The sequence below is a fragment of the Chloroflexota bacterium genome, assembly GCA_016875535.1.
GTDB lineage: Bacteria > Chloroflexota > Dehalococcoidia > SHYB01 > SHYB01 > VGPF01.
The window spans coordinates 1-53,577 of sequence record VGPF01000010.1 but is presented as its reverse complement, the minus strand read 5'-3'; the positions used below and the strand labels follow the sequence as shown (position 1 = coordinate 53,577).

Sequence of the window (53,577 nt, the reverse complement as noted above, 5' to 3'; positions counted from 1 at the left end):
CACACAGCTGGCCTATCTGCTCGGCGGCACCATCATCATCGAAGTCATCTTCGGCCTGCCGGGCCTGGGCAGGCTGACCCTGGAGGCAGTCACGCACCGGGATTACACGCAGATCCAGGCCAACGTCATGCTCATCGCCGCCATCACCATGCTCGTGAATCTGATCGTTGACCTGTCCTACGGGTGGCTCGATCCCAGGATCAGGTACTCCTAAAAGGACCATCGCGACCGATGAGCACTGCTATCCAAGCAACCTGGCGGACAGACCCGCGCTACAAGGCGGTTTCCCTAGGGAAGCGCTGGCTGCGCTTCGCGAAGCGGGAGCCGATCGGCACGGCCGCCGGCATCCTCATCATCCTCCTTATCTCCTCCGCTCTCTTCGCGCCCCTCATTTCAGAATTCGATCCGACGAAGACCCGGGTCGGACGGCCCTTCACCGGCCCAGGTTGGGACCACTGGTTCGGCACAGACCAAGTAGGACGGGACGTCTTTAGCCGGGTTGTGCACGGAGGCCGGGTTTCGCTGCTGGTGGGCATCATCTCTGTTTCCATCGGTACCGCTGCGGGCACCATCATCGGCCTCTTGAGCGGCTACTTCGGCGGCTTTCTGGACATCGTGCTTCAACGCATCATTGACGCCATCATGTCCATCCCAACGATGGTGCTGGCGTTGGCGCTCATCTCGATCTTCGAACCGGGGACGGACAAGCTTATCCTGACGATCGCCGTGGTTATGACGCCCAGTTCTGCCCGCATCGTGAGAGGGGCAGTGCTGGCCGTGAAGCCGAACATGTACGTGGAGGCCGCCAAGGCCCTTGGCGCAGGGAGCGCGCGCATCCTCCTGCGCCACGTCCTCCCCAACGTCGTCGCCCCGGTTCTCGTCATCGGCTCTGTGCAGATAGGAAACGCGATCCTCCTGGAGGCCTCCTTGAGCTTTCTTGGCCTGGGGCCGCCTCCTCCCAACCCATCCTGGGGTTATATGATCAGCCAGGAGGGACGGGATGTGCTTACCACTGCCCCCTGGATCGGCATCTTCCCAGGCGTTTTCCTCAGCCTGACCGTCTTTGGCTTCAATATGCTGGGCGATACAATCCGTGACGTTCTTGACCCGAAGCTGCGTGGACGGATCGGGTAGCCTCTTTATGGCATGCGGCCTTGTGGGACTTTTCAAATAGCTTAGTGTGTTATATACTACCCCGCACCTTACCGCCCTCCTAGAAAACCGATTGTTTCCTAGGGAAGAACTGAGGAGGCCGCATCGAGAGAGCAGAGCAACTTTGTCGTGTCCCACAAGCGTAGAACTCTATGATCGGCTATGCGTAGAAAGCTCATGAAGGAGAATAGATGCTGAAACTGAGAAAACTTCCACTGAGAAAACTTCCATGGACCGCCTTTGTCTTGGCCATGGTGGTGAGCATGGTGCTGGTGGCCTGCGGCGGGGACGACGATGAAGATCCCACCGCGACGACTGCTCCCCCAACAGCGGCCCCGACAGCGGCCCCACCAACGGTGACCTCTGCTCCCCCGACAGCTGCACCAACCCGCGCACCAACGGCAACGGCTGCGCCGGTGCCAGGCGTCTTTAACGTCAACCCCAACACGCTGAAGGTCATCAAGTATCGCTATAACGCCCCGAACTTCTCCCTCACGCCTAAGCCGGGCGGCACCCTCAAGATTTCCTCCAGCGTCAGCTGGCCGAATCTTGATCCCATCAAGTCCGTCGGCTCCGGCACCAACGGCCCGCTAAGCGTGGCCCACAACCGCTTGGTCCGCTGCGCCGCAGGCTTGGAAATGAAGGTCTTTGACCCGTACACCTGCGAGATCGTGCCCGACCTTGCCAGCTCTTGGAGCGCTTCCGCCGACGGCAAGACATGGACGTTCAAGCTGCGCCCGGATGCGAAGTTCCAGAACATCGCGCCTGTGAACGGCAGGGCCGTCACCTCGGCCGATATCCTCTTCTCCTACGATTACGCCTGGAAGACCCAGGGCAGCGCCTTGGCGAGCAACTTCGCGAACGTTGATTCCGTCACGGCGCCGGACGCGCAGACCGTAGTCATCGCACAGAAGAGCGTCTCCGCCGACTTCCTTGCCGTGGTTCCCGCAGGCATCCAGCACTACATCCTGGCCAAGGAAATCAAGGATGCCAGCGGCAGCTTTGAGAACCAGATGATCGGCACCGGCCCCTACCAGGTAAAGGAAGTCAAGGGGAAAGAGCAGATCATCTACGTCAAGAACCCCACCTTCTTCAAGCCCGGTCAGCCGTACATGGACGCCTTTGAATACGGCGTCATCACGGACGGCGAGGCCGCCAAGGCGGCCTTCCGCGCCGGCCAACAGCACTGGACAAACCTGCCGGGCGCGAACTACACCGTTCGCGGCTCTGAAGAGATCCGCCGCACGGTGCCCAACGCCGTCTACTTTGAGACAATTTGGCCCCACGCCCTCTACTCGATCGTCGTGAACCTGGAGAGCGGCCCCACGGCGAACGTGAAGGTACGCCAGGCGATGTCCCTTGCCTATGACCGCCCTGGCGTGGTGAAGGACATCTACCAGGACGCCGGCACCATCATGTCGCCCGTGCCCTGGCCCTGGATTTTCGATCAGCGCCCGAAGCTGGACGAGATGCCGAACTACCAGTACAACCCGACGAAGGCAAAGCAACTTTTGACCGAGGCGGGGTTCCCGAACGGCTTCGAAATCCAGATGGACTACTCGAGAGGCGCCCTGGCCGACCATGACCTGAGCAGCCCGATCTTTGTGGACAACCTCAAGGCGATCGGCATCACGGTCAAGCTGAATCCCGTTGACTTCACCACACTCCGCGGCAACGCGGTGGGGTACAAGTTCGGCGGCGGCACCTTCTACTTCGTCGGAACGCAGTCCACGATTGATTCGTACGTCTACAATCACATGCATTCAGCTTCCTCGGGGAACGTGGCGCGCATCAAGGACCAAAACCTGGATAAACTCCTTGATAATCAGCGCGTCGAGATGGATCCGGCCAAGCGCAAGGACATCCTGAAGCAGATCTGGCAGGCGGAGCATGACAACGTCTGGAGAATCCCGGCTCCCACCCTCGCCGCGATCTACTTCCATAGCGAGAAGCTCCACAATGCCCTCTTCTCCTACCAGTACCTGATGCCGAACATCTTTGGCCCCAACCTCGAGTACATGTGGTTGGACTAGTAGGCTCTTCGGCTCGCTAACCGGGCAGTGAAGAAAAGAGCCCGCCCCAGTGATGGGGCGGGCTCTTGCTTTTCGTCGGGCAGCATCTCGCGGGGATAGTGGGCTGTCTGGCGGGGTTTCCGTACTGGCTCAGGCTATCGCAATGGGGTTCACTGGACTGCCCGTGCCGCCCACAACGCGCAGTGGGGCCACGACCAAAAGAAACTCATAGATGCGGTCTCCGGCAAGCCGCTCAAGGTTGAGGTACTCCAGCAGCGGCACACCCTGGTTGCGCAGCAGCTCAACGTGAACGGCTAGGAATTGACCCTTCGCCCAGGGGATCGGCTCGATAGCGGCATTATCACAGCCGACGACGGCGATCCCCTTTTCCCGAATGAGGTTGCAGGCATCAAGCCCGATGCCAGGCTCCCCCTGATGCTCGATGGCCGGGTCCTTAAGGTAACGCCGGATCCAGCCTGTCCGGACGAGCAATGCGTCCCCAGAGCGAAGCGTGAGGCCTTGGGACTCGGCACAAGCGGCAAGCTCGGCAGAGCCAAAGGCGCGCCCTGCGGGGACGGCGCCGACTTTGAGATAGCGAGCCATATCGAGCATGACGCCACGGGCCACGATGGCCTCTTGCTTATCTATGCCGCAGCGCTGCGCCCCCGCGGCGGCCGTAAGGCTACCGGCAGGAAAGCCGTTAAACAGGCGATCTCCGTGCCAGACGTGAGCCAGGGAATCCATATGCGTACCAGAATGGGAGGCAAACGAGTAGTGGTCCTCAGCGCTGAAAACGCCCTTGGTGCCGGGGTGGAGTCTCTCGTAGGCGGCCCCGCTGAGTGACGTAGTGCGCATTGGCGGCTTCCGGTAGCCTTTGGGCGGGTAGCCGCTCCGTATCGGCAGGCCAAGGGGATAGACCTGGCCTGTCCTGCAGAGGCCGGTTGCAGCGCGAACCACCTGAGGGGTCAGCAGGTTCAGGGCGCCGCGCTCATCGGCTCTGCCCCAGCGGCCCCAGTTGGAAGGCTTGCTCGCCAAGGCTACCCCTAACCCTTCGCAAGGTGCGGGATGACTTCCCGACCCATAAGTTCGATGCTACGCATGACCTTGTCATGCGCGATGCCGCCCATCTGCATCAGCCCCAAGATAAGCGTTATCCCGGCCCTTTCATACTCCCGGATCTGCCGGATGCAATCATCAGGGGAGCCGACGATGATCATGCGCTCGCTCAGGGCTTGCTCCCAAGAAGGCGGCTGCTCCCAGTACGGCTTGCGGCCGGGAGGGATGGCGGCGAGCCGCTTCCGGCGCTCCTCCGGGTCGCGCGGAGCGAAGAAGCGGCAGAGCTGTTCGATGTAATAGGCATGATGAGGGCGCACCATCACCATCGCCTCGCGGGTGGTCTTCGCGCAGAACAGCGGGACCATGCAGCCGACTTCCAGGGCCTCGCGCCTATCGTGGCCGAACTTCTTCCAGACCTCGCGGGCGCTGGCCGTATCGCCTGTGATATTCTCAAAGCCTCCCAAGATCGTCCCCGTGAGCATATGCATGCCGCGGCCGAGGTTCTGTTCTTGGGATGTCCGGCTTGTCGTCGAAGCCCACATGCGCGGCGCGGGCTTCTGCAGCGGCTTGGGCACGATGGTCACCGGGCTGGTGACCTGGTAATACTTCCCATGAAATGTGACGTTCTCCTCAGTCCAGCATTTCCTGACAAGGTCGCAGTACTCCAGAAAGAGCTCTTTGTTCGCGGCGGCCGTCTCCCCGTACGGCGAGGGTTGCTTCCATATCTCGAATTCGACCTCAGAGACGCCGCGGCCTACGCCGAACTCGAGGCGTCCGTTGGAGAGGATATCGATGGAGGCAAAAGACTCAGCCGTATGGATCGGGTCGTTCAAGGGCAGGAGGCGCACCGCCGTTCCAAGGCGAATCGTCTTGGTGCGCTGGCTCGCGGCGGCAAGCAATATCTCGGGAGCGGGAACATGGGAATAGCCAGGATTGAAATGGTGTTCGACGCTGAAGGCGCCCCAGAAGCCCGCCCGTTCACCGGCCACGATCTGCTCAAGAACGTTATGCCAGATGTCGTACTCGGTATAGCTCCGGGGGTCCACTTCCATCTCATAGTGCAGTGCGATCTTCATCGGAGGCTGTTGCATGGCTAGTCCTCCGCCTTTTGCATGCTAAAGGGGTAGACGTTCGTCACGCCCCCATCAACGACGATGGTTTGGCCGGTGATATAGGCGGAGAGGTCGGAGAGAAGGAAGAGGGCGACGGCGCCGATGTCATCAACGGTGCCTAGGCGGCCAAGGGGGATGAGCTCGTTGAGTCGCTTGAGCGCCTTCGGCGTGTAGGCCTCGGCGCTGCGGTCGGTCATGATGGTCCCCGGGGCGATGCTGTTCACACGGATGCCGAAGGGACCGCATTCAGCGGCAAGGGTTCGCGTCACGCTGATCATCCCGGCTTTTGCCGCGCCGTACGCCGCGTGATGAGGGGCAGAGGTCAGACCGTTGACAGAGGAAATGCTGACGATAGCGCCTCTGGTTCGATGCTTTTTGAAGTGGGTGACGGCGGCGCGGGAGAGCAAGAAGAAGTGGCGGAGGTTCAGGTCAAGGACTTTGTCCCATGCCTTTGGGTCCGTATCGGTGACCGGCGCCCACGGGGCAAAGCCCTGCATGCCGCCCACCACAGTCGCCAGCAACTCAAACTTCCCATGGCCTTTGGCAACGTCCCGCACAAGGCGGTCAATATCGGCCTGGCGGGTGACGTCCGCTTGAAGCGCCGTGGCCCGGGGCCCAAGGCCCTTGGCGGCGGCGGCAGCTCGCTCCTTGACGATATCAACAACGACGACCTTCGCGCCCGCTTCGTAGAGGGCTTGGGAGATCGCGAGGCCCATACCAAGGCCGCCGCCTGCCACAACCGCCGTCTTCCCGCTAAGGGAGAGCTTGTCCCGATAGCGTCTTCTCCTCTCGCCGGTCTTCATGACTTTTGAGCGCCGATCGTGGTGGAGATGCCCTTACGCTTGAAGTGCGGGATGACGTATTTCCCGAGGAGTTCGATGGAGTGTATGATGTCTTCATGCTTCATATGGCCGAAATCCACGTCGCAGAGGATGTGGTCCACGCCGGTCTTCGCGTAGGACTCCATCTTCCTGATGACGTGATCCGGATCGCCGATGACTACCATGTCCTCATGATCGAAGGCCTCCACGCCGACCTTTCCTTCGTGGTACTTCTGCAAGAGCGGGAAGTCCCCGAACATCTTGTTCGTGGACTGCATGCCCTCCCAGGCGGTGGTCGCCAGGACGGCGTGGGTGAGCCACCATGCAACCGCTTCGTAGGCGCCGGCTTCCCGAGCTTTTGCGGCTGAATCGGCGCACATGACCAGGGTATAGGCGCCGACCTTATCGTTGATCATCGCGCCGACGGGTTTCGCGTTCTTGATGCCGCGCCTGTACACGTTGATCCGCTGTTCAAGGCGATCAAGAGGAAGGAGGATCGTCAGGCCCAGAGCGCCGACGCCGATCTCGGCGGCGATGGGGTAGCTCTCGTCATTGCTGGCGGCCATCCAGAGAGGCGGGTGCGGCTCCTGAAGGGGTTTGGGCACGACGTTCCGTTCCGGAATATCGAAGTACTGCCCCTTGTGGCTGAATCTCTCCTTCATCCACATCTGCGGAATAATCTCCATCGCTTCCTTCCACATCGCGCGGGATTCCTCATATTTGATGCGGAAGCCTTCCTGCTCGAACCGAGTGGAACGGCCGGTGCCGAACTCGACGCGCCCGTTGCTCAGCAGATCGAGGACGGCTGCGCGCTCGGCAACCCGCACCGGGTGATTGAAAGGATAGGGAAGAAGGACCACGCCGTGGCCAAGACGGATGTTTTGGGTGCGCTGGGCCACCGCGCCGAGGAAGATCTCCGGAGCGGAGGAGTGCGAACGCTCTTCCCGAAAATGGTGCTCCACGAGCCAGACCGTATCGAAGCCCAGCTTATCGGCCAGCTCGATCTGCGCCATGGACTTCCGATAGACCTGATACTCGCCTCGCGATTGAGGCTTGGGCCAGGGCTTGGGCATCTGCAGTTCGTAGAGCAGATCTATCTTCATCAGGACGACTCCTCTAATGCGTTGTAGAACTGATAAGACGCTGCTTCAGCGCCGACGGGGTGCAGGTCTTTGCCGAGCATCGAGGGAAAATCGCGGATGATGTCTTGAAGCGTCCAACCTTGTGGGCGCTTTGCCTCACGCCATGGGCCGGGATGTGCGTGTATCTGAAGGCTATCGCGGTGGAGGCGCATAACCTGGCCGGTGATGTTCTTCGCATAGTCGCTGATCAGAAAGCATGCGAGAGGAGCGGCTAGCTCGACCGGTTGATAGACAGTCGGCTTTTCGCGGCCTGCATTCAAGATGTCCGTCATCTGCGTCGCGCCGCTGGGAGAAAGGGCATTTACCCGTATCCCGTAGGGGGCCAGCTCCAATGCCCAGGAGTAGGTAAGGCTCGCCACCGCACCCTTGCTGCCGTTATAGGCGGAAAGATCAGGACCGCCCGCCTGGGCGTAGGAAGTGGTGTTGAGGATGACGCCGGCTCTTTTCTGCACCAGGACATTCGCGGCGTGGCGGGCGCAGAAAAAGGTGCCGTACGTATTCGTACGGAAGATGGCGTCAAAGCCGGCCTCGCTCTCGTCAAGGAGTCGCGCCTTGTGGAGGATGCCTGCATTGTTAACAAGCGCGTCAAGCGTGCCGAAGCCGCGGAGGGCGGTCTGGACGAGATCGTGGGCGCCGTCCCAGGTGGCGATATCGTGAGAATCGGCGATGGCGCGCCCGCCGCTTCTCCGAATCTCCTCCGCTGCCGCCTCAACGAGGTCAGGCTTGAGGTCATTTATGACCAATCGCGCCCCTTCCTTGGCCATCGCCACCGCATAGGCGCGTCCAAGGCCCCGGCCCGCGCCGGTGATAACCACCACTTTGTTTTCCAGGATCGGCACGTTGGTACCTGCTTTATAATTTCATCTGCCGCTTGGCCGTCATACCACGGGTCAGCTGCAGGATGGTCTCCAGCACCTGCTTCCGGCTGGACCCATTGGGGGGAGCAAGGCCCAGCAGTTGGACGGCCCAGAGGCCATCAATAGCCAACCGGAGCATCGTAGCCAGTGCAGGGTCAAGGCCGTCTTCCTCGGCAGATGCCTGCCACCTGGCGTAGATAGCGCGAGCGGGAGCGAGAAGCTCGGGGTTCAAAGCCGCGGCAGCCATAAGGCCTGCCCCAAGCTCTTGGGGCGTCTTGCTCTCGTACATCGCCAGAGCAAAGGCCCGCAGCCACCGACCAGGCGTATCAGTCTTGCCGGTTTCGCTCTCTTCGAGCTTCCGGGTCAACTCCCTGTCAAAGCTCTCCATATAGCCCACAAGCATCCCCTGGATCAACGCATCTTTAGAGGGGAAGTGGTAGAGCAGTCCGCCCTTGCTTACCCGGGCCTCCCTGGCAACGGCCTCAAGGGTTATCTGGGTCACGCCATCGCGAAGGGCGACGCGCGAGGCGGCGTCAAGGAGCGACTGGCGTGTTGATTGGGCCACAGAGGTCGTCGTCATGGGCGCAACTCTACCGTCCAGACGGTACAGAGTCAAGGTGCCCGAAAGGAGGCAGGCGGATCAGGATTCCTGCTCAAGAACGCCGGCGCCGAGGAGTTCGGCGTACCTCTCATCGGAGAGGCCCAGAAGCTCGGTGACGACGCGATGCGTGTGCTCGCCGAGAAGGGGCGCGGGCCGCATTTCATGGGGCGTCAAAGAGAGGCGGAAGGACGGGCAATCATAGGTGCGGAGGCCCATTTGCGGGTGCTGAAGCTTTGCCAAGTGACCACGGTGGCGCAACTGCTCATTCGCGTGAAGGTCATACCCGCTGGCCACAACACCGGCCGGAACGCCCGCCCGCTGCAAGCGTCGCATAACCTCCTCGGCCTTGAACCCGCTAGTCCAGGTGTCAATGACGGCATCCAGGGCGCCCGCGTTTCGCCTTCGCAAATCCTGTGTCGCAAAGCGCGGATCCCGCGCCAGCCCTGACTTGCCCATCGCGCCGCAGAGCGATCGCCACTCCTGCTCGGTGTAGCAGGCGATGGCGCACCAGCGATCATTGGCGGCGGCGCCGGCGGCGGGGTCGTCGGCGCAGCGATAGGTATTGTGCGGCGCAGCGATGTCAGAGCGATTCCCCTGCCGCGACCACTCGCGGCCGTTGACGGTGTAATCGAGCACGGCCGGGGCGAGAAAATGAACGGCGGACTCGAACTGAGAAAGGTCAATGTAGACGCCCTTGCCTGTCCTGTGCCGCCGCTCAAGAGCCGCAAGCACCGTGGAAAGGGCGAACCAAACGCCGATGAGGTCACCGTAGGCTGCGCCAAGGTCAACCGGTGGAAGGTCCGGCCAGCCTGTCACGTGGTTGATGCCGCATAGCGCATGCAAGAGCGAGGCATAGCCGGACTGCTGGGCGTTTGGGCCGGTCTGTCCCTGGAAGGATGAGCTAAGCATCACCACGCTTGGGTTCGTCTTGCGGATGGCCTGATAGCCCAGGCCCCACTTCTCCATCACGCCGGGGGTGAAGTTTTCCACCACAACGTCCGCCCAGCTGGCCAGCTTCCGGGCGATCTCCAGGCCTTCGGGCTTCGTCATGTTCACGCCCAGGCTGAGCTTGGAGGTGTTGTGATTCGCGAATTGAGCGCTCGAGTTAAACGTGGGCTTCCCCGCAAACGGCCCGGTCTGGCGAGTACCATCGAGCCTCGTGCTGCTCTCCACCTTAACGACCGTCGCGCCGAACATCGCGAGATACTTGGACACGGTGGGCCCGGCAACAAGCCATGTGAAATCGGCGACTTTCAGACCTTCAAGGGCGCGCCTTGGACCAGGCCGGGCCGAAGCGTACGCGGCGCGCTTCCAGCGCCCGAGCTCACTGCGTATCTCCCTAGTGTGTTGCCCAACCGTTGGAGTAGGGCTCGGCGCCCGCCACAGAGGCTTGGAGCTTTTGAGCGGCGGGCCGGGAAACTTGACCGCCGCATCGAGTCCGTGCGGTTTGAGAGCAACAAAGAGCTTGCGAGCCCTAAGCTGCTCGTTATGGACAACGCGCTTAGGGCCGTTGATAGGAAAGAGCAGGATACGCCGTTTTATGGCCGCGTCCAGCATCTCCTGCACCGTATGCAGCTTGAAGAAGCGGCGGAAGGCAGACTCCCACTTGTCCACTTCGCTCTGGGAGAGTTTGTAGAGGCTCTTCTCCTCCCACGGGACTTGGAGCAGGCCCTCGTCAATGCCGTCCTCCTTCATCATTGCAAGAAGGGGGGTATTCTTGCGACCCCAGCCCGCGCCGACCCACCAGACCCAAGAGACGTAACCGTCCTTGCATTCCCACACCCAGTTGCGGTGGATCTTCAACCCAGGTGTGCCGCCGCGCGTGCAGATGACCTGGCGGGTATCGTAGTACTGTTGGACCCAATCGAGAGAGTCCGTCACCGCCTCTTGCATCGAAAGGTCTACATACTGTCCCTGGCCGGTCATGAGGCGGTGATAATGGGCGATCAACGTGCCCACCGCGGCCTGCGCTCCAGCCTGGCAGTATGACTGGGGAACGCCGATGACGACGGGTCGCCGTTCCGGGTTGCCTGCGATGTAGAGCAACCCCCCTGTAGCCATGGCGATCAGGTCGCCGTTCTTATAGTCCTTATACGGACCGGCTTGGCCGAAGGGCGAGACCGCAGTCATGACCAGGCTCGGGTTGGACCGGCGGAGATCGTCATAGCCCAGTCCCAGGGATCTCAGATAGCCGACCGGTTTTGACTCGATGACAAAGTCGGCGGCCGCCGCCATGCGCAGGAAGGTCCGCCTATCGCTGGGCCTTCCCAGATCAAGCGTCATGCTGCGCTTGTTGGTGTTGTAGGCCCAATAGGAGAGCGAGCGATCCGGGTCAGGCGTGTCATGGTGGAAGGGACCGACTAGCCGCTCGGGGTCGCCCCCGGGCGGCTCGATCTTAATGACGTCCGCGCCGAGGTCGCCAAGGATGCGGCCGCAGAGAAAGGCCTTCGCGTCCGTGAGGTCCAAAACGCGGTAGGCGCTCAGGGGAAACCGGCCGCTCACGGGGCGCGCTCGCTTATGCTCCATGCGGAGAGTCTAGCAGACGCCGCGATCACTTTGCGGCAGGGAGCCCGAGCCCGCGCGCGGCGATGATGTTGCGCTGGATCTCCGAGGTGCCGACGCCGATCGTGGAGGCGACGCTGATCTGATACAGGCGCTCCACACGGCCCAGCATCGGGGCCTTCCTATCGCCGCGCTCAAGCTGGCCCGCCAAGCCCAGCGCCTGCATGCCGATGCGTGCGGCGCGCTGCTCCAGTTCGGTGACAAAGAGCTTTGTCTGAGAGGCCTCCCGGCTCGGAGACTGCTTGCGCATCTGCTTGGAGACGATGGCGTAGCCGAGCGCCTTTGCCACCTGGAGGTCCATGGCGACTTGCGCAAGCTGGTGGTGCAGGCCCGTCTGCCTGATGCGCTCGCGCTGGCGCGACGGCATAGTCTTGATGTACTCGAGCAATTCGTCAAGGAATCGGCGCACGGATATCGTCGCGGCGAGATTGGAGCGTTCAGACTCCAGACCCGTGACGGCTTGAAGCCAGCCCTTGTCCTCTTCGCCCACAAGGCAGTCGCGCGGCACCCGCACATTCTCCAGGACAACTTCGCTGAAGTTGTGGGTGCCCACCGCGCGCCATTCGCGGACCATGGTGACGATGGGGTGGACCGTGATGCCTGGAAGGGACATCTCGAGCAGGAAGGTGCTGATGCCTTTGTGCTTCGGCACATCCGGGTTCGTTCGAGCGAGGAGGAGCCCCCACTGGGCCCGGTGCGCGTCGCTCGACCATATCTTGCGGCCGTTCACCAGGAAATAATCACCCTTGTCCTCGGCCTTCGTCTGGAGGCCGGCCAGATCGGAGCCGGCGTTCGGCTCGCTGAAGAGCTGGCACCAGAGGAGCTCTTCCTTCGCGATCTTGGGCAGGTGCTTCGCCTTTTGCTCAGGGGTCCCGTACTGCATGAGCGTGGGGCCCACAAGGCCAAGGCCGGCGCCTGCGGGCCGCGGCGCGCGCGCCAAGGACATCTCTTCGTTGAAGATCATCTGCTGCATCGGCGACCAGCTCTGGCCCCCGTACTCCCTGGGCCAGGAGACGGCAAGCCATCCCTTCTCGCCAAGGGCGCGGGCGAATCGCTTGCGAAACTCCTCGGTCTCTTTATCGCCGAGCTGCTGATTAGCATATTCGGCAGGGGCGTGCTTCCTGAGGAAGTCGCGCACCTCTTGGCGGAACGTCTCTTCTTCAGGCGAGAAGCGGAAGTCCACGATAACCCCTGCCGGCCTCTAGCGTCCGAACGTCTCGAAGAGCGCCGTGCGGTATTCGTTCGTCTTCTCGCTGTCCATGTGGAAGCCGGGCACCTCAACCATGATGCCGTCCACCAGGTCCTTGAAAACGGCGATCTTCTTCCGCACTTCATCCACGGTGCCGACGACGGTGAAAGCGTCAATCATCTCGTCCGTAACCAGCTGGGCGATCTTGGGGCTGTGGCCCCCTTCGGTCTTGAAGATCTGCTGGATCTCCGTCGTGAGCTTGCCGAAACCGTGCGCCTCAAAAAGCGGCTGATAGGTGCGAACCGTCGAGAAGAAGCCGACCTCACGAGCGGCGTCATGGCGGGCGGCCTTGCGATCCTTGGAGATGATGACCACCAGGGGCACGGTCAGTTCGATATCGCTGCGCTTGCGCCCGGCTCTATCCAGGCCGATCTTCACATTGGGGTGGATGACCTCTTTGATCCAGTAGGGCGACCAGATGATGTGACCCAACATCCCTTCCGCCACCTCACCGGCGAGCCGCGCCATGCCGCCCTGGACGCCCGCCAGGTAGATGGGGATGCGCTCCCGCACCGGCGCGATGGGCCGCCGCCAGCCGACTACCTTCACATCGTAGTACTCGCTCTGGTAGGTGATGGGCTTGCCCGTGTGGGCGTCCTTGATGATCATGCGGACGAGTTCCACGGTCTGGCGCAGGTGCGGCACCGCCTTGCCGTAGTTCTTCACGCCGTGCCACATCTCCACCAGGCGCTGGACGCCGGAGCCAAGGCCGAGGTTGAAGCGGCCGCCGCTGATGTAATCCATGTCCAGCGCGGTCAGGGCCGTCTCAAGCGGGCTTCTGGTAAAAGCTAAGGCGATGGAGGTGCCCAGCTGGATACGCGAGGTGTGGCCTGCGACGGTGGCCAGCGGGACAAAGGGGGCGCCGCCGTTGAGCTGCTCCGCCCACACGCCGTCCATCCCGGCGGATTCCGCCGTCTTCGCCCGCTCGATAAGCTGGGCGGCAGTGCCCGACCCCAGACCAGCGTATATCTTCATGTCGTTCTTCCTTATCTCTTCGCGGCGGCGGATCGCTCCGCTTGGCGGTTATTTCCCAAAGACGTCAAAGAGGGCGTTCTCGTACGGGAGGGCGTCGGCGCGCTTCATGGCCTGGGTCGGCGTCTGCAAGATGATGCCGTCGGCATACTGGCCATACTCGGCGATCTTCCTGCGCACCTCATCCGCCGTGCCCATCGCCACGAACGTCTCAGCCATCTCATCGGTCACAGCCGCATTCATCTTCGGCGAGAACCCCTTGTTCTCACGGAAGATCTGCTGGATCTGCTGCGCCTGCTGTTGGAAGCCGTGGAGGGCAAAGAACGGCTCATAGGAGCGCACGGTGGCGTAGAAGGCTGGCGTGCCGCGCGCGATCTCCAGAAGGGTCTTCTTATCATTGCCGATAAGCACGTCCACATAGAGCCAGACGAAAAAGTCCTTCCGTTCCTTGCCGCCTTTCGCCATTCCCTCGGCAAGCTTCGGCTGCATGACTTCCTTGATATATTTGAGCGTATAGACCGGGTGGGCGATGAGTCCATCGGCAACCTCACCGGCCGTCTTGATCATGCCGGGCCCTACCGCGCCGAGAAGGATCGGCATCTTCTCGCGCACCGGACGCCACGGGCGCATATACCCCACAATGTTGGTCTTGTAGTATTCACCGTTGAACTGGATCGGCCGCATCTTGTGGGCGTTCTCCATGATGAGGCGCGTCACCTGCAGATACTCTTTGATGTGCGGGATCGGCTTGCCGTACGGCATGTTGTGCCAGTTTTCGATGAGCCGCGGCAGGCTGGTGCTGAGGCCAAGGATGAAGCGCCCGTCCGTAAGCCGATCGAGGTCCAGCGCAGTCAGCGCCGTCGTCATGGGACTGCGCACGAAGGCGTACGCGACACCGGTGCCTAGCTTGATGGTCGTCGTATGCCCGGCGACCGCGGCGCAGTTCACGTAGGGGGTGCCGGCAAGCTCTCCCGCGAAAAGCGCCTCAAAACCCGCCGCCTCGGCGCGCTTCGCGCGCTCGATCATATGGGGCATGCTCTTATCGTCGAGACGCAAGGCGTACTTCATGGATAGCTCCAGGCGAGAGGCTTACACGCAAGAGGGCTGCGCCCTTGACTTGCCTACAGGCGCTAGATATATAGTTGGGTGAGGCATCGGCCAAGGGATTATATTGGTCTCAACTTCTAAGTGTCAATCTGCTGTACCGAGGCGCTAGCCCATGATCACAATCCACGTTCTCGACCCCACATCGGACGGGCCCGGCGCCTCGCACGCCCTCGCTGCGCGGAGAGACCTCCGCGGAACGCGGGGCGGCATCCGCCGGCAATGGCCCAACTTCGATACGTTCACAGCCCGCATCGAACGGCGGCTCATGCAGGAGCACGAACTCCAGCCCATCCTTCGCGTAGGCGGCACCTTCACTGAGCGGCGCGATGCCAAGCTTGAGGAATGGCGCACGTTCACGAGCCAGGTACAGTGGGCGATCGTCGGCCTTGGCGCCTGTTGGGGAACTTCCCCCTGGACGGTCTATGACGCCATCGAGCTTGAAGAGAAGGGTATTCCCACGGTGAGCATCGTGACCGACGAGTTTGCAGGCATCGCAAAGGCGACGGCGGCGGCAGAGGGATGGCCCGCGCTCAAGATGGTTATCGTGCCCCACCCGTTTGAAGAGTTGAAGGAAGATGCCGTGGTTACGCTTGCCGATGCCTCCTACGTAAAGATCGTTGATGCCCTTGCGAAAGACTGATGCGTTTGGATAGACGCTTCTAGACAGCACCCGCTATGACCTCCGAAAAACCACTCGCGACCTCCCAGGAGAGCGCCTACGAAGACCTCTACCGGCGCGGTTGGACCGATGGTCTGCCCATCGTTCCCCCAACGCCTGATCGCGTCCAGGCGATGATTGCCGCGTCAGGCCGCCCCGGCGATCACACCCTCGGCTTCATCGGGCCGCGCCGCGGGCGTGCCACTGTGCAAAAGGTGGCCGTCAACGCAGTCATGGCAGGCTGCTTACCCGGATACATGCCCGTTGTCTGCGCCGCCGTCTCTGCGGTCGCCGACCCGAATTTCCAGCTGGACCGCATCGCGCCGTGGACGGCCCCCTATGCCCCCATGATCGTCGTCAGCGGCCCTATGACGGAGAAGATCGGGCTGAGCAGCGGCCACGACCTCTTTGCCTCAGGTGCGCGCGCGAATGCGACGATCGGCCGGGCCTTGCGACTCATTCTCCTGAACATCGGGGGCGCTTCGCCTAGCGCGGTGAGCAAGAGCGCCCACGGATCCCCCGGGCGGCAGGGCATGTGCTTCGCTGAGAGCGAAGGGGCGAGCCCTTGGGAGACATACGCAAGAGAACAGGGGACCGCCGCAGGGCAAAGCGCCGTCACGGCCTTCGCCGTCACCGGCACCGTGCCGATCTTCTATCGCGTCATCAAGGTTAATCCGGAAGACCTGATCAACAACATCGCGGCATGCATGAAATATATCGAGGGCTACGCCACCGCCTACCACCAGGACGGCGGCCTGCCGGTGCTCTTACTCTGCCCTATCCACGCCAAGATCTTCGCAGGCCGAGGATGGGACAAACACCGCATCCGGGAAGAGCTCTTCAAACGTGTTGACTTCAAGCCGGTCTACGGGGCGGAATCGCGCATCAATGCGCCCACATGCCTCACCGGCGGCAAGGCGGACGAACGTCCCGCACGCCTGCCTATCCTGGTCGCCGGCGGCATCGCAGGCTATCACTCCACCTTCCTGCCCACGATCGTCGGCGTGCCGCCCATCACCAAAGTGATGCCATAGGCCTAGTGAGCGGCTTGCCGGGCGCGGCTCGTCCGCGCCTCGATGGCGGCGTAGGCGGCGGGGATGCGCATCAGCCACAGCATCGCCAGCACAGCCAGCAGCCCGCCGATGCCGGCAGTCGCGAAGCCGAGCCCCCAGCCCGTCAGGCTTTCTCGCCCGGTGATATCAAGAAGGCCGCCGAAAAGGGCGGGCGAGACGATGCCTGCCGCAAAGCCGAAGAAGCCGTGCACCGCCAGCGTGGAGCCCATCTTGCCGGGGATCGCAACCTCCGTGACGCTGGTGGTGTAGATGGCGGAGTCCGCGCCGGTGGTGATGGTGTAGACCAGACTCAGAGCAAGGACCATCGCCCAGGGCGCGCCGCCGATCCATCCCATCGTCATGGAGCAGGCGGCGCTCAGGGCGCACAGGGCGATGGCGGCGCGCAAACGGCCCACCCGGTCGGAAAGGACGCCTCCCAGGAAAGGCGCCGCCGCCCCCACGATGTTCCAGATGCCGAAGATGACGGCCGCGCGGGCGGCGGCATGCTCCGATTCGAAGCCGCCATAGGCGACAAGGACAAAGGCCAGGAAGGGTGTGAGCCAGGTGCGCAGGTGTGAAAGCTCGATGGAGTGCATGAAATAGCCGAAGATCATGACGCTCGCGGGCTTGCTCTTCAGCACGCTCAGGTCCAGCGTGGCCCGGGTATCGCGCACTCCTGACGGGCGGTAGCCGCGCAGGATAAGGTAGAGCACGATGGGCGTGAGGAAGGAGAGCCCGGCGAAGAGCGTGGTCGCGCCGCGCCAGCCCAGCAACGGGATGAAGGCGCCGATGAGCGTGAAGGAGAGTCCCGAGCCCAGATAGAAAGTCGTCACATAGAGGCCCGTCGCCGTCCCCCGTCCCGCCAGGGCGAAGCGCTCTGCAACCACGCGCGTCCCAGTGACGTAGATGCCGGAGATGCTAAGGCCCACAAAGAAGCGCAGCGTCATCGCGACGCCGAAATTGTGCGCCACCAGGGGGAAAAGTATCTGCGCGAGCGCGGCGGAGAGCCCGGCCGTAATCAGCACGCGATCGGCGCGCAGGCGGTCGGTCATGGGCGCGATGACCAGGGCGGCGATGACGGAGCCGACAGCCGTGGCGCTATTGACCAGCCCCGCCTGGCTGTTCGTCATCCCCCACTCCTCCTGGATGATGGCCAAGGAGGCGGAATAGGCGGACATGGGGAGCGCGGCGGCCAGCAGGGCCGTCATGATGCCGAAGAGCCAGTGCCAATCGGCCCGGGGCGCCTTCGGCTCTGTAGCTGCGGTCTCTGTCACGGTAGGGTCACCATCCGCAGCATGCCGTCACTTAGTCGGCCCCCAGCACCAGGGTCACGCCGCTATGCCGCGAGCCCAAGTTGCCGCCCGTGCCGTGGCAGATGGCGATCTTACAGTTCTTCACCTGCCTGGGGGTGCCCTTGAAATCGCCCCGCAGCTGCTTCACAGCTTCGATGATCAGAAAGATGCCGCGCATCCCTGGATGGTTCGAAGAGAGCCCTCCTCCGTCCGTGTTCATGGGCAGGTCGCCATCAACGGCAAGCCGCCCGCCCTGGACAAAGCTGCCGCCTTCGCCCTTCTTGCAGAAGCCCAGGTCCTCCAGCGTCGTCAGCGCCGTGATCGTGAAGGAGTCGTAGACCATCGCCAGGTCAATGTCCTTGTGCTTCACCCCAGCCATAGCCATGGCGTGCGGACCCGACTGCGCCGCCGCGATGGTGGTGAAATCGCGGTGGCCGCTGCTCAGGTGGGCATAGCCTTCCCCCGAGCCCAGAAGCCAGACGGGCTTGGTCTTGAGGCTCTTGGCCCGCGAAGGGCTGGTGACGATGACCGCGCCGCCGCCATCCGAGATGACGCAGCAGTCCAGCATGTGCAAAGGCGAGGCGATCATGCGCGAGCTAAGGACGTCTTGCACCGTGATGGGATCCCGATACATGGCGGTAGGGTTCATGCCCGCATGGCGGCGCGTCGTCACGGCGATCTCCGCCAGCTGTTCGCTCGTGGTCCCGTACTGGTGCATATGCCGGGATGCCACATTGGCATAGAGCGCCGCCAGGATGGTGCCGTAGGGCGCCTCGAAGCTATCCGGCCTAGGGTCCACCGTCTGCTTGCGGAACCCCCCGGTGCCGATGGCGCTGCCCTGGGAAAGGGCCGTGCTGCCGTAGGTGATCAGCACCACTTCGCACATGCCCGCGGCGATGGCCGCGGCCGCGCGCGTCGTATGCAGCAGGAAGGAGGAGCCGCCGACTTGCGTATTGTCCATCACCTTCGGATTGAGGCCCAAGTACTCGGCCATATACATGGAGGAGTAGCTGTCCGCGTTCATGAACCCATCCACGTCCTTGATAGTCAGCCCGGACTCCGCCAAGGCCATCGCGGCCGATTCCGCCTGGATCTGCCATACCGTGCGGTCGGGGGCGCGCCTGCGGGGATACTCGTAGACACCGGCGATGGCAGCCTTCTTGTGCAGCGTGGACATCCGCTCAACTCCTTCAAAACAGGCCAGGACGGCCGGTAGTATAACTCACCTATATATACTTGAAAACAATATCGGCCAAAGATAGAATGACCTCACGTTCGCCAGAGGGGAATCGTTCCTCAGTCCCCAGTTTTTCCTGAAAGACTGCGTGCGATGGAGGCCCTGTGAGCGCCAAGTTTAGCACTCTCATTTACGAGAAGGCCAACCATCGTGCCTTGATCGTCCTCAACCGCCCGGACGCCCTGAACGCCTTTGATAGGACGATGCAGCGCGAGCTGAAGGCGGCCTGGCAGATGGTGAAGGAAGACGAGGACGTTCGTGTGGTCATCCTCACCGGCGCAGGCGATAAGGCCTTCTGCAGCGGCGTGGACTTGAAGGATGGCGAGGACCCGGAGACCAAAGCGAAGAAGGAGCGCGACCCCTGGCATCATGAGGATGCGGGAGCGCGCCTCACCTCCAAGCAGAACGGCGTCTGGAAGCCGGTCATCACCGCTGTCAACGGCCTCTGCAATGCCGGGGCCTTCTACTTCATCTACGATAGCGATATCGTCATCGCCTCGGAGGGCGCCACCTTCTTCGATACCCACGTCTCCTACGGCCTCGTCACGGCGTTGGAGCCCATCGGCCTCACGCGGCGCGTCCCCCTGGGCGAAGTCCTCCGCATAGCGCTTGTCGGCGGCGATGAGCGCGTGAGCGCCAAACGCGCTTACGAGATCGGCCTGGTGAGCGAAGTGGTGCTACAGGCAGAGCTGATGCCCGCCGCGGAGCGCCTGGCGGCCAGCATCGCCTCCCACCCCCCCATCGCCGTGCAGGGCACCGTGAAGGCCATCTGGAGCGGCCTGGATGTGGGCCGCAAGCAGGCCTTGGAGCTTGGCGAGCTCTACCCGCGCGTGGGCAACACTCCGGAAGCGCTCAAGCAGTTGCATGAGAAGCTGGCAAGGAAGGACAAGCCCAAGTGGCGTCTGCGATGACCGGCTCCGCGCAAAAACAGGCGCGGGCGGCCCCCGGCCCTCTCCATGGCCTTCGCGTCCTTGACCTGACTCATTACATCGCCGGGCCGTTCTGCACCAAGCTCCTCGCCGATTACGGCGCGGATGTCATCAAGATCGAGCGCCCAGGCACAGGCGATGGCCTGCGCCATGTGGGGCCGTTCCTCCATGATGTCCCCCACCCGGAGAGATGCGGCCCCTTCCTCTACCTGAACACCAACAAGTTCGGCGTGACCCTGGATCTGAAACAGTACCAGGGCCGACAGATCTTCCTGGAACTGTTGAAGAGTGCGGATGCTATTGTGGAGAGCTTCAGCCCGGGGACTATGGAGCGCTTAGGCCTGCATTACGAGGAGCTCCACAAGACCGCGCCGAACATCGTGATGACCTCCATCTCGAACTTTGGACAGACCGGCCCCTATCGTGACTTCAAGGCCAATGAGCTCATTGAGTACGGCATCGGCGGCCAGCTGCACTCCACCGGCTATCCGGACAGGCCGCCGGTGAAGCTCGGCGGCAACATCGGCATGTACCAGACGGGTCAGAACGCCTGCTTCGCCACCGTGACGGCCCTCTTCCGCCGCGAATTCGATGGCTTCGGCGATTACCTGGACGTCTCCGTCTTTGAGACCCAAGCCGGCAACCAGGACCGCCGCAGCATCTACATGCTGAACTATGAATACACCGGCGTCGTCACCAAGCGCCATAGCGATGCCACGGGCCTGGCCTTCGGCATCTTCCCCTGCGCCGATGGCTATATCTGCTTCTGGTCCGGCATCAACCGTTTCTCCCGCGTCGCTGAGATGGTGGGCAAGCCGGAACTCGCGAACGACCCGGACTTCGTGGATTACGAGCGCGGCGTAAGCCCCCAGGCAATAGACCGATTCAACAATGAGTACCTTCTTCCCTGGACCCTTGAGCGCGACCTCTATACCGTGTGGAGGGATTCCCAGCGCGCGGGACTCGCCACCGCCCCCGTGATGTCCCCCGGCCAGTTCTTCAACGACCCGTACTACCGCGCCAGGGGCTTCTTTCCGGCGATCAACCACCCCGTGGCTGGCAAGCTGGAATATCCGGGCAGGCCCTTCATCATGCCCAATAGCCCCTGGAGACTGCGCCGTCCGGCGCCCTTGCTCGGCCAGCACAATCGGGAGATCTTCGGCAGCATCCTCGGCCTCTCCGCGGGTGAGCTTGCGAAGCTGAGGAAGGACGGCGTCATCTAGCCATGCGCGCCAACCGTCTGCCGCTGAAAGGCATCCGCGTCCTGGATCTCACCATGGTCGTCGCCGGGCCCTATTGCACCATGCTCCTGGCCGATTGGGGCGCCGAAGTCATCCGCATGGACACCACCCAGGTCTTTGTTCCCTACACGCGTGGCACCACGCCCCGGCCGCCAAAGGAGTACGTGGAGGCCGTGAGCGGCTCCGGCTACGGCTATGCCGGGAACACCCCCGCCGAGCGTCCCTGGAACCGCTACGCGATGTTCCAGAACCATGCGCGGAACAAGCTCAGCATGACCGTGGATCTCCTGGCGGAGGATTGCGGCAAGATCTTTGAGGATCTGGTGGCCATCTCAGACATCATCGTGGAGAACAACGTCCCCATCAATCTGGCAAAGCTCGGCATCACCTACGATCGCGTGCGCCGCATCCGGCCGGACATCATCATGCTCCGCATCCCGCCCTACGGCCTCGGCGGCGATTACGAGAACTATCGCGCCTTCGGCTCCCATATAGAGGCGGTCAACGGCCACCTCTGGATGCGCGGCTATCCCGATACGGACGCCACCATGCGCGGCGTCCTGCCGGTGGGCGATGGCCCTTCCGGCGTCGGCGGCGCCACCGCCGCCGTCATGGCCCTGCGCCACCGGGCGCGCACCGGCCAGGGCCAGCTCGTCGAGGTCTCCCAGACAGAGAACTTCGCCACCTACATGGGAGAGGCGCTTATGGACTACTCCATGAACAAGCGACAGCCGGAGCTCCTGGGCAATCGCAGCGCGCGCTGCGCCCCCCAGGGCGTCTACCCCGGTAAAGGCGACGACAAATGGGTCGCCATCGCCGTCAGCTCGGACGAAGAGTGGCGCGCCCTCTGTCGGGTGATGGGCGATCCGCCCTGGGCGCAAAACCCCGAGTATCAGACGAACGCCGGCCGGCTCCGAAATCATAACGAGTTAGACGAAAATATCTCCCAGTGGACAAAGGACCAGGAGCACTACGCCTTGATGTGGCGCCTCCAGGAAGCGGGCGTTCCCGCGGGCGCCGTGATTGACGAGGCGGAGGCCTTCAGCGACCCCCACTTCAACGCCCGAGGCTTCTTTGAGCGCCTGACGCACCCCGAGTGCGGCGCCCATCGCTACCCGGGGATCGGCTTCAAGATGCGCCGCACGCCCAACCATATCCGCCGCGCCGCCTGCCGCATGGGCGAAGACAATGAATACGTTTATGAAAAGCTGCTCGTGACAGATCACGAAAAATACACCAAACTCATCGCCGAGGGGCGCATCGGCATGGACTACGCCCCAACCGTGCGGTAGCTCTGGAGGCAACGATGGTTGGCATACGAGCGATCGGCGCCTATGTGCCGAAGTACCGGATGACCAAGGAAACGATCGGCTGGGGTTCGCCCGGAGAACGGGCCGTCGCGAACTTCGATGAAGACAGCGTCACCATGGCCACAGCGGCCGCCATAGATTGCCTTCGCGGCATAGACCGGCACGCCGTGGACGGCATCCTCTTCGCCACCACGTCCAACCCCTATTTTGAAAAGCAGAGCGCCTCCACCATCGCCACTGCGCTCGACCTTCGGGCTGACATCTTCTCCCAAGACCTCGCCTCCACCCTCCGCGCTGGGACCTCCGGCCTCCGCGCCGCCGCCGATGCCGTGCGCGCCGGGTCCGCCAAGAACGTCCTTCTCGCCGCGGGCGATGTGCGCCTCGCCTATCCCAAGAGCGATATGGAGCGCTACCTGGGCGATGGCGGCGCCGCCCTCCTTATCTCGGATACGGACGTCGCGGTGGAGATCGAGGCCTCCCACTTCGTCACCGAGCACATGATTGACCAGTGGCGCTCCACCACGGACACCTACATCCGCTCCGGCGAAGACCGCTTCATCGCGGATGAAGGCTACATCCCCGCCGTCATCGAAGCCTCCACAGGCCTGGCGAAAAAGACCAAGCTCACGCCCAAGGACTTCGCCAAAGCCGTCATCTACGCCTCCGACCCGCGCCGCCACGGTGAGATCGCCCGGAGGCTCGGCCTCTCGCCTCAGCAGCTGCAAGACCCCATGTTCGGCTCCCTGGGCAATACCGGCACGGCCTTCCCTCTCATGATGCTCGCGGCCGCCCTGGAAGATGCCAAGCCCGGCGACCGCATCCTCCTCATCGGATATGGCGATGGCGCGGATGCCTACGCCCTGAAGGTCACGGACAAGATCGAACAGGCGCGCGCCGGGCGGCGGTTGATCAAGAAGCACCTTGCGGCCAAGGCCAAGCTGCCCGCCTATGAGCACTTCCTGCGCTGGCGCGGGCTCCTCGCCGCCGAACCGGCGCGCCGCCCAGATCCTCAGCCCGTCTCCCTCCAGGCCGCCTGGCGGGATGCCGATCGCAATCTGCGTTTCTATGGCGGCAAGTGCACGGTCTGCGGCCATGTCCAATACCCCCCGCAGAAGCAGTGCGCCTTCTGCAAGGCCTACGACTCTTGGTCCCCTGTGCGTCTCTCCGATAAACAGGCCAAGATCGTCACCTTCTCCATGGACTACGTCGCCGGGACCCAGGACGTGCCCCTCGTCATCACCGTCGTGGACTTCGATGGCGGCGGGCGCGCTCTCCTCATGATGACCGATCGCGAGATTGACCAGATAAAAGTCGGCATGCCTCTGGAGTTGAGCTTCCGCAAGCTCGGCGTCATCGGCGGTGTGCACAACTACTATTGGAAGACCACCCCAATCCGGGCATAGGCTCACCCCAGGAGGCACACGATGTCTGGCATAGGCGATAAAGTGGCGATCGTCGGCATGGGTTGCACCAAGTTCGGCGAACGCTGGGGCGATAGCCCGGAAGACCTCCTGGCAGAAGCAGCGCAGGAGGCCTATAAGGATGCGGGCGTGGAGGCCAAGGACATCAAGGCCGCCTGGCTCGGCACCATGCTCTCCGGCTGGAGTGGCCAGCCCCTAGCTAAGGCCCTCAAGCTGGACTATATCCCCATCAGCCGCGTGGAGAACTTCTGCGCCACCGGGACGGACGCCTTCCGCAACGCCTGCTTCGCCGTGGCCGCCGGCGCCTACGATATGGTGATGGTGGCGGGCGTGGAGAAGCTCAAGGACACGGGCTTCACAGGCCTCGCCTCGCCCTTTATCCTCCCGAACACGAACGTGGACGCCCCCTCGCCCCCTCCGGCCCAGTTCGCCCTGGCCGCCACGGCCTACTTCAACAAGTACGGCCTCACCCTGGAAAAGGGCAAGGAGGTCCTGGCCAAGATCGCGGTGAAGAACCACCACAATGGCAGCCTCAACCCCAAGGCCCACTTCCAGCGAGAGATTACCCTGGAGCAGGCGCTCAAAGCGCCCATGATCGCCTGGCCGCTCAGCCTCTTCGATTGCTGCGGCGTCAGCGATGGCGCGGCCGTGGCCATCATCACCCGCCCGGAGATCGCCAAGACCTTGCGGAGCGATTACGTCCTGGTCAAAGGCATGGGCCTCGCCGTCGGCGGCGATCAAGGCACCCTGCGCGACGATTCCGAGTTCCACTTCTTCCCGGAAAACGTCAGCGCCGCCAAGCAGGCCTACGCCGAAGCGGGCATCGCGGATCCGCGCAAGGAGATCAACATCGCGGAGGTCCATGATTGCTTCACTATTACGGAGCTCATCATCATGGAGGACCTGCAGTTCTCTCCCAGGGGCCAGGCCGCTAAGGATGTGGAGGCCGGCACCTTCTCCCTGGAGGGCGAACTGCCGGTCAACACGGATGGCGGGCTCAAGTGTTTCGGCCATCCCATCGGCGCAAGCGGCATCCGCATGATGTACGAGGTCTATAAGCAACTCCAGGGCAAGGCGGGCCCCCGCCAAGTCAAGAACGCCCGGCTCGGCCTCACACATAACCTGGGCGGCTACCCCGGCTCCTTCACCGGCAGCGTCGCCATCTTCGGCAGGGCCGATACCCTGCGCAAGTAGGAGCGCGGGGCCTACGCCCAAGGACACCCCTATGGCAAACGAGATCCTCGTCGAGATTAAAGACCACGTCGCCGTGATGACGCTCAACCGCCCTGAGCGCATGAACGCCTGGGTTGGCGAGATGGACCTGCTGCTGGAAGAGTGGATGCCCAGGCTGGCGAACGATCCCGAGGTGCGTGTCCTGGTGCTCACGGGCGCCGGCAAAGGCTTCTGCTCCGGCGCGGACGTCCAGGGCTGGTCCGGCGGCAAGGACCCCACTGCCAAGGACAGCGCCATCAGCCGCCGCAAAATCACCCAGTCCTCTACCGGCCTCATCCTGCCCTTCCGCGAATTCCCGCGTCCCGTCATCGGCGCCATCAACGGCGTCGCGGCAGGCGCGGGCTTCGCCCTCGCCATGGCCGCGGACTTCCGCATCGGCTCGGACACGGCGCGTCTCAGCACCATGTTCATCAAGCGCGGCCTCACCCCCGCCAGCGGCGTCACGTGGCTCCTGCCCCGCACCCTTGGCCCCGCAAAGGCCCTTGATCTGATGCTTACCGGCGATTGGATAGAAGCGCCGGAGGCGGAGCGGCTCGGCCTCTTCAACAAAGTCGTCCCCGCCGATCAACTTATGCCTGTGACCCTGGAGCTGGCGCGCAAGATCGCCAGGATGCCGCCCATCGCCGCTGAGCTGACCAAGAAAGCCGTCTGGCGCGGCATGCAGAGCGACCTTGTGCCGCACCTGGACCTGGAGACCCACTATCAAAAGCTCTGCTTCGGCACTGAGGACTTCAAGGAGAGCACCCAGGCCTTCATTGAAAAGCGTGAGCCGAGGTTCAAAGGTCGCTGACCCTGCTGGACCTCGACTGTGGCTAGGCTTTTCTCATCGTGTATCATATGGATGCCTCGCTCACTAATGTATCCGCGCCACGGAGGGCTAGATGCCGACAAAAGAACTTGTGATCTCCGCTGACTCCCATGTCAACGTCCCCCATGAAGACTGGGCAACCCGCTTGCCTGCGAAATATAAGTCTCGCGCGCCTAAGGTGGAAAAGACCCCGGAAGGCGATGTCGTCGTCTTTGAAGGCAAGCGCACCCCCCTCCAGGGCCTGGCGGCCATGGCCGGCCGCGACCCGCGAGACTTTAGCGACCGCATCAAAGAGACCAACGCGCGCCCAGGCGGCTGGGATCCCAACAAGCGCATGAAGGACCAGGATATGGATGGCGTGGCGGCGGAGGTACTCTACGGCGGCGGGCCTCCCGGCCAGTCCGATGATATCCCCTTCCGTTTTGAGCTTTACAGGGCCTATAACGATTGGCTTGCCGATTTCTGCAAAGCCCAGCCCAAGCGGCTCTTCGGCATCGGCTTCGTCCCCATCTTTGAGATTGAAGGCGCCATCTCCGAATTGAAGCGCATCAAGCAGCTGGGCCATGTTGGGGCCGTGCTTCCCACCACGCAGAACATCAAGCCCTACGGCGACCCGTACTGGGACCCGCTATGGAAGACCGCGGTTGATCTGGGCTTCCCCCTCCACTTCCACGCTCGCGAAGGCATCACCGTCAGAGGCGAAAGGCTGCCGTACGAAGGCATGCCCAAGACCGGCGCCTGGCTCTCCATCGGTGCCATTACGCAGTTCCATCTGGCGGCGGAACTCCTCTGGTCCGGCCTCTATGAGCGCTTCCCCAAGCTCCGCCTGGGCCACATCGAAGGGAATGTCGGCTGGATCCCATACATGCTGGAGCGCTGCGACCAGGTCTTTGAGCGCCACCGCTTCTGGACCAAGGCCGTCATCACCACCAAGCCCAGCGAGCAATGGCGCAGGAATTGCTTCGCCAGCTTCATCGTAGACCACATCGGCGTCCAGGTGCGCCAATGGGTGGGCGTGGATAACTTCATGTGGTCCTCTGACTACCCCCATAGTGACACCTCGTGGCCTGACTCCCAAAAGGGCATCGAATCTATGTTCAAGGGCGTGCCGAAGCAGGACAGGGAGAAGATCCTGGCAAAGAACGCCGTCAAGCTCTACCACCTCCCCTACTAGAAGAGCCTCCGAAGCATGGCCGCAACGCTCCGGTGACCCTACTGGAGCGTTGCTTTATGCTAGACGCTTATGGACCTGCACTTCTCACAAGAGGCCGAAGCCTGGCGCAAGGAAGTCCGCGACTTCCTTGACGCGGATTTGCCTCCCGAGAAGGAATTTGAGACGGAGTTCGATGAGGACGACGGTCGCTGGAACTTCGCTCTCGCCTTCTCCAAAAAGGTCGGCGCCAAAAAGTGGACCTGCCTCAGCTGGCCCAAGCAGTACGGCGGCCTGGAGCGCCCCTTCGTCTATGAAACGATCTTCCGCGATGAGTTCGCCTACCGCAGCGCCCCGCTGGTGAACAGCACCGGCCTCGGCCTGGCCGCGGGAACGCTCCTCAATTTCGGTTCCGAAAAACAGAAGCGGGAACACCTGCCCGCCATCGCCTCCATGAAAACACTCTGGGCGGAAGGCTTCTCTGAGCCTAACGCCGGATCGGACCTCGCCTCCCTCCAGACCCGCGCCGAGCTCCAGGCGAGTGGCGATTGGCTCGTCAACGGCCAGAAAACCTACATCACCTGGGCGCACCGCTGCGATGTCCTCTACCTAGCCGCCCGCACGGACCCCAATGTGCCCAAGCACAAGGGCATCTCTATCTTCTGCATGCCCCTGCGCGCCAAGGGCGTCACCATGCAAGCCCTCATGAACATCGGCGGCGGGCGCCAGAACCATATCTTCATCGAGAATGTCCGCCTTCCCGCAGACGCCATCATCGGCGAGCCGAACCAGGGCTGGCGCTACATCACCAACGCCCTCTGGGGCGGAGCGCCTTCGGGCACCGAGTGGGCGCGCTACAAGCGCGCCTTCGATGACCTTGTGACCTTCTGCAGGCATACGGGGCTGTCCAAGGACCCCATCGTCCGGGACAAGCTTGTGGACCTAGCCATGGGCTTTGAAGTCCTCAAGCTTCTCGAGTACGAGGAGATATGGCGGCTCGAACAGCAGCTGGAGCCCGCCTTTGCCGGCTCCATCGGCGTCCTCTTCATGAAGGAATTCAACACCCGCTTCGCCAACATCACCTCGGAGATCCTCGGCGCATCCGGTCTCTTCCTGGAAGGCAAGGGCGCTGTGCTCAAGGGGCGCTTGGCGGAGCTCTATGTTCGCTCGTACGGCAACCACGCGGGCGGCACGCCGCAGACCAAGCGCATGGTGCTGGCCACCCGCGGCCTGGGCCTGCCGAGGTAGCTATGGACTTAGGCTACTCCCAAGAGCAGAAGATGCTGAAGCAGGCCGCTCGCGACTTCCTATCTAAGGAAGCGCCGATGGCGAAGGTGCGCGCAGCGCTGGAGACCACCACCGGATACGATCATGCCCTCTGGAAACAGCTCGCCTCTCTCGGCTGGCTCGGCCTTCCCTTCCGCGCCGATGTCGGCGGCGGCGATGGCTCTATCGTAGACCTCGCCGCCCTATATGAAGAGTTCGGCCGCGCCCTTCTGCCTTCGCCCCATCTTGAAACCGTCGTCATCTGCGGCGGCCTCATCCAGGCATTCGCCGCCCAGGAACAGCGGAAGCGCCTCCTCCCCGCCATCGCCAAGGGCGACCTGGTTATCACACCCCTTCTTCCCAAGCCGGGGCTGCCCCCCGGACCGGATAGCGCGGGCATGCGCACCCGTCGGACGGATACGGGCTGGACGCTCAACGGCACGGCGGATATGGTGACCTTCGGCGATTCCGCCGAGGCCTGCCTCTGCCTCGCAAAGGTCGAAGGCACGCATCAGCTCGCGCTCTTCGATCTAGCCGCAGAACGCCCCGGCATGTCCGTGACTGAGCGCCCGAACATCACCAGCCAGCGTCTCTACACGGTGTCCTTTGAAAACGTCCACGCCGCGCCCGGAAGCCTAATCGGCCAGCCTGGCATGGGGTGGAAGACCGTCCAGGCAGTCCTGGACCGCGCCGCCGTCCTCCGATGCGCCCAGCTCACAGGCGCCTGCGCCCGCGCCCTGGAGATGGCCGTGGACTACGCGCGGACCCGCGTCCAGTTCGGCCAGCCCATCGGCAAGTTCCAGGGCGTCCAGTGGCTGGCGGCCGATGCCGCCGTCGCCGCCCACACGGCGTCGCTCATGACCGCCCAGGCCGCCTGGGCCATAGATGCAGGCCTGCCCCATGAGCGGGAGGTGGCGTTGGCCAAGGCCTACGCCTCCATCGCCGCTAGAGACGGCATCCGCGCCGCGCACGAAGTCTTCGCCGGCGTGGCCTTCATCGCAGAGCACGATATGCACCTCTACGCCCGCCACGCCAAGTTCTGGGAAATCTCCCTGGGCGAGGTGCGCCACTTCAAAGAGCGCGCCGCGCAGGCCATGGGGCTCTGATGACAACGCGCCCTCAGCCCCCGGCCCGCCCCTCCACCAGGGGTTACGCGTTGGACGGCATCCGCGTCACAGACTTCACCTGGTGGCACGCAGGGGCGCAGGCCACCGTCCTCCTCGCCGAATTCGGCGCTGAAGTGGTGAAGATCGAAAGCCTCAAGCCCCACGCCTCCCGCTCCATCGGCGGCCAGTTCGGCCCCGGGGTCGGCGGCGCCTGGGCTGTGGAATACCATAGCAAGATGAGCGTCACCCTCAATATGCAAGACCCGCGCGGCAGGGATATCGCCAGGGAACTCATCTCCGTCTCTGACATCGTCATAGAAAACTTCACGCCAAAAGTCCTGCCCTCCTGGGGCCTCACCTACCCGGAGATGCGCAAGCTCCGTCCTGACCTCATCTACATCTCCATGCCCGGCACCGGGCGCATCGGCCCATACAGCAGCTACCGCACGCTTGGGCCCATCGTCCAGGCCCTCTCCGGCCTCACCTTCCTCGGCGGCCTCCCCAGCGAAGAACCCTCCGGCTGGGGCTTCTCCTATATGGATCACACCTCCGGCTACTATGCCGCCATGGCGGCCATCCAAGCCGTCTATCACCGCCGCAGGACAGGGAAGGGACAGTGGATAGACCTCTCGCAGGTCTTCTGCGCCGCGACCCTCACCGGCCCATCGCTCTTGGACTACGCGGTCAACAAGCGCAACGCCTTTGTGGCCGGCAATCGCTCCAAGTATCAGCCCGCCGCTCCTTATGGCGCATACCCGTGTGAGGGCGATGACCGATGGTGCGCCATCAGCGTCATGAACGATGCCCAGTGGCACGCGCTGTGCAAAGAGATGGGCAACCCATCCTGGGCAAAGGACCCCAAGTTCGCAACCGGCGAGTCGCGAGCCGAGAACCAAGACACGCTGGATTCCCTCGTCGGCGAGTGGACGCGCCGGTTTGACCGCTACACCTTGATGGAGCGCCTCCAGGCCGCGGGCATCCCCGCCGGCGTGGTGCAGAACGGGGAAGACCGCGTCGAACGCGATCCGCAGTTCAAGCACCGCAACCTCTTCAGGTCTCTGGAACATCCAACGATGGGCTCCGGCCTGGTTCCGGATCTGCCCGTGAAATTCGCGAAACAGCAGGCCGGACCCCTCTACTCCTCCACCCCCATGCGCGAATTCAATGACGAAGTCTACAAGAGCATCCTCGGCATGCCCTCCTCCTCGGTCGAAGCCTATGAGAAGGCGGGGGTCATCTGATGCCTGGCAAGCGGTCGAACGCGCCTCCCGGCGTCTGGAACGGCCTGCGCGTCCTGGAGCTGGCCGATGAGAAGGTTCACCTCTGCGGCAAGCTCTTCGCCGATAGCGGCGCGGACGTGGTGCTCATCGAGCCGCCGGGCGGCTGCCCTAGCCGGAGCATCGGCCCCTTTGTGGATGATACGCCCGGCGCGGATCGCAGCCTCTTCTTCTGGCAGTACAACACGGGCAAGCAGTCGGTCACGATGGACCTTGCCTCACCCGGTGGGCGCGAAGCCTTTGCCGCCCTGGCCGCCAAGGCCGATCTGCTTATCGAAGGCACGGAGCCGGGCTATCTCAAGCGCATCGGCCTGGATTACACCAAGCTCAGCAAGCTGAACCCGCGCCTCATTATGGTCGCCATCACGCCCTTCGGCCAGACTGGGCCCTACGCCCGCTGGAAGACCACGGAACTGGTCAGCATCGCCATAGGCGGTCTCATGGATAACTGCGGCTATGACCCGCCCATCCCGCCCATCCGCCCCGGCGATTACCAGGCCTGGCACACTGGCTGCAACTACGCCTACATCGCGGCGACGGCGGCCCTCGTCTGGCGTGAGCAGCACGGCACAGGCGATTACCTTGATTGCTCCATCCATGACGCCCTCTGCTGCACCACGGAGAGCTCGCTGCACTACTACCTCTACGGCAAAAAGCGCGTCTACCGCGGCAGGGGGCGCTACGCCACCATCTACCCTGTCCCCTCCAACACGTACCGCTGCGCGGACAAGGGCTACCTCTACATGATGCCCGGCATCGGCTCCGGGGTGTACATGTACCAGGACATGAAGAAGCTGTGGCAGACCTGGCTCGATTGGCTGGAGCCGGACGGCCTCGCAGAGGACCTCAAAGACCCGCGCTATTGGGATCCGGTGGAGCGCGAGACGGACGCCTATCTCATAGACCAGCGCATCCGGGAGTTCTGCGCCCTGCATCCCGCTCAATGGGTCTTTGAGGAGGCGCAGAAGCGCGGCATCGTCTGCGGGCGCATCATGGCCCCACATGACCTGTTCGAAGACCCGCACTACAAGGCGAACGACTTCTTCATCCCCGTGCGCCACCAAGAACTGGGCAGAACGGTGCTCTATCCGGGTGCGCCCTTCTCCCTGCCCGCCGCGCCCTGGCGCATTTCCCGCCGCCCCCCGCTGGTGGGCGAGCACACAGGGGAAGTCCTTGGAAGCGCCTTGCGGTACCATAAGCGTCGCCCCGCGAAGTCTGGCAAGAAATAGGAGCATCCCCAGCGTGGCCGCACACCCCTATCACGATAGCTGCGCCATCGCCGGCCTTGGCGTCACCACCCAGGGCAGTCTTCCTCACCTCTCCGTACGGCAGATCGCAAACTGGGCCATCAGCCTTGCCATAGAAGATGCGGGCATCCAACGCGCCGATATTGATGGCTTCCTCTACTACCCGGAGAACTACCCCGCCATCGCCGATTGCCACTACCTGGGCCTGACGCCCAAGGTCCATTTGGGCATGGAGACGGGCGGCGCGACGGCGAACGTCATGGTGATGACCGCCTGTAGCCTCATCACCTCGGGCCTCGCCCGCACGGTCCTCTGCTTTGATGGCGGGCGCACCAAGAGCGATAGGCACCGCACCGGCTCTACGCGCTACGGCATCGGCCAAATGTGGGGACTCTACAGCGCCGTCGCTAGCGTGGCCCTCAACGCCAGGCGCCATATGCACCTCTACGGCACCACCGCCGAGCAGATGGGCGCAGTCGCCCTCACCCAGCGCGCCTACGCCAACCTGCGCCCGGACGCCGTTGACCACAACAAACCCCTCACCATGGCCGAATACCTCGCCGCTCCCATGATTGCCGACCCCCTCCGCCGCTACGATTGCACCCGCGATGCCGATGGCGCCATCGCCCTCATCGTCACCTCAGCCGAGCGCGCCAAACAGCTCAGGCGCAAGCCTGTCTACATCATGGGCGCGGGGGTCGGCCACAACATCCGCCACTGGCATGATAAAAAGCTCTATGATGAACTCGATATCGGCGTCGCCCGGGATGCCGCGCTCAAAACGGCCGGCATCACCGTCAAGGATATTGATACCGCCCAGTTCTATGACGGCTTCAGCATCCTGGTCATCATGCAGCTGGAAAGCTACGGCTTCTGTAAACCCGGTGAAGGCGGCCCCTTTGTGGCCGAGGGCCGGACAAGGCTCACCGGCGCCATCCCCACGAACACCGGCGGCGGCCAGCTTTCCGGCTACTACCGCCAGGGCTTCACGCCGCTGGCGGAGGCGGTGCGCCAAGTCCGGAGCGATGCTAGCAAGACCCAAGTGAAAGACGCTGAGATCGCCCTGGTCTCCGGCCACGGCGGCAACGCCGGGGTGCAGAACACCTGGGCGCACTCGACGTTGATCCTGCGGAGGTAGCCTTTATGCCTGACCACAACCGATACACCAAGCCCCGGCCTGACGAAGTCGCCCTGGACGGCCTTGATACGCCGTTCTGGGAGGCCGCCGCCAAGCATAAGTTCGTCTTGCACAAGTGCGCCGTCTGCAACACCTTCTACTGGCCTTCCAGCCTCTGCACCACCCACGGCGATACTGCGATGGTCTGGACGGAGGCCGGCGGGCGGGGCAAGCTCCACACCTACACCATCCTCCATCGCACGCTCCACCCTGGATTCGAGACCGATATACCGTACAATGTCGCAGTCGTCGAAACGGAAGAGGGCCCCTTCGTCTTCTCCAACATCGTCGGCTGCAGGAATGAAGATCTTCGCATAGGCATGAGCCTTGAAGTCACCTTCGATGATGTGGCTCCTGGCCTCTCTATCCCCAAATTCAAGCCATCCGCTAGAAAGTAGAACGATGCTCGCCTCCTGGCTTAACCGGAAAGATCTCAATCGCTACTTCACCGAATTCGTCGGCACCTTCATCCTCGTCTTCGTCGGCACCGGCGCCATCGTCATAGACGTGGTGACCGGCGGCACCGTCGGCAACCTGGGCATCGGCCTTACCTTCGGCCTTATCGTCATGGCCGTCATCATCGCCACAGGCCATATCTCGGGGGCGCACATCAACCCTGCCGTCACCCTCGCCTTCGCCCTCACGCGGCACTTCCCCAAGCGCGATATCCTTCCCTACTGGATCGCCCAGCTCGCCGGGGCTTGCGCCGCCGGCGCCATCGTCCTCGGCCTCTTCGGCGATGTGCGGCAGCTCGGCGCAACCCTCCCCCGTGACACCGCGTCGCAAGCCTTCATCATCGAGTTCTTCCTGACAACCATCCTCATGTTCGTCATCATGGCTGTCGCCACTGATGCGCGCATCATCAAGAGCAACGCCGCCATCGCCATTGGGGCCGTCGTCGCCCTGGAGGCCACCTACGCCGGTCCCATCACCGGCGCCTCCATGAACCCGGCGCGCTCCTTCGGCCCGTCCCTCGTCAGCGGCTACTTCGCAGACCAGTGGGTCTACTGGCTCGGCCCCATCCTTGGCGCCCTCTTCGGGGCCTTCCTCTACAAGTTCATCCACCGTATGGATGGGGCTGAAGACCACGCGAACGCGTGAACCCGTCTCTTTGCGAGCGCGGCTCCAGCCTCCATCCTCATCTCCGTAGTCATAGCAGACCGTCTTTTCCCCGTCATCGCTCTCCGGTAAAACGCACGTCTGCCTGTCCATTTCCGTTGACAGTGCCTATGTAACTTAGGTATACTCGCCGCGCTTCAGAGCACCCCTGCACATCTGGCGTTTCCTCTTTTCATCCCCACACATTCTGGAGGTCACAGTGGCTGAATGGCTGAAAGGTAAAGTCGCCGCGATCACCGGCGGCGGCGGCGGACTCGGACGTGCCATCGCCCTCGCGATGTCAGAGCAAGGCGCAAGCATCGTCGTCAACGATCTCGGCGGTTCCGTAGACGGCTCCGGCTCATCCCAGACTGCCGCGCAGAAAGTCGTGGATGAGATCAAGGCCAAGGGCGGCCACGCCGTCCCAAATTATGAAAGCGTCACCTCCGTCCAGGGTGCCGAGGCCATCGTGAAGACCGCCCTAGAGAACTTCGGCAAGCTCGATATCATGGTCACCTGCGCCGGCATCCTCCGCGACCGCATGCTCTTCAACATGAGCGAGCAGGAGTTCGACTCCGTCATCGCCGTCCACGTCAAAGGCACCTTCGCCTGCGTCAAGGCCGCATCCATGGTGATGCGCCAGCAGCGCAGCGGCCGCATCATCACCTTCACCTCCAGCACCGGCCTCTTCGGCAACATCGGCCAGACCAACTATGCCGCCGCCAAATCCGCCATCACCGGCATCACCAAGTGCGCCGCCTACGACCTTGGCCGCTACGGCGTCACCGTCAACGCCATGGCCCCTCTGGCCGCCACTCGCATGACCATGACGGAGGATGTGAAGAAGTCCCTGGCTCTCCAGGCCGAAAAGGGCATACGCTCCGGCTTCGAAACGAGCATAGACAGGATGATGCCGGAAGATGTGGCCCCCGCCGTCTGTTACCTCGCCAGCGACCTTGCGGCCAACGTCAACGGCCAGGTCATCTACTCCGCAGGCAATGAGATAGCCGTCGTCTCGCCGCCCCGCGCGGTCAAGACCATCTGGAAGCCCGGCCGGTGGACGGCTGAGGAGCTTGTGGAAGTCGTTCCCCAGACCCTCGCCCAGGGCATCGTCAACCCCGCGCCTGCCCAGGAGGCCAAGTAAGGAACCGCCATGCCAAACCTGCTGAAAGATAAAGTCGCCATCGTCACGGGCGGCGCAGGCGGCCTCGGCCGCGCCGTTTGTATCGCCCTCGCCGAACAGGGCGCCAAGGTCGTCGTCAACGATATCGGCGCCGCCCTCGATGGCGCCGGCGCGGCCCACGGCCCTGCCGATAAGGTCGTCGAGGAGATCAAGGCCAAGGGCGGCCACGCCGTCGCCAGCTATGACTCCGTCACCACCATGCAGGGCGGGGAAGCCATCGTCAAGACGGCCGTCGAAAAGTTCGGCCGCCTCGATATCCTCGTCCACACCGCAGGCATCATCCGCGACCGCATGGTCTTTAACATGACGGAGCAGGAGTTCGATGCCGTCATCCAGGTCCACCTCAAGGGCTTCTTCACCGTCAGCCGCTTCGCCTCCATGGTCTTCCGCCAGCAGCGCAACGGCCGCATCATCGGCTTCACCTCCACCTCCGGCCTCTTCGGCAACGTCGGCCAGGTCAACTACGGCGCCGCCAAGGACGGCATCGCCGGGTTCATCCGCGGCGCCGCCCTCGATCTTGGCAAGTACGGCGTCACCGTCAACGGTATCGCCCCCGTCGCTGAAACGCGCATGACCGCTATCCCCGAATCCGCCATGCAGGCCCGCGAGCGGGCCGGCATCTCCACCACCCAGGCCGCCAGGGAAATCCCCTGGCCCAAGCGCCTCCCGGAAGATGTCGCCCCTGCCGTCGTCTTCCTCTGCACGGACGCCGCCAAGAATATCAACGGCCAGTTCCTCTGGGTCCAGGCCGGCATGATCTCCCTCCTCAGCAATCCAACCATGTACCGCAACATGAAAAAGGGCGGTCGCTGGACCTTTGAAGAGATCGCCCTCCTCTTCCCCCAGACCATCGGCAAAGACCTGGTGAACCCCGCGCCACCCCAGCCCGCCCAGCCGAAATAACCCGGGTAGGGAACGGCCTTAGGCCGTCCCGCCCAACCGCGAACAAGGAGACGCCCGTGACCACACAAACTCCTAACCCGGACGTTGATGCCAAGATCACGCCCGAAGACGTCGCCAAGATGCGCATGCTCGTCAACCAGCCGGAGCAGAACAACGACCCTACCTGGAACCCCGTGGCCATGGCCAACGACTTCCGCCGCTACCTCAACAACTGCGGCGATAATAACCCCCTCTACGCCAATCCTGATTACGCCAAGAACACCCGCTGGGGTAACGTTATCGCCCCGCCCATGTTCATCATCACCATGGGCTATGACCGCTCCGGCACCCTCGATCCGGAGCTGAAGGCGAAAACCAGGGGCGCCCTACGCGGCATCGGCATGTACCAATCCGGCTTCGAGTTCGAGTTCTTCCGCCCCATCTACCCGGGCGATGAGCTCTTCAAGCGCTCCTATGTCTCGGACGTCATCGAAAAGCAGAGCGAGTTCGCCAACAAGTCACTCCTCATCAAACACGCCACCTCCTACTGGAACACCCGCGGCGAAGATGTGGGCGTCTACCGCTACCTCATGATCCACGCCGAGCGCGGCACCGCCGCCAAAAAGGGCAAGTACGTCGAAATTAGCCAGGCCAAATACACCGAGGAAGATATCAAGAAGATAGACGAGGCTTATGAGGCCGAGTACGTCCGCGGTGCGACCCCTCGCTACTGGGAGGACGTCGTTGTCGGCGAGGAGCTTCCCACGATGGTGCGCGGGCCGCTTACTCTGGTGGATATCATCGGCTTCCATATCGCCATCGGCTGGGGCGGCTTCGGCATCAACCCGGGCAAGATGAACTACTTCAATAAGAAGCGCATGCCCCGCTTTTACGTCCCCGGCAAGTACGGCTACCCGGAAGCCGTCCAGCGCATGCACTGGGAAGAAGATTGGGCAAAAAAGGTCGGCACCCCCATGTCCTACGATTACGGCATGATGCGCTGCCAGTGGGCCATGAACTACGCCACCAATTGGGCCGGCGACGATGCTTGGCTCTGGAAGATCGAATGCGAGATGCGCAAGTTCAACTACCACGGCGATACTCAGTGGTATAAGGGCAAGGTCGCCGAGAAGTTCAAGGAAGGCGACCACTACTGCGTCAAGCTCGATTTCTGGGCCGAAAGCCAGCGCGGCGAAACGACCACCCCAGCCCGCGCCACCATCATCCTCCCCTCAAGGGAAGGCGGCCCCGCGCGCCTGCCCGTCCCGCCCAAGGACTACGCGGCGGAGAAGGCCCTGCAGGCAAAAGCCTCCTAGCAGCGCCCATGGCCTCCAAGGCGATCTCTGCCGACTCGCATATCATCGAGCCGCCGGACCTGTGGGTCACTCGCCTTGACGCGAGATTCCAGGAGCGCGCCCCTCGCGTGGTCCGCTCGCCTGAGACTGACCGGTGGGTCTGTGCTGAGGCCGTTCTCCCCGCTATCACTGACCTCGTCGGCGTCAACCGCGACTTCCTCTCCTCCCAGACTGCCGGCCGTTACGGTGTGGATATCCTCCCCGGCGGCTACGACCCCGATGAGCGCCTGAAGGACCTGGAGAAGGATGGCATCTCCGGCGAAGTCCTCTACCCAACGGTGGGACTCCGCCTCTTCATGGTCGCCGATATCGAACTGCAGAAGGCCCTCTTTGCTGCCTATAACGATTGGCTCGCTGGTTTCTGCCAGCGCCACCCTGACCGCTACAAAGGCATCGGGATGATCTCCGTGGATGATATCGAAGGAGCGGTGCGAGAGCTCTACCGTTGCAAGAAGCTCGGGCTCGTCGGCGGGATGATCGGCATGGAGCAGAGCGAATACCAGTTGCCCAAATACGACCCCATCTGGGCCGCCGCTCAAGAGCTCGGGATGCCCATCAACATGCACACCGGCACGGGCCGCGGGCCGCGGAACCGCACCCGCATAGATTTCATCGTCTACGCCGTCCACATCCAGCGCGTCCTCGCGGCGATGGTCTATTCCGGGGTCTTTGACCGCTTCCCCAAGTTAAAAGTGGTTAGCGTCGAAAGTGAAGCGGGGTGGGCCGCCGCATTCCTTGAGCGCCTCGATTACTTCTACCACCTGCACGGCTACAAACGAAAAAAACGCGACATCCTCTGCGACCGCGTGCCCAGCGAGATCCTCCGCGGCAACGTCGGCTACACCTTCATCATGGATCGCGCCGCCGTCGTCGCCCGCGAGATTATCGGCCCGGACTCCCTCATGTGGTCCAGCGATTTTCCACACGGCGGTAGCACCTGGCCCAACTCCCACAACATCATCGCTGAGCACATGGCCCGCACCCCAAGGGCCGATGAGCTCAAGCTCGTCTGGGGCAATGCCGCCCGGCTCTACGGCTTCAAGTAGACGCTGCCTGTGTTACGTCCCCCTTCCACTCACCCGTCCTCAGCCTCCGCTTCGGCCGGACACTCCGCCGATCTGTGCGAATCTGTCCCTTCCGAGGGACTCCGGTGCCGCACCGGAGTGCTCTAGCCGTTGCATTCTGGTCTGCCTGGTACACTGGGCAAACGACTCACAAGCAAAGCCCTCTTGTGAGCCCGTTCATGAGTGGTACGCCCGCAGGGACTTGAACCCTGAACCCTCAGTTCCGAAGACTGATGCTCTATCCGTTGAGCTACGGGCGCAAAAAAGAAAATGGGGTGGGCGATGGGGGTCGAACCCACGATCTCCAGGGCCACAACCTGGCGCCTTGACCACTTGGCCACGCCCACCACACGCACCCGATTATAGCATCCTGCCACTCCTGGAGCAAAGGAGTGCCGAGAAATAGACTGAGGGGGCCTGTGCAGGCCCCCTCAGTCACCAGACTATTCAGTTTGCGGATCGGTCTATTACGCGACGTTGCGCTTCGCCCGCTTGGGCGCGATGACGCCGAGCAGATCGCCAACCATCACATTCTTCTGCGTCTCCTCGCGCATCGGCAGATTCGGGTTCACGCGGTAGACGTTTCGGCGGCCACGGCGGCGGCGCGTGATGTAACCGGAGGCGTCCAGCTCGCCGATAATCTTCAGCGCCGTCCGCTCCGTGATGCCGATCGCGATCGCCGTCTCGCGGGCCGTCGTCTGCGGGTGCTGCGTGATCCAGCTCAGCACCAGCGCGTGGTTGGTCAGGAACTTCCAGTCGGATTCGGGGATGCGTGCCATAGTCCTCCACCTTCCAAAAGACAAAGATAGGGTAGGCGCGATTCGGTACTTCGGTAACAGGGATTCTAACACCGGCAATCGTTTACACGCAAGCGATTTCAGCTATTTCGTTGCATGTTTATATCGAGAAATAGACACGGTTTAGAACCAGCAGTGGCCCTTGGGGAATAGGTCCAGAAGAGTCGCGATTCTGTTAGAACAGAAGTGCTTATGTAAGGCCAGTCCCGGCCTTTATGTCTAAACCATCTTGACCGTAAACGATTGTGCACAACCTGTGCAAAAAATCGCGTCGCCTACTTCGCCGAAGCCAGAACGAACTGGACCAACGTCCGCACAGGCACCCCTGTGGAGCCCTTGATGATGTAGCCCTTCGTCGAATCCGTCCGTCCCGTCCCCGCGATGTCCAGGTGCACCCACGGCGTCTTCCCCGCGAACTCCGCCAGGAAGAGCGCCGCCGTGATGGAGCCCGCGCCCGCGCCGCCGCTGTTCTTAATATCGGCCACGTCGCTCTTGTTCTGCTCTTTGTACTCATCGTGCATCGGCAACTGCCAGGCCTTTTCGCCTGCCGTCGCGGCGGCCTTCAGCACCCTATCGCACACCGCTTGGTCGTTCGTGAAGACGCCTGTGGTGATGCCGCCGAACGTCGTCTTGATCGCCCCCGTCAGCGTCGCCACGTCAATCATCGGTGCCAGGCCGATCTGGTTGCCGTAGCTCAGCGCATCGGCCAGCAAAAGCCGTCCTTCGGCATCTGTGTTGTCCACCTCCACCGTCTTCCCGTTCATCACCGTCAGCACATCGCCCGGCTTCTGCGCCGTGCCCGATGGCATGTTCTCCGCGCAGGGGGCGAGCGCCGTCACATTCACCTTCGGCTTCAGCAGCGCGATGGCCCGTATCGCCCCGATCACCGTCGCCGCGCCCGACATATCGGTCTTCATCCACCCCATGCCATCGGCGGGCTTGAGCGAGATGCCTCCCGTATCAAAGCTGACGCCCTTGCCTACAAGCCCGATGACTCTTTTCGGGTTCGCCCTGTCTCCTGTGTACCGGAGGACGATGAATTTGGGCGGCTGCGCGCTTCCTTTGGAAACGCCCAGGATCGCGCCCATGCCCATCTTCTCCATCTCTTTTTGATCGAAGATGGTGATGGCCAGCCCCGTCTCCTTCGCCACCTTCTGCGCCTGGGCCGCGATGTCCGTGGGCGTCATCATGTTGGCGGGCATGTTTGCCATATCGCGCGCAAGGCAGACACTCTCCGCAATCGCCTTCCCGGCCTCGATCCCCCTCTTGATGGCGGCGATTTTCGCCTTATCGCCCTCCACGATCTCGATGGCCTGTACCTGTGGGCTATCGTTCGCCGCCTTCCCGAGCTTCTTGAATGTGTAGAGGCCCAGAGTCGCCCCTTCCGCGATAGCCTGGGCGCACGCCTCCGCATCCAGCCCGGCGATCCCTCCGCCGTGCAGGATAGTGGCGAACCGCTTGACGCCCATGCCGCGTATCGCTCGAGCGGCCTCTGCCATGCCTCGACGGATGATGTCCCTCGTGAACTCCTCGCGCTTCCCCAGGCCAAGGACCATCACCCGGCTGGCGGGGATCTGTCCAAAAACGTGCACCGTAGTCATCTCGCCGCGCTTGCCCTTTATCTCCCCCGATTCGATGAGTTTTGAAATCGCCCCGCCCAATGCCCGGTCAACAGCCCCGGTTGCGCCGCCGGGTTGCTTCACACCCTCAAAAAGGTTGATCAGCAGCGCATCGCTCTTGACCTTGGTGACATCTTGGATGGTTACGGTGATCTCCACGGGCTATTTCCTCTCTTCAGCGCTCATCTTTTGTTTGACGGCGGCGACGACTTTCTCGATGGCCGCATCCGTCTCCTTCGCGGTGTTGATGCTCATGTGCGGCCTGCCGATGCGCTCTACATCGCGTCGCATGCGCACATAGACCTTCCAGTCAGCCACCGCCTGGGACTTGATGCCCGGCTTCTTGAGCCGCCGCTCCAGCCGCTCCCGCACGATGGCCTGCGGCGCGTCCACATGCACGATGTGCAGGTCAGCCTTGCACGCCTCTGCGATGTCATAGACTTGCTGGCGGTGCCGCTCCAGCCGGTTCGTCGCGTCAAAGACGATAGGGACACCCTTCTTCAGCAAGCGCTCCATCACCAGGTAGCAGACCTGGAAGACGTAGCTGCTCTCAACGTCCGTGAAGGCTGGCGCGGCGAAGAGTTTACGGCGGATATCGTCCGATTCGATGATGGTTGCCGAAAGCCGCTCGGCGAGCTTCTTTGCCTGGGTGGATTTGCCTGTGCCGGGTAGCCCGCTCAACATCAACAGGAACGGGCGCGCGATGGCGGGACTGTGGGTAAGCGCGCGTTCGATGCGGTCAACATCGGCGCTGAGGGTTGCGTCTAACATGCGGCGACATTATACCAACGGAGGAACAGGGATGGCTGGAGACCGCACCCCGCATTTGTGCCCAAGCGTTAGTCTATGGCGCGGCTCACTTCTTTCGGACGTTCGCGCAGGCCGTCGGCGGCGTGTGGGTCGGCCGCTACCGCCTTCATGATAGGCAGCGCGAACTCCATCAGCTCCCGCGCTGGGAAGAGGTAGGCCTGCGCCTCGCCGATGGATCCGCCGTAGTTCCCCTTCTGCGCCATATAGGAATCCGCCAGCTTGGCGAAGAAGCGCGGCGGCCAGTTGGGGTGGGCCCCCGCATCTGCCGTATCGTACTCCGCCATCTCGCGCCAGACCCGCCTGCCGCCATCCTTGACCGGCACACGATAGCGGGCGATGCGCTTCCCAGGCACGTCCAGGATATGCTCCACATAGTGGAGGAATGTGGAATTATCGTGGTCACAGCCCAGCAGGAGGATCTTGCCGTCGAGCTCCAGGAATCGCTCAAGCGCCGATCCCTTGCCGAAGGCGAAGTCCCACGGCTGCGGCAAACGGAGATGGGTGGAGTGCCTGCCCCAAAAGACGAAGCGCACAACGTGGTCGTTCACGGTGGAGCCGGGATAAGTGCGGAAGAGCTCCACCATCGCGCCGTTCTCCGGAGCGGAACGCGCAGATTGCGCCTCAAAGGCCGGGAGGGTCTCCAGAAGATCCCGCTCCAGCGCTGCGCTCAATCTCCCGCGGCCCACCTCGTCGTAGTAGCGGGGGCAGCTGGCGTACATCATCAGCGTGCCCTCCGGCGTGAGGGCGTCCTTGAGCGCCAGGTGGATCTGATCGGGCCCTCCGGTGATCTCCCCGATGGCCCGCACGGAGGCATGAAGCATCACAACATCGCCGGGCTGAACACCGAGCGCGAGGAAATCTCTAGTCAGTGCTTCCCTGGAGTGCATCAGGCCCTCGCCAGGGAAGTGGAGGTGTGGCGGCGTCTCAACCGTTTTCTACGCATACGTGGCAATGATAATGGATTGCAGCCGGGAGTCTATATCCCAAGGCAGGGGAATGTACGGCAAAGAGGGGGAACCTTTACGCATCGGAAAGAATCTGCTCCGCCCAGCGCGCCCGGTTGGACCTATAGCCGCTGCTGCCGCGTCCCACCCGGCGGTCCAGAAGGGCCGGTAGCATCAAGACCACAAGGGCCAGCAGCGCGAAGAGGGCCAGTGCCCAGAACTCGGACTTGCCGGGCGTGTTATAGGCCGCCACGATGAAGCTCGGGGGCGTCACCAGGATCAGCGCACCGATCTTCACCGGCCGCTGCTGGATACGCACAAAGAGCACCGGGAGGGCCGCCAGCACCAGGAAGACCAAGGCCACCACCAGGTCGGCCTCCGGGTTGAAGGCCGTGCGGTTGTAGGCCAGGGCGCTCCCTTCGAACTGTAGCGAAAGCATCCAGCGCGTCAGGATGGGGAATGGCAGCAGCATCAGCGATGCCATCAGCCAGTCAAACCTGATGACTTTGATCATGACGGAGATCAGCATCCACAGGCTGAAGGGAATGTAGATGAGCAGGCCGAGGAGCGCCCAGCCCGGCACCTTGGCCGGGTCGCCGTTCAGGTAGGCGTTCCCGTCCTTCCACACGGCCCCTATCGCGATGATGCCGGTGACCATCGGGATCAGCAGGGCGAACCCAGCCCAGGGGTACATCCACTGCGGCTTCCCGCGCCACCAGCCGATGAGCGTCATCACCACGCTTACGGAGAGGAAGACGCACACCCAAGGCAACGACTGCCATGCGTGAAGCGCGAAGAGGAGAAAGATTCCCGCGTATGGCGCCGCGGCAAGGAGGGCATTCCCCCAGGAGCGGTCCGAATGGACGTGGCTCAACTCTTGGGCAACCGCTACCGGCGTCCCGAACTTGCTCGTCGCCTCCGCCACGGCCAGGTCCCGGCTGCGCCCGGCCTCTTCAAGATCACGCACCCGGTCCTCCAGGTGCGTGTACATCTCGCGGATTACCTGCCGCTCCCGTAGCGGGTTGAGGCGCAGATGCAGGCTCAGGTCTTCCAGATAGCGCACGAGTTCGGGAACCATGGGTTCCTGCGCCTCTTAGATGCCGCTCGGAACAAGTACCTGGGATACGGCTTTGGAGAACCCGCGCCACTGGGTCAGGCGGGCTTGCAGGGCGGCGTGTCCGGCATCGGTGATCGAATAGTAGCGCCGGTCCTTCCCCACGGGCGAAGGCTGCCACTTCCCTGCGATGAGCCCGTCCTTCTCAAGGCGGTGCAGCGCCGGGTAGAGCGTCCCCTCTCGGAACTGGAAATAGCCCTGGCTTCGGCGCTCCAGCTCCTTCACCAACTGATAGCCGTACATCGCCTGTTCCGTCAGTAGCGCCAGCAACAGCGAGTCCGTGCTGCCTTTGAGTAGCTCGCGGTCATTATCCATAGGTTGGCTTAGCCTCCGGTGACATGCACCCTGTGAGCACCGTGTCCGATACGATAAAGAACAACGGCTGCATATGTCAAGGATTTCGCCGCCGCTCCTAATCCTTTCCCAAGAATCTTGGGCTATACAGTGTGCCAACTGTCTTTTGGGAGAGCCAAAGCCTTGATGCCTTCGTTTACTTACCTAGCAAACCGGGTGCCGCCTCTTGTCACTGGCTGGCGCCCCCAGTTATAGTGAGCCTCCTTGAAAGGCAAGGCCCTAGCCCACCTGTGAGCCAAACCGTTCAGTCTCGCTCAAGAGCCAAGCTCATTGTCCCAATGGTCGCCCTTGCGGCGGCAGTAGGCGCAGGCATCGTCATCGGCTTCGTCGTCGAGCGCAACAACGCCAACGCCGCCGAGGCCGCGCGCCGTGAGCAGGCCGCCAAACTCGGCCAGGTCCAGGCCGACCTGGCCCGCGCCCAGGCCCGCGCGAGCGAGCTCGCCCGCGGCAACGAGCAGACCACCATCCAGCTGAACAAGCTTCGCGAAGAAGTCGCCGCCCTCCAGTCCAGGCTTGACTCCAGGACCAAGGAGTTCGCAAACCTCGATCTCCAGGTCAAAAAGCTCGCTGAATCCACCGAGAGGGTCGCCAGTCTCGGCGCCTTCAAGAACGCCCTGGATGCCGATCGAGTCCTTCTCCTTGAGCGCCGCAAGGGCGTTCCGGATGAGCGCCCGGATGCGATAGCCCAGTGGAACCTCATCAAATCGGTTGCAGGCCGCTCAGACGCCTCTCTCGTGGCAAAGGTTGACCGGGTCACCCGCGCCCTGCCCGCCTATTACGATTGGGTAGAGACCGATTTCACCTCCGCCCTAGAAGCCCAGTTGAGCTTCCTCCTCACCGGCGCCAACAACTTCGAGTCCGCCATCACCGACTTCTGGAGCTCGTTCCTGCTCATCGCCAGTAACCGCCTCGAACAGATCGCCCGCCTGGGGTGACACTACGCCGCGCAGCACAGTAGGGAGGCCCATGCCAACGCTTAACACCAACCCCAAGAGGACGTCCAGCATGCGCGTGGCATCCATCACGGCCATCGTCATCCTGCTCGCAAGCTCCTTGGCCGTCTTCCTTATCCCTGCGCCCGCCGCCGCCGAAAGCGAAGGCGGCGAGGTTGAGGTAACGAACCTCCTCAGCAACATGCGTAAAGACTTCGCCGGTCGCTCCCTCTCCAGCGCCATGTGGCTCCGCATGTCCGGCCAAGACCCTCGCGGCCCCCTAGGCGATCAAGGCCGAGAGAAAGACCGCCCCTCCTTCAGCTCCGTCCAAGGCGCCCCTGCCGCGCAGGCGGGCGGCGTCCTAGTCCCCTTCCGCGACCCGGCTCCCGCCTTCAGCCGCAATCTCCTCATCACCCGCGATTTCAGCAACTCGCCGCTCCAGAACGAGCCCCACATCGCCGTGAACCCCAAGGACCCCAACCACCTCGTCGTCGGCACCATAGACTACAACTTTCCCTCCGTCTCCTCCTATATCAGCTTCGATGCGGGCGAAACATGGGAAGGCCCCTACCTGGTCCCCTTTATCCGTGAAGACGAAGGAACCGGCGGTGACCCTGTCCTCGCCTTCGACCGCAATGGCAAGCTCTTCTACGCCTTCATCTCCATCGGCATAGAGGACTTCAACGTCGGCCCCTTCGTCCTTGCTACGGAGGTCTCCAGCATCGGCATCGCCGCCTCCACGGATGGCGGTATCAACTGGGGCGAATCCATCTCCACCGCCCGCAGCGGCATCAGCACGGAGCTGCGCACCGATCGCGATCAGCGCATCCGCGGCAACGTCCGCCTCTCCTTCCTGGATAAACCTTGGATGGCCATCGGCCCCAGCAAGGCGGACCCCTCCAAAGACTCCATCGTCATCACCTTCACCACGTTCACCATCATCGGGCGTGTCGTCTATATTGATGAGGTGCCGGACATCGCGGTGGAAGAGGTGCAGAGCGTCATCCAACTGGTGCGTTCGGAGGATGGCGGTCGCACCTGGTCCGCGCCGCTCAACGTCAGTCCCGTGGTGCGCGATATCGCGGGCGATAGGCCCACTCCCGGCGTCGCCGGAGAGACCACCCAGCTGAAGCGCGTGGTGCAGGGCCCCGTCCCCGGCATCGGACCCGATGGCACCGTCTACGTCGCTTGGTTCGATAGCACGAACGATGAGTCCCAGAAAGGCGCGGGCGAGATCTACATCACTCGCTCGGATGATGGCGGCCGCCGCTTCACCAACCCCATCCGCGCCTCCATCTTCCGCGAGATCGGCTTCGCCCCCAGGCGCGCCTTCTTCCGCTACTGGGCCTCCATCTTTCCCAAGATGGCCATCGGCAAGAACGGCGAAGTCTACCTCGCCTACACTGCCCTCAACCCGAACAAGCCGGGTGACGATGGCGACCTCTACTTCATCCGCTCCACCAACAAGGGCGATACCTGGTCCCAGCCCGTCACCTTGGGCGGCGATATCGGCATCGGCACCCAGTTCTTCCCGGCCATCGCCACAGACCCCAACGGCGTCATCCACGTCATGTGGGGAGATACGCGGGATGACCGCATCGGCCTGCGCTACCACATCTATTACACCCGCTCGGAGGATGGCGGCCGCACCTGGGGCTTTGAGTCCCGCGAGCTGAACATCCGCAGGGAAGACACCCGCGTCACGGACTTCGCCTCCAACCCCAACAAAGGCTTCCCCAAAGGCCGCTTCATCGGTGATTACTTCGCCATCGCCGCCACGGATAAGGACGCCTACCTCGTCTGGTCGGACCAGCGCCTCGGCGAGTTCGGCGGCGTCAACCAGAAGATCGGCTTCGCCCGCCGCAAGTCCATCCCCTCGCCGGAGGTCTTCATCAGCCCGCCTGCAGGCCCCGGCGGCCAGGAGATCACCATCCAGGGCTTCAACCTCCAGCCCGATCTCCTTGTCTTCGTTCAGGTCGGCGGCGTCACGGTCCAAACGGAGCGCACCAACGCCGATGGCCGCTTCACCGCCCGCGCCTTCATGCCCGTCTCCGGCCAGGGCGCACAGACCATCCGCATCGTGGACGATTCCGGCAACGTCGCCGCCACCTCCTACTTCACCGAGTTCGGCTTCGGCGATATCCGCACCCAGCAGCAGTCCATCGCCAAACAGATCACCGATCTCTCCACAGGCGGAGTCTCTTCCGGCGGCGCCGTCTCCCAAGGCGGCGGTTCCGAAGGCACCCCCTGGTGGGTTATCCTAGTCGCCACCTTCTCGGGGTCCCTCATTGCCGCCGTCGTCGGCTCCTGGGTGACCCTGCGGGTGGCCAAACGTTCCTAGCACAGGAGGGCGCACCATGAAGATGCTCACCATCAGCAAAGGCCTCGCGCTCGCGATCGCCCTCATCCTCGTCGTCTCCGCCTGCTCCAGCGGCGGCGGTGACGGCGAAAAGGCCACCCCCACCACAGGCGGCGCGCAGCCCACCAGAACCTCGCCCACGTCGCAGCCCGCGGCCTACAAGGCCCCCCACAACAAGCCCGGCCCTGCGGCGGAAAAGGTCTTCTTCAAGTCCTTCGCCGTCGAGCGCGCGCCTCTGGACTTCCAAGCGGGACAGATGGACTTCTACCTCTTCAGCCTCAAGACGGACGGCGCGCGCGCCCTGCGCAGCGCCTCCGGCGTTCGCCTGGAGGAGGCGCCCTCCACCACCGTCTCCATCGTCATGAATCCAGCGCCCGCTCCTGGAAACCAGCTCAACCCCTTCTCCATCAAGGGCGTCCGCCAGGCCGTCCAGTACCTCATAGACCGCAACTTCATCGCCAACGATATCTACCAGGGCCAGGCCCAACCCATGCTCACGCACCTGAGCCCCACGGACTTCGATTACGCCACCATCTTTGAGACCGTCAAAGCCTCCGACTACCGCTACGACCCCGATCTCGCCAAGCGCATGATCGAGCGCGAGATGCGCCAGGCCGGCGCCGAGCTCGTCGGCGGCAAGTGGTCCTTCCGCGGCCAGCCTATCCGCATCAAGTTCATCATCCGCGTGGAAGATGAGCGCCGCCAGGTGGGCGACCAGATCCGCGCCAAGCTGGAAGAGGTCGGCTTCACCGTCTCCCCCAGCTACCAGCAATTCGCCCCCGCCGTCCAGGCCGTCTACTCCTCCGATCCCGTCGCCTTTGAATGGCACCTCTACACGGAAGGCTGGAGCCGCGGCGCTCCTCAGCGGTATGACTACGCATCCATCAATAACTTCGCCGCTCCCTGGCAGGGCAACATGCCCGGCTGGCGCGAAGCCGGCTTCTGGCAGTACGAGAATCGGGAGCTGGACGATATCGGCCAGAGCCTCTTCACCGGCAAGTTCACCTCTGCCGATGAGCGCAACGATATCTACCGCCGCATGACGCGCATCGCCCTTGATGAGTCCGTCCGCGCCTGGGTCGTCACCGTCAATAACAGCTTCCCCCTTAACGATAAGATTCAAGGCATCACGGAAGATATCGTCGCCGGGCCCAAGGGCGGCCAGAGCATCCGCGAAGCCTACATCCCCGGCAAGGACGAGCTGACCCTCGGCAGTCTGTGGGTCTGGACCGAGCGCACCACATGGAACCCCGTCGGCGGCTTCGGCGACCTCTACAGCGCCGACATCTGGCGCAACATCGCCGACCCCACCCTCATCAACGACCCCTTCACCGGCCAGCCCACCGCCTTCCGCGCCTCCTTCAACGTGGAGACCGCAGGCCCCTCCGGCAAGCTCGCCGTCCCGGCCGATGCCGTGAAATGGAACGCGTCCGCGAATCGTTGGGAGCCTTTGGGCGGCGGCGGCCAGGCCACCAGCAAGGTCGTCTACGACTATTCCAAGTTCTTCAGCTCCAAGTGGCACAACGGCCAGCAGATCACCATGGCCGACCTCATGTACTCCATCGCCCAGGGCTTTGAGCTCGCCTACGACCCGGACAAGGCCCGCATCGAATTCGCCCTCGGCGCCACTTCGCGACCCTACCTGGACACCTTCCGCGGCTTCCGCATCCTGGACGGCAACCGCATCGAGGTCTACGTGGACTTCTGGCACTTCGACCAGGCCCAGATCGGCTCCTACGCCGTGCCCTCGGGCCTTGCCATGCCCTGGGAGCTCCTCTACGCCATGGACGAGCTCGTCTTCACCCAGCGCCGCGCCGCCTATAGCGATACCGCCTCCGCGCGCTTCAACGTCCCGTGGATCAGCCTCGCCATCCGCCGCGATGCAGGCCTTGTGGAGCGCGCCCTCCGCGAGATCCAGTCCCGCGGCTCCGCGCCCCTGCCTGAGGGCGTCTTCACCATCGGCGGCCGCTCCCTCGTCAGCCCCCAAGAGGCCGCCGCGCGCCTCCAGGCGGACATCGATTGGTACGCCAAGTACGGCCACCTGGTCATCGGCAACGGCCCCTTCTTCCTGAACCGCTACGACCCGCCTGCCCAGTTCGCCGAGCTCAACGCCTTCCGCGATCCCACCTACCCCTTCAAGCCCGGCGATTGGTATCGCGGGGAGCCGCCGCGCCTGGAAATCCAGCGCGTCTCCCAAGCCAGGATCGGCAAAGGCCGACCGGGCGAAGTGACGGCGGACGTCGTCGGCCCAGGCAAGCTCTCCATGCAATACGTCCTCTTCGATCCGGCCACCAGCAAAGTCGTGAGATCGGGCAACGCCGAGGCCGTAAGCGCCACGCGATTCACTGTGCGCCTGGATGCCGCCACCACAGGAAGCCTGGCCACCGGCGTCTACCAGCTCTCCCTGGCCCTCATCAGCGATGACATCGCCAGCCTCAGCGAGCGGCGCGTTAACCTGGAGATAACGTCGTAAGCGGCACGCCCGCGGACAGCCGCACATCCGGTAGCCTTGAACTGGGGAACCCTGTCCCGATACTGGACGGGGTTCCCCAGTTGCGTATCATTGGAGCGCCATGTCCCTTATCAGACCGCTGGCCATACGCGCGCTAACCCTCGTCTTCGTCCTCTTCGCCGTCCTCCTGCTCCTCGTCATCACCCTGGGAGCCACCGGCTTCTCGGATAGGCTCCTCAACGCCGTCGTCAGCGAAGAGGTGCGCGGCCTCCGCCAGAGCCTCTCCCAGACCATCCGCGACCCGGACGAACTGGAGCGCACCATCGAAGTGCGACGCCAAGAGCTGGTGGAGTTCTATGACTTGGACCAGAGATGGGTGCGACGCCTCCCGGATACCGTCTTCCGCGTTGTCAAGCTGGACCTGGGCGAAGCGCGCACTCTCAAGAGCTTCGACGGCAGCCGCCGCGTCTCCGATATCGTCCTCGATCGCTTGCCCAACACGGCCTTGCTCCTCACCACCAGCCTCGTCATTACCGCCGTCATCGGCCTCCTCGTGGGACCGCGGCTCGCCACCCGCGTCGGCAGCAAGGCCGATCGGGCCGTCTCCTATTTCTCCGCCGTCTCCTTCGCCATGCCCACCTGGTGGGTCGGCATCCTCCTCATCCTTATCTTTGCCTTCAAGCTGAACCTTCTCCCCTCCGGCGGCATGTACAGCACGCCGCCGCCTGCCGATGGCTTCCCCCGGTTCCTGGACCTGGTGAAACATGCCGTCCTGCCTGTCCTTACCCTGGTGCTCGTCAGCGTCGGCCCCTATATCTACGGCGTCCGCACCCTGACCATGAACGTCGCCCAGGAAGACCACGTCATGCTGGCGCGCGCCAAGGGCCTGCCCGATAGCGTCGTCGAACGCCGGCACATCCTGCGTGTCGCCGCGCCGCCCATCGTCACCGGCCTTATCCTTGGCCTCGCAGGCTCCCTCAGCGGCTCCATCCTGGTGGAGACCATCTTCAACTGGAACGGCATGGGCCGCCTCTACTTCGAAGCCGTCTCCGGCTCCCCCGATGAGTCCGTCATCGTCGCCCTCACCTTCGTCTTCACCCTCCTCTACGTTGCCGCCCGCTTCATCCTGGAAGTCCTCTACGTCTTCCTGGATCCGCGCGTGAGGTACACATGAGCAGGCGGGAGATGCTTCGCGAGTTCCTGGCCACGTGGCCCGGCAGGATCGGGACGTTTGCCCTCGCCGTTCTGGTCGTCGTCTCCATCGTCGCCATCGCCACCTTCCCTACCGATTTCGGCAAGGCCAAGTGGAGCAACCCCGCCGTCTGGGCCGATAACCCAAAGTCCGCGCCTCCCGCCTGGTCCAACATCTTCACCGGCAACGACCAGCTCCGGCACGAAAAGCTCAAGGCCGAGCGCCCCGGGAAGGTCGAAGCCTCCGATGGCTTGGAGGTGCGGAGCTACGTGATGCCCTACAGCTTCCCCGCGCACAAGCCGCCCAAGTTCCTCTCCGTGTCCATCGGCGGCGTCACCTTCCACGAGCGCCCGCCCACGCTCTCCGTCCATATCCTGCGGCCCGATGGCTCGGAGGCCGCCCTCAACCGCGAAGCCGTGCGCGGCCCCAGGGACGGCGAATCGGCGCCCTATAGCCGCTTCAAGGACGAGCCGCTGCGCGTCGCCCTCACCAGCGAGCCTGCCGCCGTAGACGCCCTCCGCGAGATGTACCTGGACACCTACGGCGCGGACATCCGCTCCAGCGACCTGCGCCAGGTCATGAACCGCGCCCTCTTCGGCAAGCCCTCGGAAAGCAAGCCCGGCGAGATCGCCTTGCTGAAGGGCCGCTACGAGCTCATCGTCAAGGCCACCCTGTATGACGGGCGAGATTCGGTGGACTTCTCCCGCTTCGTCGTCGGCGGCACCACCTTCGGCCTCATGGGCACGGATGGCCAGGGCCGCGATCTCGCCCAGGGCCTCATCTTCGGCCTCCCCGTCGCCCTCATCATCGGCATCATCGCCGCAGTCATGACCACCCTCATCGGCGCGGGGCTCGGCATCCTGGGCGGCTATGTCGGCGGCAAGACGGATATGGTCATCCAGCGCTTCGCCGATATCGTCAACAATGTGCCGCTCCTGCCGCTCCTCATCTTCTTCGTCTTCATCGTCGGCTCCCACCTCTACCTTATCCTCCTCTTCCTCGTCGCCTTCAGCTGGCCCGGCCTCACCATCCTCCTGCGCTCCATGGTCCTCCAGATACGCTCCGGCCAGCTCATCGAGTCCTCCATCGCCATGGGCGCGTCCAAGTGGCGCATCATGTACCGCCACATCTTCCCCCAGATGGCCCCCTTCATCATCTCCCAGCTCATCTTCCTCGTCCCTGCCGCCATCCTCGCCGAAGCGGGCCTCAGCTTCCTCGGCCTCGGCGATCCCTCCATCCCCACCTGGGGCCAGATATTGGAGAACGGCTTCCGCACCGGCGCCGTCTACCTGGCCTACTGGTGGTGGGTCATCCCCCCCGGCGTCCTCATCATCATCACCGCCGTCACCTTCATGCTCATCGCCCTTGGCCTTGAGCCTGTAGTCAACCCCCGCCTGCGAAAGGTCAGATGATGTCCGCCCTCCGCGCACATCCCTGCCTTCTTCCCCCTCGCCTCTCTGGAGAGGGTCGCAAGGGAGAGCTCTATGCCCTTCCTTGACGTCCGCGAGCTCACGCTCCACTACGCCACGCCCAAGGGCCCCGTGCGCGCCGTGGACCGCGTCTCCTTCGCCATCGAGCAAACGGGCGAGGCCGTCGCCGTCGTCGGCGAATCAGGCAGCGGCAAGACCAGCCTCGCCGCCGCCATCATGCGCCTCCTGCCTGCCAACATCGCCGCCTACACAGGCCAGGTCATCCTGGATGGGCGCGACCTTATGCAGCTCGATAAGGAAGCCTTCCGTAAGAGCGTCCGCTGGCGCGAGATCGCCATGGTGCCCCAGGGCGCGCTCAACACCCTGAACCCCGTGATGCGCATCGGCAGGCAGGTCATCGAGCGCCCTCTCCTGGAGAGGCTGATGACCAAGGAGGCGGCCCTGGCGCGCGCCCAGAGCCTTCTGGAGATGGTGGGCTTGCCCAAGGAAGTCCTGGACCGCTATCCCCACGAGCTCAGCGGCGGCATGAAACAGCGCGTCGCCATCGCCATGGCCCTCGTCATGTCCCCCAAGCTCCTCATCCTGGACGAGCCGACCTCGGCCCTTGATGTGAGCGTCCAGGCCCAGGTGATGAACCTCCTCAAGGCCCTCAAGCGCGACCAGGGTCTCACGATGCTCTTCATCACCCACGATATCGCCCTCGCCAGCGACCTCTGCGACCGCATCGTCGTCGCCTATGGCGGCGAGCACGTCGAATCCGGCCCAGCCGATGCGGTCCTCCTGCGGCCCAAGCACCCATACACGGAGCGGCTCATCGCCAGCATCCCGAAATTGAAAGAGGCGGCGCAGCCGGAGTTCCTCCCCGGCGCGCCGCCCGATCTCATCGCTCCGCCTTCAGGCTGTCGCTTCGCCCCGCGCTGCCCTCGCGCCTTCGCCGCCTGCGCC

General features: G+C 63.2%; 47 protein-coding genes and 2 tRNA genes. 29 read left to right on the top strand and 20 right to left on the bottom strand.

Annotation, left to right across the window (positions count from 1 at the left end):
• From FJ039_04925 to FJ039_04915, 3 genes are all read left to right on the top strand, one after another.
• Nucleotides 1–214: ABC transporter permease subunit (locus tag FJ039_04925; GenBank protein MBM4405515.1), on the top strand; the 214-nt coding region annotated here is incomplete at its 5' end.
• Nucleotides 215–231: 17 nt separating this feature from the next.
• A complete protein-coding gene (locus tag FJ039_04920; protein MBM4405514.1) occupies nucleotides 232–1,134 on the top strand; it encodes an ABC transporter permease in 903 nt (300 codons plus the stop codon).
• Between the two features lie 209 nt (nucleotides 1,135–1,343).
• The gene (locus FJ039_04915; GenBank protein MBM4405513.1) at nucleotides 1,344–3,185 is read left to right on the top strand and encodes an ABC transporter substrate-binding protein; all 1,842 of its coding nucleotides are present in this window, start codon (nucleotides 1,344–1,346) and stop codon (nucleotides 3,183–3,185) included.
• Between the two features lie 129 nt (nucleotides 3,186–3,314).
• On the opposite strand, the gene FJ039_04910 is transcribed toward FJ039_04915, so the two are convergent.
• Genes FJ039_04910 through FJ039_04865 form a run of 10 tightly spaced genes read right to left on the bottom strand, consistent with a single transcriptional unit; the run spans nucleotide 3,315 to nucleotide 14,604 of the window.
• Nucleotides 3,315–4,199 (bottom strand): cyclase family protein, encoded by an 885-nt coding sequence (locus FJ039_04910; GenBank protein ID MBM4405512.1) that lies wholly within the window; start codon nucleotides 4,197–4,199, stop codon nucleotides 3,315–3,317.
• An 8-nt stretch (nucleotides 4,200–4,207) separates the two neighbouring features.
• Nucleotides 4,208–5,311 (bottom strand): LLM class flavin-dependent oxidoreductase, encoded by a 1,104-nt coding sequence (locus tag FJ039_04905; protein ID MBM4405511.1) that lies wholly within the window; start codon nucleotides 5,309–5,311, stop codon nucleotides 4,208–4,210.
• A gap of 2 nt (nucleotides 5,312–5,313) precedes the next feature.
• A complete protein-coding gene (locus FJ039_04900) occupies nucleotides 5,314–6,135 on the bottom strand; it encodes an SDR family oxidoreductase (GenBank protein ID MBM4405510.1) in 822 nt (273 codons plus the stop codon).
• Entirely contained in the window at nucleotides 6,132–7,256 is a 1,125-nt protein-coding gene (locus tag FJ039_04895) for an LLM class flavin-dependent oxidoreductase (GenBank protein MBM4405509.1), read from the bottom strand. Before FJ039_04895 ends, FJ039_04900 begins: the two co-directional genes overlap by 4 nt.
• On the bottom strand, nucleotides 7,256–8,134 hold the full coding sequence (locus FJ039_04890; protein MBM4405508.1) for an SDR family oxidoreductase: 879 nt from the start codon (nucleotides 8,132–8,134) through the stop codon (nucleotides 7,256–7,258). The genes FJ039_04895 and FJ039_04890 overlap by 1 nt, the downstream gene beginning before the upstream one ends.
• A gap of 13 nt (nucleotides 8,135–8,147) precedes the next feature.
• Nucleotides 8,148–8,732, bottom strand: a complete 585-nt coding sequence (locus FJ039_04885; protein ID MBM4405507.1) for a TetR/AcrR family transcriptional regulator — start codon at nucleotides 8,730–8,732, stop codon at nucleotides 8,148–8,150.
• 60 nt (nucleotides 8,733–8,792) lie between these two features.
• Nucleotides 8,793–11,279, bottom strand: a complete 2,487-nt coding sequence (locus FJ039_04880; GenBank protein MBM4405506.1) for a CoA transferase — start codon at nucleotides 11,277–11,279, stop codon at nucleotides 8,793–8,795.
• Nucleotides 11,280–11,304: 25 nt separating this feature from the next.
• Nucleotides 11,305–12,498 carry a hypothetical protein gene (locus FJ039_04875; protein ID MBM4405505.1) on the bottom strand — a complete coding sequence of 398 codons (1,194 nt, stop codon included), beginning with the start codon at nucleotides 12,496–12,498 and terminating at the stop codon, nucleotides 11,305–11,307.
• A gap of 18 nt (nucleotides 12,499–12,516) precedes the next feature.
• Complete coding sequence (locus FJ039_04870) at nucleotides 12,517–13,539, bottom strand: LLM class flavin-dependent oxidoreductase (GenBank protein MBM4405504.1); 1,023 nt, start codon at nucleotides 13,537–13,539, stop codon at nucleotides 12,517–12,519.
• Between the two features lie 48 nt (nucleotides 13,540–13,587).
• Nucleotides 13,588–14,604 carry an LLM class flavin-dependent oxidoreductase gene (locus tag FJ039_04865; protein ID MBM4405503.1) on the bottom strand — a complete coding sequence of 339 codons (1,017 nt, stop codon included), beginning with the start codon at nucleotides 14,602–14,604 and terminating at the stop codon, nucleotides 13,588–13,590.
• Between the two features lie 151 nt (nucleotides 14,605–14,755).
• Between FJ039_04865 and FJ039_04860 the strand changes: the two genes are divergently transcribed.
• Together FJ039_04860 and FJ039_04855 are read left to right on the top strand one after the other, a co-directional pair.
• Nucleotides 14,756–15,283 (top strand): hypothetical protein, encoded by a 528-nt coding sequence (locus FJ039_04860; protein ID MBM4405502.1) that lies wholly within the window; start codon nucleotides 14,756–14,758, stop codon nucleotides 15,281–15,283.
• A gap of 35 nt (nucleotides 15,284–15,318) precedes the next feature.
• The gene (locus FJ039_04855; GenBank protein ID MBM4405501.1) at nucleotides 15,319–16,335 is read left to right on the top strand and encodes a hypothetical protein; all 1,017 of its coding nucleotides are present in this window, start codon (nucleotides 15,319–15,321) and stop codon (nucleotides 16,333–16,335) included.
• A 2-nt stretch (nucleotides 16,336–16,337) separates the two neighbouring features.
• Here FJ039_04855 and FJ039_04850 read toward each other — a convergent pair whose 3' ends face one another.
• Both FJ039_04850 and FJ039_04845 read right to left on the bottom strand, forming a co-directional pair.
• Nucleotides 16,338–17,627, bottom strand: a complete 1,290-nt coding sequence (locus tag FJ039_04850) for an MFS transporter (GenBank protein ID MBM4405500.1) — start codon at nucleotides 17,625–17,627, stop codon at nucleotides 16,338–16,340.
• Nucleotides 17,628–17,658: 31 nt separating this feature from the next.
• Nucleotides 17,659–18,822 (bottom strand): hypothetical protein, encoded by a 1,164-nt coding sequence (locus FJ039_04845; GenBank protein ID MBM4405499.1) that lies wholly within the window; start codon nucleotides 18,820–18,822, stop codon nucleotides 17,659–17,661.
• Between the two features lie 164 nt (nucleotides 18,823–18,986).
• Between FJ039_04845 and FJ039_04840 the strand changes: the two genes are divergently transcribed.
• The 18 genes from FJ039_04840 (at nucleotide 18,987) to FJ039_04755 (ending at nucleotide 38,611) form a co-directional block, all read left to right on the top strand.
• Nucleotides 18,987–19,793: an enoyl-CoA hydratase/isomerase family protein gene (locus FJ039_04840; GenBank protein MBM4405498.1), complete on the top strand. Its 807-nt coding sequence runs from the start codon at nucleotides 18,987–18,989 to the stop codon at nucleotides 19,791–19,793.
• A complete protein-coding gene (locus FJ039_04835; protein MBM4405497.1) occupies nucleotides 19,790–21,034 on the top strand; it encodes a CoA transferase in 1,245 nt (414 codons plus the stop codon). The genes FJ039_04840 and FJ039_04835 overlap by 4 nt, the downstream gene beginning before the upstream one ends.
• Before the next feature lie 2 nt (nucleotides 21,035–21,036).
• Complete coding sequence (locus tag FJ039_04830; GenBank protein ID MBM4405496.1) at nucleotides 21,037–22,344, top strand: CoA transferase; 1,308 nt, start codon at nucleotides 21,037–21,039, stop codon at nucleotides 22,342–22,344.
• Nucleotides 22,345–22,358: 14 nt separating this feature from the next.
• A complete protein-coding gene (locus FJ039_04825; GenBank protein ID MBM4405495.1) occupies nucleotides 22,359–23,765 on the top strand; it encodes a 3-hydroxy-3-methylglutaryl CoA synthase in 1,407 nt (468 codons plus the stop codon).
• A 21-nt stretch (nucleotides 23,766–23,786) separates the two neighbouring features.
• Complete coding sequence (locus tag FJ039_04820) at nucleotides 23,787–24,977, top strand: acetyl-CoA acetyltransferase (protein ID MBM4405494.1); 1,191 nt, start codon at nucleotides 23,787–23,789, stop codon at nucleotides 24,975–24,977.
• Between the two features lie 31 nt (nucleotides 24,978–25,008).
• Nucleotides 25,009–25,806, top strand: a complete 798-nt coding sequence (locus FJ039_04815; GenBank protein MBM4405493.1) for a hypothetical protein — start codon at nucleotides 25,009–25,011, stop codon at nucleotides 25,804–25,806.
• Between the two features lie 91 nt (nucleotides 25,807–25,897).
• Nucleotides 25,898–26,998 carry an amidohydrolase gene (locus tag FJ039_04810; GenBank protein ID MBM4405492.1) on the top strand — a complete coding sequence of 367 codons (1,101 nt, stop codon included), beginning with the start codon at nucleotides 25,898–25,900 and terminating at the stop codon, nucleotides 26,996–26,998.
• A gap of 69 nt (nucleotides 26,999–27,067) precedes the next feature.
• Nucleotides 27,068–28,222, top strand: coding sequence for a hypothetical protein (locus FJ039_04805; GenBank protein ID MBM4405491.1), 1,155 nt, complete (start codon nucleotides 27,068–27,070; stop codon nucleotides 28,220–28,222).
• Between the two features lie 2 nt (nucleotides 28,223–28,224).
• Nucleotides 28,225–29,346, top strand: coding sequence for an acyl-CoA dehydrogenase (locus FJ039_04800; GenBank protein ID MBM4405490.1), 1,122 nt, complete (start codon nucleotides 28,225–28,227; stop codon nucleotides 29,344–29,346).
• Nucleotides 29,346–30,587, top strand: a complete 1,242-nt coding sequence (locus FJ039_04795) for a CoA transferase (GenBank protein ID MBM4405489.1) — start codon at nucleotides 29,346–29,348, stop codon at nucleotides 30,585–30,587. The genes FJ039_04800 and FJ039_04795 overlap by 1 nt, the downstream gene beginning before the upstream one ends.
• On the top strand, nucleotides 30,587–31,852 hold the full coding sequence (locus FJ039_04790) for a hypothetical protein (protein MBM4405488.1): 1,266 nt from the start codon (nucleotides 30,587–30,589) through the stop codon (nucleotides 31,850–31,852). The genes FJ039_04795 and FJ039_04790 overlap by 1 nt, the downstream gene beginning before the upstream one ends.
• 13 nt (nucleotides 31,853–31,865) lie before the next feature.
• Entirely contained in the window at nucleotides 31,866–33,008 is a 1,143-nt protein-coding gene (locus FJ039_04785) for a thiolase family protein (protein MBM4405487.1), read from the top strand.
• A gap of 5 nt (nucleotides 33,009–33,013) precedes the next feature.
• Nucleotides 33,014–33,445: a hypothetical protein gene (locus FJ039_04780; GenBank protein MBM4405486.1), complete on the top strand. Its 432-nt coding sequence runs from the start codon at nucleotides 33,014–33,016 to the stop codon at nucleotides 33,443–33,445.
• A gap of 4 nt (nucleotides 33,446–33,449) precedes the next feature.
• A complete protein-coding gene (locus FJ039_04775) occupies nucleotides 33,450–34,148 on the top strand; it encodes an MIP family channel protein (protein ID MBM4405485.1) in 699 nt (232 codons plus the stop codon).
• A gap of 217 nt (nucleotides 34,149–34,365) precedes the next feature.
• Nucleotides 34,366–35,289 carry an SDR family oxidoreductase gene (locus FJ039_04770; GenBank protein MBM4405484.1) on the top strand — a complete coding sequence of 308 codons (924 nt, stop codon included), beginning with the start codon at nucleotides 34,366–34,368 and terminating at the stop codon, nucleotides 35,287–35,289.
• Nucleotides 35,290–35,298: 9 nt separating this feature from the next.
• The gene (locus FJ039_04765) at nucleotides 35,299–36,231 is read left to right on the top strand and encodes an SDR family oxidoreductase (GenBank protein MBM4405483.1); all 933 of its coding nucleotides are present in this window, start codon (nucleotides 35,299–35,301) and stop codon (nucleotides 36,229–36,231) included.
• 56 nt (nucleotides 36,232–36,287) lie between these two features.
• Nucleotides 36,288–37,526, top strand: coding sequence for an acyl dehydratase (locus FJ039_04760; GenBank protein ID MBM4405482.1), 1,239 nt, complete (start codon nucleotides 36,288–36,290; stop codon nucleotides 37,524–37,526).
• A gap of 8 nt (nucleotides 37,527–37,534) precedes the next feature.
• Complete coding sequence (locus tag FJ039_04755) at nucleotides 37,535–38,611, top strand: amidohydrolase (GenBank protein MBM4405481.1); 1,077 nt, start codon at nucleotides 37,535–37,537, stop codon at nucleotides 38,609–38,611.
• A gap of 202 nt (nucleotides 38,612–38,813) precedes the next feature.
• On the opposite strand, the gene FJ039_04750 is transcribed toward FJ039_04755, so the two are convergent.
• The 8 genes from FJ039_04750 to FJ039_04715 all read right to left on the bottom strand — a co-directional run bounded on the left by FJ039_04750 (nucleotide 38,814) and on the right by FJ039_04715 (nucleotide 44,228).
• Nucleotides 38,814–38,889, bottom strand: a tRNA-Arg gene (locus tag FJ039_04750).
• A gap of 11 nt (nucleotides 38,890–38,900) precedes the next feature.
• Nucleotides 38,901–38,976 (bottom strand) — tRNA-His (locus FJ039_04745).
• 120 nt (nucleotides 38,977–39,096) lie between these two features.
• On the bottom strand, nucleotides 39,097–39,408 hold the full coding sequence (locus FJ039_04740) for a transcriptional regulator (GenBank protein ID MBM4405480.1): 312 nt from the start codon (nucleotides 39,406–39,408) through the stop codon (nucleotides 39,097–39,099).
• Between the two features lie 293 nt (nucleotides 39,409–39,701).
• Nucleotides 39,702–41,204, bottom strand: a complete 1,503-nt coding sequence (locus tag FJ039_04735; GenBank protein MBM4405479.1) for a leucyl aminopeptidase — start codon at nucleotides 41,202–41,204, stop codon at nucleotides 39,702–39,704.
• A 3-nt stretch (nucleotides 41,205–41,207) separates the two neighbouring features.
• Complete coding sequence (locus tag FJ039_04730; GenBank protein ID MBM4405478.1) at nucleotides 41,208–41,816, bottom strand: ATP-binding protein; 609 nt, start codon at nucleotides 41,814–41,816, stop codon at nucleotides 41,208–41,210.
• A gap of 68 nt (nucleotides 41,817–41,884) precedes the next feature.
• Nucleotides 41,885–42,742 carry an AAC(3) family N-acetyltransferase gene (locus FJ039_04725; GenBank protein MBM4405477.1) on the bottom strand — a complete coding sequence of 286 codons (858 nt, stop codon included), beginning with the start codon at nucleotides 42,740–42,742 and terminating at the stop codon, nucleotides 41,885–41,887.
• A gap of 133 nt (nucleotides 42,743–42,875) precedes the next feature.
• Complete coding sequence (locus tag FJ039_04720) at nucleotides 42,876–43,877, bottom strand: hypothetical protein (protein ID MBM4405476.1); 1,002 nt, start codon at nucleotides 43,875–43,877, stop codon at nucleotides 42,876–42,878.
• A gap of 15 nt (nucleotides 43,878–43,892) precedes the next feature.
• The gene (locus FJ039_04715) at nucleotides 43,893–44,228 is read right to left on the bottom strand and encodes a helix-turn-helix transcriptional regulator (GenBank protein MBM4405475.1); all 336 of its coding nucleotides are present in this window, start codon (nucleotides 44,226–44,228) and stop codon (nucleotides 43,893–43,895) included.
• 317 nt (nucleotides 44,229–44,545) lie between these two features.
• Between FJ039_04715 and FJ039_04710 the strand changes: the two genes are divergently transcribed.
• The 6 genes from FJ039_04710 to FJ039_04685 all read left to right on the top strand — a co-directional run.
• Nucleotides 44,546–45,202: a hypothetical protein gene (locus FJ039_04710; GenBank protein ID MBM4405474.1), complete on the top strand. Its 657-nt coding sequence runs from the start codon at nucleotides 44,546–44,548 to the stop codon at nucleotides 45,200–45,202.
• A 31-nt stretch (nucleotides 45,203–45,233) separates the two neighbouring features.
• A complete protein-coding gene (locus FJ039_04705) occupies nucleotides 45,234–47,540 on the top strand; it encodes a hypothetical protein (GenBank protein ID MBM4405473.1) in 2,307 nt (768 codons plus the stop codon).
• Between the two features lie 22 nt (nucleotides 47,541–47,562).
• A complete protein-coding gene (locus FJ039_04700) occupies nucleotides 47,563–50,031 on the top strand; it encodes a hypothetical protein (GenBank protein ID MBM4405472.1) in 2,469 nt (822 codons plus the stop codon).
• A gap of 100 nt (nucleotides 50,032–50,131) precedes the next feature.
• Nucleotides 50,132–51,184, top strand: coding sequence for an ABC transporter permease (locus FJ039_04695; GenBank protein MBM4405471.1), 1,053 nt, complete (start codon nucleotides 50,132–50,134; stop codon nucleotides 51,182–51,184).
• Nucleotides 51,181–52,614 carry an ABC transporter permease gene (locus FJ039_04690; GenBank protein ID MBM4405470.1) on the top strand — a complete coding sequence of 478 codons (1,434 nt, stop codon included), beginning with the start codon at nucleotides 51,181–51,183 and terminating at the stop codon, nucleotides 52,612–52,614. Before FJ039_04695 ends, FJ039_04690 begins: the two co-directional genes overlap by 4 nt.
• A 72-nt stretch (nucleotides 52,615–52,686) precedes the next feature.
• Nucleotides 52,687–53,577: ABC transporter ATP-binding protein (locus tag FJ039_04685; GenBank protein ID MBM4405469.1), on the top strand; the 891-nt coding region annotated here is incomplete at its 3' end.

Excerpts from the sequence above, each read along its gene's own strand:
- FJ039_04920 (MBM4405514.1), top strand. The coding sequence starts at position 232 with ATGAGCACTGCTATCCAAGCAACCTGGCGGACAGACCCGCGCTACAAG.
- FJ039_04915 (MBM4405513.1), top strand. The coding sequence starts at position 1,344 with ATGCTGAAACTGAGAAAACTTCCACTGAGAAAACTTCCATGGACCGCC.
- FJ039_04905 (MBM4405511.1), bottom strand. The coding sequence starts at position 5,311 with ATGCAACAGCCTCCGATGAAGATCGCACTGCACTATGAGATGGAAGTG.
- FJ039_04900 (MBM4405510.1), bottom strand. The coding sequence starts at position 6,135 with ATGAAGACCGGCGAGAGGAGAAGACGCTATCGGGACAAGCTCTCCCTT.
- FJ039_04895 (MBM4405509.1), bottom strand. The coding sequence starts at position 7,256 with ATGAAGATAGATCTGCTCTACGAACTGCAGATGCCCAAGCCCTGGCCC.
- FJ039_04885 (MBM4405507.1), bottom strand. The coding sequence starts at position 8,732 with ATGACGACGACCTCTGTGGCCCAATCAACACGCCAGTCGCTCCTTGAC.
- FJ039_04880 (MBM4405506.1), bottom strand. The coding sequence starts at position 11,279 with ATGGAGCATAAGCGAGCGCGCCCCGTGAGCGGCCGGTTTCCCCTGAGC.
- FJ039_04870 (MBM4405504.1), bottom strand. The coding sequence starts at position 13,539 with ATGAAGATATACGCTGGTCTGGGGTCGGGCACTGCCGCCCAGCTTATC.
- FJ039_04865 (MBM4405503.1), bottom strand. The coding sequence starts at position 14,604 with ATGAAGTACGCCTTGCGTCTCGACGATAAGAGCATGCCCCATATGATC.
- FJ039_04860 (MBM4405502.1), top strand. The coding sequence starts at position 14,756 with ATGATCACAATCCACGTTCTCGACCCCACATCGGACGGGCCCGGCGCC.
- FJ039_04855 (MBM4405501.1), top strand. The coding sequence starts at position 15,319 with ATGACCTCCGAAAAACCACTCGCGACCTCCCAGGAGAGCGCCTACGAA.
- FJ039_04845 (MBM4405499.1), bottom strand. The coding sequence starts at position 18,822 with ATGTCCACGCTGCACAAGAAGGCTGCCATCGCCGGTGTCTACGAGTAT.
- FJ039_04835 (MBM4405497.1), top strand. The coding sequence starts at position 19,790 with ATGACCGGCTCCGCGCAAAAACAGGCGCGGGCGGCCCCCGGCCCTCTC.
- FJ039_04830 (MBM4405496.1), top strand. The coding sequence starts at position 21,037 with ATGCGCGCCAACCGTCTGCCGCTGAAAGGCATCCGCGTCCTGGATCTC.
- FJ039_04825 (MBM4405495.1), top strand. The coding sequence starts at position 22,359 with ATGGTTGGCATACGAGCGATCGGCGCCTATGTGCCGAAGTACCGGATG.
- FJ039_04820 (MBM4405494.1), top strand. The coding sequence starts at position 23,787 with ATGTCTGGCATAGGCGATAAAGTGGCGATCGTCGGCATGGGTTGCACC.
- FJ039_04815 (MBM4405493.1), top strand. The coding sequence starts at position 25,009 with ATGGCAAACGAGATCCTCGTCGAGATTAAAGACCACGTCGCCGTGATG.
- FJ039_04810 (MBM4405492.1), top strand. The coding sequence starts at position 25,898 with ATGCCGACAAAAGAACTTGTGATCTCCGCTGACTCCCATGTCAACGTC.
- FJ039_04805 (MBM4405491.1), top strand. The coding sequence starts at position 27,068 with ATGGACCTGCACTTCTCACAAGAGGCCGAAGCCTGGCGCAAGGAAGTC.
- FJ039_04800 (MBM4405490.1), top strand. The coding sequence starts at position 28,225 with ATGGACTTAGGCTACTCCCAAGAGCAGAAGATGCTGAAGCAGGCCGCT.
- FJ039_04795 (MBM4405489.1), top strand. The coding sequence starts at position 29,346 with ATGACAACGCGCCCTCAGCCCCCGGCCCGCCCCTCCACCAGGGGTTAC.
- FJ039_04790 (MBM4405488.1), top strand. The coding sequence starts at position 30,587 with ATGCCTGGCAAGCGGTCGAACGCGCCTCCCGGCGTCTGGAACGGCCTG.
- FJ039_04780 (MBM4405486.1), top strand. The coding sequence starts at position 33,014 with ATGCCTGACCACAACCGATACACCAAGCCCCGGCCTGACGAAGTCGCC.
- FJ039_04775 (MBM4405485.1), top strand. The coding sequence starts at position 33,450 with ATGCTCGCCTCCTGGCTTAACCGGAAAGATCTCAATCGCTACTTCACC.
- FJ039_04765 (MBM4405483.1), top strand. The coding sequence starts at position 35,299 with ATGCCAAACCTGCTGAAAGATAAAGTCGCCATCGTCACGGGCGGCGCA.
- FJ039_04755 (MBM4405481.1), top strand. The coding sequence starts at position 37,535 with ATGGCCTCCAAGGCGATCTCTGCCGACTCGCATATCATCGAGCCGCCG.
- FJ039_04740 (MBM4405480.1), bottom strand. The coding sequence starts at position 39,408 with ATGGCACGCATCCCCGAATCCGACTGGAAGTTCCTGACCAACCACGCG.
- FJ039_04730 (MBM4405478.1), bottom strand. The coding sequence starts at position 41,816 with ATGTTAGACGCAACCCTCAGCGCCGATGTTGACCGCATCGAACGCGCG.
- FJ039_04725 (MBM4405477.1), bottom strand. The coding sequence starts at position 42,742 with ATGCACTCCAGGGAAGCACTGACTAGAGATTTCCTCGCGCTCGGTGTT.
- FJ039_04720 (MBM4405476.1), bottom strand. The coding sequence starts at position 43,877 with ATGGTTCCCGAACTCGTGCGCTATCTGGAAGACCTGAGCCTGCATCTG.
- FJ039_04715 (MBM4405475.1), bottom strand. The coding sequence starts at position 44,228 with ATGGATAATGACCGCGAGCTACTCAAAGGCAGCACGGACTCGCTGTTG.
- FJ039_04710 (MBM4405474.1), top strand. The coding sequence starts at position 44,546 with ATGGTCGCCCTTGCGGCGGCAGTAGGCGCAGGCATCGTCATCGGCTTC.
- FJ039_04705 (MBM4405473.1), top strand. The coding sequence starts at position 45,234 with ATGCCAACGCTTAACACCAACCCCAAGAGGACGTCCAGCATGCGCGTG.
- FJ039_04700 (MBM4405472.1), top strand. The coding sequence starts at position 47,563 with ATGCTCACCATCAGCAAAGGCCTCGCGCTCGCGATCGCCCTCATCCTC.
- FJ039_04695 (MBM4405471.1), top strand. The coding sequence starts at position 50,132 with ATGTCCCTTATCAGACCGCTGGCCATACGCGCGCTAACCCTCGTCTTC.
- FJ039_04690 (MBM4405470.1), top strand. The coding sequence starts at position 51,181 with ATGAGCAGGCGGGAGATGCTTCGCGAGTTCCTGGCCACGTGGCCCGGC.